Here is a 57671-nt window from a genome sequence, read left to right as displayed (position 1 = left end):
TTAAATATGCAAATGTATCACTGCTCCAAAGTAATAAGAAAACGAAAAACACTTCGTAATGCATCACTTTTTCACCTAAATTATAATCAAAACTAGGTAAAGTTAATGCTAAGACAAATGGTGCGATAACGTATGTTAAACCTAAAGTAGCTTTTCCAAAATCGTTCAATAATTCATTGGTTGATTTGAAAATAATATAAATACTAAAAACAAATAAAACTGGAATGATGAAGTACAAACTTTTTAAATGAAAATAGTAATGATTTGAAGTTTCGAAAGCTTCTAAAAATTCTTTTCCATAATATCCAAAAACAACTAAGGCAGCTAAAAGTGCTCCTAATTGATAAAGTTTATTGGTAAGATTAGTGATTTTAAAAAACTCGTACAAACAAAAAAGTCCAAAAACCATCATCAAAACAATCAAACCTTTTGGATCTATCGTTGTCCCGAAAAATATAATAAGTGCGTAAATAAGTCCAGAGAAAGCTCTAATTGCTAAATTTTTCATAGCTAATCTTCAACCAATAACAAATAAATATTCTTCGCGTTGTCTACGTTGGGAAATTTGTGCATATTTTTTCCTCGAATCGAAGTTATTTTAGATGGAAGGTTATCTTTTTTTAATGTTCGTAATTTCTGTAATGCCACACTCACATTTTCCACTAATTGTGACGGGCGTGCATAGATAATAAAATTTGACGGAAAATCAGCAATATTTCTACCATAAGTTTGATGCGCCGATAACATAATACTTCCATCAAAAGCAATCAGAAATTCGCAACTAAGAAAACTAAGCGTATAACGAGAGTCGCATGGATTTTCGACAAAAGGAATATTGACTGAATTAAGAACCTGTTGTAAATTTGGATCAGGACAAATTAATTCGGTTACATTTTCGTAATTGACAATCTCTTTAAGGTTTTTAGAAGCCTCCTCTATATTATCACAAAATAAAAAATGTCCACCACCTACATTAAAATTTGTAGCAAATACTTCATCTATAGAAATTTTTTGGTCAGCATAATTTGGATGAAATAAATCAATTTGATTATCATCTGAATTCTCTGCTGATTTTTCAGTAGCTTTTTTAAGTAGGTTTTTAATTGCTTTCCACATGAAAACTCATGATTTTATATGAAATTAATCAATTACAGCCTAAAGGTAATAAATTTTAACAATATAATAAGAAGTAAAAAAAAAATCGTCCTATTTGGACGATTTTTTCTATTATTTTGAATGAATTTGATTAAATATCATTTCCAGATTCTGGTTGAACAACTTGTTCTGAATCAGCTTCTATAGCCTCTTCTTGTTTTTCTTCGATTTGATCTAATTCGTTTACAAATTTTCTTGGTCCGAAAATTTCTTCCAAATCTTCTCTAAAGATCACCTCTTTCTCAATTAATTTTTGAGCTAAAACATCTAATTGATCGCGATGTTCACGTAAAATATCTTTTGCTCTATCATATTGAGCTTCGATCATTGTTTTTACCTCTTTATCAATTACCTGAGCAGTTTGTTCTGAATAAGGCTTGCTGAAACCATACTCATTTTGTCCAGATGAATCGTAATAAGAAACATTACCAACTTCTTTGTTCAATCCGTAAATACTAACCATTGCAGAAGCTTGTTTTGTAACTTTTTCCAAATCACTTAATGCACCAGTAGAAATATTATTGAAAACAACTTCCTCAGCAGCACGACCACCCATTGTCATACACATTTCGTCTAACAATTGTTCTGTCGTTGTAATTTGTCTTTCTTCTGGCAAATACCAAGCGGCACCTAACGAACGTCCACGAGGAACTATAGTTACTTTAACCAATGGAGCAGCGTGTTCTGTTAACCAACCAATTGTAGCGTGACCAGCTTCGTGATAAGCGATACGTTTTTTCTCAGAAGGTTTAATCACTTTACTTTTCTTCTCTAATCCACCAATAATACGGTCAACAGCGTCTAAAAAGTCTTGTTTTTCTACGACGTCTTTGTTTTTACGAGCAGCAACTAAAGCTGCTTCGTTACAAACATTGAATATATCTGCACCAGAGAAACCTGGAGTTTGTTTTGCTAAAAATTCGATTTCAACATCTTCACCTAATTTTAATGGACGTAAGTGAACGGCGAAGATTTCTTTACGTTCGTTTAATTCAGGTAAATCAACATGAATAATACGGTCAAAACGACCTGGACGCATCAATGCTTTATCCAATACATCAGCACGGTTCGTTGCAGCAATCACAATTACGTTAGATTCTGTTCCGAAACCATCCATTTCTGTTAATAATTGGTTTAATGTATTTTCGCGTTCATCATTAGAACCTGTAAAGTTTGATTTTCCACGTGCGCGACCAATGGCATCAATCTCATCAATAAAGATAATTGAAGGAGATTTTTCCTTTGCATTTTTGAATAAGTCACGTACACGAGATGCACCAACCCCCACAAACATTTCTACGAAATCTGATCCTGATAACGAGAAGAAAGGAACTTTTGCTTCTCCAGCAACAGCTTTTGCTAATAAGGTTTTACCTGTACCTGGAGGTCCTACTAATAAGGCTCCTTTTGGGATACGTCCACCTAATTTTGTAAATTTTTCTGGATGTTTCAAGAATTCAACGATTTCTTCGATTTCTTCTTTTGCACCTTCTAAACCTGCAACATCTTTGAAAGTTGTTTTGATATGATCATCACCTTCAAATAATTTCGCTTTTGATTTTCCGACAGAGAAAATTCCTCCGCCACCTCCAGCAGATCCGCCTCCGCCCATTCGTCTAAATAGTAAGAAGTAGATTAATCCGAAGAAAATTAATGAAATGAAAAGATTCATAAACAAACTTCCAAAACCATTTGAAATTTGTGTGTTAAGAACGGCAGTTTTATTCGGACTCTTTTCTACGTTAGCATAAAAGTCTTTTTCAAAATTTCCTGCATCAGCAACATTGAAAATAAAGTTTGGAGCGCCTGTAGCAAAAGGATTTAAAGTTTCGTTTGATTTTTTAAACTTTTTAAATTCTTCAGTATTCAGAGCTGCGTCCGTTAAATATACACTTACACGTCCTGATTCTTTTTCTAGATTCGCTTCTTTTACGTAACCTTTTTCTACATAAGAAAGGAAAGTCGTACGGTCTATATTTTTAGTAGTTCCGCCGGCACCTCCAATGTTATCAGAAAATAATAGAAATGCAATCAGTAATAATCCAATAATGGCATATATCCATGTAGGATTAAACCCCGAAGGTTTAAAATTATTTTTTTTCAATTTTTTTTTGGTTTCAGTTATGATTAATATTCCATTTCGATACGCGTCTCTACAGCATCACCCCAAAGACTTTCGATATCGTAATATTCTCTGTATTCTTTTTGGAAAATATGGACAATAACATTTGTGTAGTCCAACAAAACCCATTGATTGTTTTGTGTTCCTTCTACATGAAAAGGTCTTTCTGACATTTCTGTTTTTACAGTTCTTTCAATCGAACCTGCTAAAGCACTAACTTGTGTATTCGAGTTTCCGGTACAAATAACGAAGTATTGACAAAATGCATTTTCAATTTCGCGTAAATCTAGAATTGTAATTTCTTCTCCTTTAACATTTGTAATTCCGTCAACAATGCTATCTAGCAAGTCTTTTGTATATTGAGTATCTATCATCTTTTATTTTGTAATTCGCAAATTTAGTGAATCCTTATTAAAGTTTAAACTTTTTAAAATAACTTTAACCACTCTATAAAAATAGTAAAAAAAATGTATTTAATTAGTTTTGATTCTTTGCCTAATACGAATGAGTTCTTGGTGGATTTGTCCAAAAAAGATGCCAATAGTTGGACTGTCATACATGCTAAAAATCAAACAAAAGGAAAAGGTTACGCAGGAAATGAGTGGAAAGTTGTCGCTGGAGAAAATTTAACCTTTAGTTTTTTGCTGAAAACGGATTATAGTTTTCAAGAATTAATTTATTTTAACGAATGGATTTCGAATGTTATTTGTCTATTTTTAAAACAATTTCATCCAAAATCTAACGTAAAATGGCCAAATGATATCATTTTAAATGATAAAAAGGTTTGTGGAATATTAATCGAAAATCATCGTTCCAATGGAATTATGAATTCTGTAATCGGAATAGGAATTAATGTCAATCAAGCTGATTTTAATCACTTACCAAAAGCAACATCTATTCGAAAAGTAACTGACAAAGAATATGACATCGAGGAAATTTTGGCAGATTTAATACATTATTTCGAAAATGAATATTCAATTTTAGAAGAGAAAAATTTTGAACAAATTCATCAAACTTATTTAGATAATCTGTTTAGAAAAGATGAAATTTCGCATTTTAGATTGGATGGAGTAGAAGTGGACGGAATTATTAGAGATGTAAATGAAGCGGGAAATTTACTGATAGAAATCAATCAAGAATTGAGAGAATTTAAGCACAAAGAAATCGAACTTCTTTTTTAATCCTATAGAAAAGGCTATTTTTGTTTAATGGAAGAATTTGTAGTTTTAGTTGATCAGGACGATCAAAAATTAGGATTGATGGAGAAACAACAGGCTCATGTAGCTGGTTTGTTGCATCGTGCATTTTCTGTTTTTGTATTCAATTCCAAAGGAGAATTAATGATTCAGCAACGAGCTGCGAGCAAATACCATTCGCCAACGTTGTGGACGAATACATGTTGTAGTCATCCGCGCGATAACGAAACTTACGAACAAGCGGCGCACAGACGTTTGGAAGAAGAAATGGGATTTGATTGCGAATTAGAATATAAATTTAATTTCATTTACAAAGCGCATTTAGAAAATGATTTGATCGAGCATGAATTAGACCATGTTTTTATCGGAACATTTGATGATGAACCAAAGCTAAATCCTGATGAAGTGATGGCCTATCGTTGGGTAGAATTGGATGATTTGAAAAAAGATATGGAAAAAAATCCTCAGAATTATACAGCTTGGTTCAAAATAATTTTTGAACATTACGTTTCGTATATCGAAGAATAAAAATTTATACAGATGAAAGTTACTGTCAACAGAAAAGCACATTTTAATGCTGCGCACCGATTGTTTAACAAGAATTGGAGCGACGAACAAAATTTTGAAGTTTTCGGAAAATGTTCTTATCCAAACTATCACGGGCATAATTACGAAATTATTGTGGCGGTGAAAGGCGAAGTTGATCCAGAAACTGGTTTTGTGATGAATTTGGACGAATTACGAAAAATTATTGCGATTGAAGTTGAAGATTATTTGGATCATAAAAATCTGAATGTTGATATTGAAGAATTTAAAACTATCAATCCAACTGCCGAAAATATTGTGATTTTGATTTGGAATAAAATTAGAGCAAAATTAGCGACCGATTTAGAATTGAAAGTAACCTTATACGAAACTCCACGTAATTTTGTAGAATACGCAGGCGAATGAAATTAGGCGATCACATTCCAACCTTTTCGTTGGAGGATAACAAAGGAAATTGGTTTAATTCGGACGAATTTTTATACAAAAAATATTTTGTTTTATTCTTTTATCCGATGGATTTTACGCCAATGTGTACAAAAGAAGTATGTCAATTTCGTGATGTAAATGCAGATTTCAATGCTTTAGACGCTGTGATTGTCGGAATAAATGGACAATCAACTTCTTCTCACGAGAAGTTTTATACAAAACATCAATTAAACTTTCCGTTGCTTTCTGATAAAGGAGCAAAGTTGTCGAAGTTGTTGGGAATCAAAAAGAAATTTGGCTTAATCACACCGCGAGAAACTTTTGTATTCAATAAACAAGGAAAATTAATTAAACACATTGTTTCAAATGTAGCCGAAACGCACATTGAAGAAGCAATGCAAGCAATAAAAAAAGACCAAGGAAATTAGTTTTCTTGGTCTTTTTGTTTGTATAACATTTTTCTTATGACAACTCGATAAATAAAAAAGATAACCGTTCCAATTGCCGAATAAACCAACATTGTTTGCACATCGCTTTTATCGAACAAATATTTTAGTCCAAATAACACGAAAAAGAAAATGATACTATAAATGATATTTTGTTTCATGTGGTAAAAGTAGGAATTAATTTATTTGTTATAAAGATTCTATGAATCATTCTGAATTTGTTTCAGAGTTTCATTTTAAAACTTCACCTCACCAACCTTAATTAATTTCTTAGAAGTTGCCAATTGATTTGGATTTGTTCCTGGTTCGTCTTGCGGAACTTTTTTTCCTTTTTTACGATAGAAATCTATCCAAAAATCATCAATAATTCCAGTTTCTTTGTTTTTGAAATTCATGGGAATCAATTCAAAAATAGTATCATCACGAAAAGCTCTTTCCACAAAATCTGAACAATATAATTCGTCATCATTCAAAATGTATAACCAATTATAAGGTTTTCCGAGCATTGTTTTAGCTTTTTCAATTGCATGAGGAATTGTATATTGATATTCATTTTTGAGACGATAAATGACAATTTTATTATTCTTTTCGGTTTGAGAAATGTAAAAATGATGAATTTCCTCTCGTTGCGATCCGCCCATTGGAGCAGCATGTAGAACAAAAATAGAATCATCAGTTTTTTCGATTAAACCAACATGATCAAAATTGGTTTCGTCATTTATTTTTGTCACTCTATTTATCGCGCCCGAAAGTTCTTCTGTTTGCGCACCAACAAAAATCAAATCTCCATTTTGGATATTTTGTAATGAAATTGAATGTTTTTCTTTTAATATTTTTGCTTTTGTACAACTATTCATTGTCAATGTAAATAGAAGTAAAAAGATAGGAAATAAAACGAATATTTTTTTCATTCGGAATGAATTATTACTTTTAATCTACGAATTAACCAAAAAGATGGATTTTAAAAAAATTTTGACCATATCAATTGTCGTTTTATTGATTTTAGTTGGTGCTGCAATTATTATTGGAAGCAACAAAGATCGACGCGTTTTCTTTATTGAGAGCTTTAATAAACCAATTGAAAATGTTATTAATTCTCGTTTGGATACAGATTATTCGTACGAAATTGTAAAAGTAAAAGGTAAAACAAACGATACCATTTTGATTATTCCTTGCGAAGGTTGTCAACCATTGAAATTATCAGGAAAAATAAACGAAAAGTTTATGAACAAATTTGGTAAAGGAAAATCGGTTATGCGTTTCGAGCCGTATAAAGCGACGGAAGGGAATTTAAAAATTATTCATAAAATTAGATAATCTTCTATTAAAGAAATTTTCCTAACAATTAATTCCTTATTTTTGGGAGAATTATAAACTTATCAAAGCAAACAAACAATGAAAGTAACTGCATTAAACCAAAAGCACAAAGATTTAGGTGCGAAAATGGTTCCTTTTGCTGGATATGAAATGCCAGTGCAATACGCAGGTGTTAACCAAGAACATTTTGCTGTTCGAGAAAAAGTTGGCGTTTTTGATGTTTCTCACATGGGACAATTTTTTGTAAAAGGAGAAAAAGCAACAGACTTATTACAACACTTATTGACGAATGATGTAACGAAAGTTACTATTGGTCAAGCTCAATATAATGCAATGCCAAACGAAAAAGGAGGAATTGTAGATGATTTAATCATTTATAAAATCTCTGATGATGAGTGGATGGCAGTTGTAAATGCATCTAACATCGATAAAGATTGGGAATGGATGAACAAACACAATACGTTTGGTGCAGAATTAACAAACAAATCTGATGAGATGTCTTTGTTAGCAATCCAAGGACCAAAAGCAATTGAAGCGATGCAAGCATTGACAGATGTTAATTTAGCTGAAATTCCGTTCTATCATTTCGCAATTGGTACGTTTGCAGGTATGGAAAATGTGATTATTTCTGCAACTGGTTATACTGGTTCAGGAGGTTTCGAGATTTATTTCGCGAATGAGCAAGCAAACGAAATGTGGGACAAAGTAATGGAAGCTGGAAAATCTTTCGATATTGAGCCTTGCGGTTTAGCTTCTCGTGATACGTTGCGTTTAGAGAAAGGTTACTGTTTATACGGAAATGATATCAACGATGACACAACTCCATTAGAAGCTGGTCTTGCTTGGGTAACGAAATTGGATACAAACTTTATTTCTTCTGATATTTTGAAAGCTCAAAAAGAAGCTGGAGTTGAGAAGAAATTAGTTGGTTTCAAAATGATCGAAAGAGGAATTCCTCGCCACGATTATAAAGTTGTAGATGACAACGAGAATACAATCGGTATTGTGACTTCAGGAACGCAGTCTCCAATGTTGAAACAAGGAATTGGTTTAGCATATGTTCATACAGATTTTGCTAAAGTTGGAACAACAATTAGAATTCAAATTCGTGATAAAAATGTATTAGCAGAAGTTGTAAAAACTCCTTTTGTTTAAAACAATATAAAGTCAAAATACAAAAAAGCTTTCGAGGATTTCGAAAGCTTTTTTTATGAATTCATATTAATTGATACATTTATTGATGTCTTTTTTAGATAAAATTAATAAAATAGATTATTAACTACGAATATTATAAAATTGTTAATATTTCTTAAAAAAAACATAACTTAGATTTGCTTAAATATGATATATGTTATATTTTTGAGATAATAATATTACTGATCAGTAATACAATTAACACTAATTATGATTTTAAGACCTCTATTAGAGGTCTTTTTTATTTTTTAAAACTTTTGAGAATCAGCACTTGGTCCATAACTCGAAGGTAAATCTATTCCAAGTAAGCGATAAAAAACTCCCAATTGAGCGCGGTGATGTGTAATTTGATTTAAAGCATGACGAATTGCTTCATATTTTGTAAAATCTGCAAAAACAGTTTCTCCTTCTGTAACTTGCCATCTTTTTGATAAATGATCTTCGTTCACATTCTCTAACGCCGCTTTTCCTAATTCATAATCATCATCCAATTTTTGTTGTAAATCTTCAATAGAGGTAAATTTTGTCGGTTTGTAATCCCCTGCTGCAAAATCTAATTTATCAGTTGTTAAGATCAAAGCTGGCCAAGCAAATATTTCAACCACATGATTTGTTAAAGTTGTAATATCCATACTTTTTTCATGAGGTTTGTATGTCGTTTTATCCTCAGGAAATCTTGCAATAAATTCTTTGGTAATTTGATACTCGTTTTGCAATTCTTTTGCTAATAATTCTACTATTTTCATGTTGTTTTGATTTGTAGTTAAAAGGTACAAATTTTTGAAATAATTCATAAAAAAACTGCTTTACAATTTAGTAAAACAGTTTATATTTTTAGATATCGTCTGTGTATAAATCAATAATTGGACGAGGCTTTTTTCGCTTGATTTGAGTTAGCCAATAGACAAAAATTCCTATTCCATTTCCAAAAATAATAATCGTAATCCAGACCAAACGATCATCACTTTTTATCAAATTTGGATTCTTTAAAGCATGCACAATAAAGTAAACAAAAGAAATCACACCAGTGAAAAAACTCATCAATACCAAAAAGATAAAAATGATAAGATTTCCTAATAAGGCACTCAATAGTGATTTAGAACTTCCTAAATGTCCTAGCTGCGCATCGAGCGTGCTAAACATCGAATAAAAAATTCCAAAATAACTTAACAAGCCAAGTATAAATAAAGTGATAGGAACAATTGCCAAAGTAGCTTGTAACTTTGGATTGTTCAAAAGAGACGTTAAATCTCTGTCAATTAGTAGATTTTTCATCATTCGAAAAATAATCTTTTATTTTTTTTGCTTTAGATTTTCCTATACAATCGGTTAATTCTAACAAAGATGCATTTTTTATTCGTTCGACCGATTTAAATTTTGTTAATAATTCTTTAATTGTTTGCGGACCGACACCTTCTATTTCTTCCAAAACCGAATTATAAGCGTTTTTACTTCGACGATTTCGGTGACGCGTAATTCCAAATCGATGCGATTCATCTCGCACATGTTGAAGCACTTTTAAGGTTTCAGAATTTTTGTCCAAATATAACGGATAAGGATCGTCTGGATAATAAATTTCTTCCAAACGTTTCGCAATTCCAATCACGGAAACTTTTCCACGTAACCCTAAACGATCAATCGATTTTAGAGCAGAACTTAATTGTCCTTTTCCACCATCAATCAAAATTAATTGAGGCAAAGATTCTCCTTCAGCCAAAACTCTTGAATATCGTCTTTCAATCACTTCTTCCATAGTTGCAAAATCATTTGGCCCTTCTACAGTTTTAACATTGAAAATGCGATAATCTTTCTTACTTGGTTTTCCATTTTTGAACACTACACAAGCCGAAACTGGATTCGTTCCTTGAATGTTAGAGTTATCAAAACCTTCGATATGTCGAGGTTCTACAGGCAAACGCAAATCAACTTTCATCTGATTCATGATACGATTTGTATGACGATCAGGATCGACGATTTTAGTTTGTTTGAGCTGTTCTAAACGATAAATCCGTGTGTTTTTTAACGATAAATCGACAATATGTTTTTTATCGCCAATTTTTGGAACTGTAATTTTTCTGAACGGAATTTCTAAACTCAATTCGAACGGGACATAAATTTCTTTCGAAGTTAAATTAAATCGATCTGAAAAATCAATAATTGCACGTTCCAATAAATCTTCGTCTGTTTCATCCAATTTCTTTTTCCATTCTTCTGTATGCGACTGTATAATTGCACCGTGATAAATTTTCATGAAATTGACATAGGCATATTCTTCGTCCGACGTAATCGAAAAAACATCAACATTGGTAATCGTAGGCGAAACAATTGTAGAACGAGATTGATAATTCTGCAACGCTTCAATTTTTTCTTTAATCATTTGCGCTTTTTCAAACTTCAAATCCGATGCATATTTTGTCATTTGATTGACCAAATATTGTTTTGCTTCATTAAATTCTCCTTTGATAATATTACGAATTGCCGAAATTTGCTCGTTGTATTCTTCTTCGGTTTGATAAGCTTCACAAGGTCCAAGACAATTACCAATATGATATTCCAAACAAACTTTAAATTTGTGATTTTCAATATTTTTCTCGCTCAAATCATACGAACATGTTCTTAGTTGATACAATTCTTTGATCAAACCTAACAAAACTTTCATCGCTTTTCCGTTAGAATATGGTCCAAAATATTCCGAACCATCTTTGATTACATTGCGAGTCGAAAAAATTCGTGGAAATCGTTCATTTTTGATGCAAATCCAAGGATAGGTTTTGTCATCTCTTAACAGGATATTATATCGTGGTTGATGCTCTTTAATCAAATTATTTTCCAACAACAACGCGTCATATTCAGAATTTACGTTGATTGTTTCGATGTTATCAATATTACTCACCAAAACACGCAAACGTTTCGAATCGTGTTGTTTATTGAAATACGAATTCACGCGACGTTTCAAGTTTTTCGCTTTACCAATGTATAACAAATCTCCTCTTTTGTTATAATACTGATAAACACCAGGCGTTTCGGGTAAACTCGCTAATTTTAACTTTACATTTTCATTCATCAAAATACCTCTACAACATTTATTTTTTGCTGCTCATCATCAATATAAATCAAGATTTTGGTTTGAATATTATAACCTAAATTTCTAAAAAAATCGGCATATCTATTCACTTGAAAATGATGATCTAAATCGGGTTGACCAGTTTTATAATCGATAATCGAACAATTATTTTCTGCATCAATTACTACACGATCTGCTCTGAAAATTTGTCCATTTTCATCAATAAAATCGCGTTCATTCAAAACCGTTAAACCTTCAGCAAAATATGGAACTAATTTAGCATCTTGTAATAAATTTTGCAAGGTTATTTGCAGATGTTCTACATTTTCGACTGAAATTGTACCACGCTGTTTTTCACTTTCGATGATTTTTGGTAAATCATTTTGTGTAACAATTTGCGATAAAATGTTATGAACTGTATTTCCAAATTCGGTGAATTTTAACTTTTCTTGCGCTTTTTCTGAATTGGTGTTAATCACTAAACGCGTATTCCAATCCGAAGAATAAATTTTTAACTCAGCTGAAGAGTTTTCTATGATTTTAGGGGTTGAAATTCGTTCTGGAGAACCTTTCAAAATAACTTCATCCTCAGAAAAACCTTTACTGAAAACAAATTCGTGCAAGTAGTTTGCAATATTTTTTGATTTCGAAGATTCTTTTGGTTTTAGCGCAATCATATACAATTGCTCTTTTGCGCGCGTTGTTGCAACATAAAGTGTATTAATTTCATCCAATTGAACCAAATTCTCTTCTTCGTCAATCTTCGATTTTATCGCTTCATTTTTGATTGATTTTAATTCATTATTAATTCCAACATAAAATGTTTCGAACGGATTTTCCTCATCTTTTTGTAATGGAATCCAAATTTTAGAATTCTTACTTTGCCAATCCAAAAATGGCAAAATTACAACTGGAAATTCTAATCCTTTTGACTTGTGGATCGTCATAATCTGAATTGCATCGACACCTTTTGGTGTTTTGATACTCGCTTTATCTTTGATTGTTGACCAAAACTCAAGAAATGAATTAAGATCAGATTCGTTTTTTGATGAATATTCTAAAATAACATCCAAAAAGCTCAAAATATAAGCTGGTGAACGCTCTTGTAAATGTAAAGTTCGAATCGCTTTTTCGGTGAAATCGTATAATGAAAGGTTTTGATCTTGAATAAAATCTAAATCAATTCCAAGTGATTTGGTTAATTTTAAAAACTTTGGCAAATCACCTTTTAAGGCTTTTTCAACTGCGATTGTTAAATCATCTGTTTTGAATAATTCTAATTCATAAGCCACCATCAAAAAACGAATTTTTGATTGTTCGTCTTGTGGATTTGATGTGATTTTGAACAAATATTCAATCAATTGAATTTCGAAAGAATTTTTTAACAATAAAGCTTCATTTGAAATCACAACCAAGTTATTTTCGGTCAAATATTTCGCTAACAAAATCCCTTGCGCATTACTACGAACCAAAATCGCAATATCTTTTAATGAAAAACCATTTGCTCGACAATCTTCAATTGTTTTAAGAACTAATTCTAAATTTTGTTCTTTAAATAAATCTTTCGAACGACCTTCTTGCTCAATGAAATTTATTTTGACAAAACCATCTTTTTGATGATTAGTTAATTGTTTATTTCCAATCTCGTATAAATATTGAAAACTCGGCAAATTGAGTTGTGGCGCGATAAACGAATACAATTCATTGTTAAATTGAATAATATTTTCGTGACTTCGCCAGTTTTTTTCTAACTCTTCAACTTTTATATTTTCTTCCTCTTTTCGATCAATTAAATCAATCATTTGTGCAGGATTTCCACCTCGCCAACGATAAATAGACTGTTTTGCATCGCCAACCAACATAATCGTGTCAGATTGCGCACGCGCATTTTCGACCAACGGATTCAGATTATTCCATTGTAACGTCGATGTATCCTGAAATTCATCAATAAAATAATGATTGTAGCGCGAACCAATTCGTTCGTAAATAAAATTGGCTGGCTGTTGTTGCAGATTTTTACTGATAATGGTATTAAATTCGTTAATCAATAAAACATTTGAATCTTTTTTGATCGAATCCAATGATTTTTCAACTTCATTAATCAACGAAATTGAGGATATATTTTTCTGAATGGAGGTTAACAAAAGTAAGTGATCATTGATGTTCGCAGCTTTTTCGAACAAATCTTTCACTTGAGGAAAAATAGATTCTGCTATTACATCTTTCACTTTCGAAAGATAACCTTCTTCCAAAATATCTTTTGTATTCGCATCGGTTGGTAAAATCAAACCAAAACCATCAAAGTTTTTTAATTTCTGGAAAAAAGCAGCAATTCCTCGACTTTTTCCTGGTAATTCATTTACCGAAATTCCATTGTTTGCAAGCAATTCGAAAAACTCATTTCCGATTGTAATCAAACCATCTTTCAAAGTTTTTATATCATCAAAAATAACTTTTCGGTAACGAATAAATTCGTCTAACGAAATGTTTTTTAATTTTTCTAAATCTTGTAAATGTCGATCATTAGAAATGTCCGAAGTGTCTGAAGAAAGCGTTTTTCGAATATCCCACGATTTATTTGCGTCCATATTATCCAACGCAATTTTGATCATTGTTTGCGTTAGTTTTTCGTCTTCCCCAATTTTTGAATACAACAAATCAACCGATTCATTAATGATTTCATTCGTATTCATTTCGACATCAAAATTCATTGATAAACCCAAATCTTGTGCAAAAGATTTCATCAATCGAAGATTAAATTTATCAATCGTAGAAATCGAAAATTTGGAATAATTATGAAGAATCGCAATCAGAATATTGTATGCTTTTGTCTTAATGATTTCAGGCTTCAAATTCAGTTCTGAAGCTAATTTTAGAATATAGCCATCTTCTTTTGGATTAGGGTTTTTGGCAATTTCTTCTAAAGTTTCGATGATACGTTCCTTCATTTCGCCGGCCGCTTTATTGGTAAATGTAATGGCTAAAATATGCTCGAAATGATAATCGCTTTCATTCGTCAATAACAACGAAAGAAATTCCTTTACCAATGTGTAAGTTTTACCTGCTCCAGCGGAAGCATTGTAAATTTTGAAATCGCCTGCTTGTAACAAATTCTGAATTTTTAGGAAAGTTAAACAATCTTCTCAAAAATAGAAAATCAGAATGCCAAAACATGACGTACTAAAAAAGGAAACCTGAACGAGTTTCCCTTTTTTTTGAATATGTTATAAATACTATGAAATTTTTATTATTTCTTAATTTCTTTTTTTAATTCTTTTTGCCTTTTTTCAATCTCTTTTAGCATTTGTTTAGTATTTTTTTCTTGTAATTCCAGTTCTTTCTTTTTCTCCTCAAGATGTTTACTCATTTCTTTTGGATCTTCAGAATAAAATGTTTTTACAGTAAAAGTACCTAATTTTTGTATTTCGGGATTTTTGGGATCAACTTTAAATTTCGTTACTTCTCTTGCAGAATGCGGTTCTACTTTAATTGCCCACGGATTTTTAGTATCCGTTTTTACAGCTGCAATATCATAACCTCTTGCTTGCGCATTTTTTACTTGTTTTTCTATTTCTGTATTATCTACTACTTTATTTTTTGAAAAACTTAAACTATAACTATTATCAATTCCTTTTGATTTTAATTGATTCTTTAAATAAACTCTATCAATTTCAGAACTAATAATTTTGTGCTCAACAGCATTTTTATCTGTATAAATAGAATAACCATTTTTCAACATAATATTATTTTTTACTGTTGGCATTTTAGCTGTTTTTACTTTTTTATTGATATTCGGAATGTCTTTTTCTGAATTGAAAATTTTGATGATACTTGAATCTTTTTTGATAATTTCTATCAAACCTTCATTACTTCTTACAAAAACCTTGTCTATATCTTTTGGATCAATTTTTTGCAAAATTTTTCCATCCGTTCCATATAAAATCGTTGGAACCAACTCTTTTTTCAAGACAATATCTTTTATTTTGATAGAATCATTCAGAATAATATCTCCAGCATCATTCAAGATAATTTTGTTTTGCGCATTACTTTTCAAAATCGTTTTTAACTCATCTTTGGTAATCACTTTTTCTATTGGAGTTGTTGTTTTAGCTTGATCTGTTTTGAGAAGCGAATCTCTTAAAGTAGTTGCTTGATCAAGTAGAATTTCGGCTTGCGATTGAACAGGTTTTTCCAACGCTTGTTCCACTTTTTGAGCTTTTTTCTCAACTTCTTGCGCGAACGATTTTTGACTAAAAAGTACAAAAGCACTCAATATAAAAGGCAAAGAAGCAAAAGACAGAATTTTTACTTTTCGTTTTGATGTATTTTTTGTCATCATAAGTAGGCGTTTTTTAGTTAGAATAAAATTGAAATTACTTGCCATCATAGATGGATTTTGCGTTGCAATACAATCCAAAATTTGATGTTGATACGTTTTTAAATCTGAGTTTCTTTTCAATACATATTCATCTGCCAAAAACTCGTGATTTAGTTTGATTGATTTTTTATAGAAATAAATAAACGGATTGAACCAAAAAAGAATTTGAAAAATTTCAATTAACAAAATGTCCAAACTATGTTTCTGAATGCAATGCGCTTTTTCGTGATCAATTAAATTTTGATGTAAACTTTTTAGTTGCTTTTTCGGAATAAAAATATATTTCCAAAAACTATACGGTTGATTCGAATCTAAATCAAGAATATATGTAATTTCTTGATCTTTGATTTTTTCTTCAGTCTTAATTTTGAACATCAATTCGTACAAATTGTAGATAAATCTTACAAGAAATATTACGCCAACCAAAATGTAAATAACAGTCAAAATATCACCAAAATTAATTCCTTTTTCTTGTTGCAACAATTCAGGGTTTTGCATTAGAAAAGCCAATAATTCGGGCGAAATATTTGTTTCTGTCGCTGTGATAGGCAAATCAATTTTGTACAAAGGCGCGATTAACGAAAATATCAACGAAAACAACAGATAAAAACGATTGATTTTATACATGCTTTCGCGTTCCAAAAAAAGTTTATAAAACGAATATAAAAATCCGGAACAAAGAATAAATTTTATAAAAAAAGCAACCATAGGTTATTTCTTTTTGCGATCTATTTCGTTGTCAATTATATCACGTAATTTTTCTAATTCTTCGACCGACATATTGTTCGATTTTGCAAAAAATGAAGCAAATTGTGTTGCCGAATTATTAAAGAAGTTCGAAATCATTCCTTTTACTTCTTTCGAAAAATAATCATCTTTTTTCACCAAAGCATAGTATCGTCGCGAGTTTCCCATTTGCTCGTAATCAATATAACCTTTGTCGTGCATCCTTTTTAATAAGGTAGAAATTGTAGTATTCGCAGGTTTTGGATCGTCATAAGAATCGATAATATCTTTCGCAAAAACTTGTTTTCCGCTCCAGATAACTTCCATTACTTCCTCTTCTCTTCTTGATAATTTAACATTCATATCTACAACTGTATTTTTATTACTACAAATATAGAATTTAATTTAACAAGGCAAAATTGTTTTAGAATTGTTTAACGATTAAGCACAAAAAAAGGAGCAAAAAGCTCCTTCTAATTTTTTTAATTAAAGCAATTACATTTCCATTAACTTATATGCTACACCAACACTAAAGTATGTGTTTGTAATTTTGTAATTGTCGTTCATTACTTCTGGGAAATAATTGTTGATGTTTGACAAACCTTTCGTAAAACGAGCATTAATTTCTAGTTCATCACTTACTTTATAAGCAGCACCAAAATTTAATCCGAAATCAAATGTTTTGAAATTATCTACAAATTTTTCTTTTTCATTAATTTTTCCTTCTTCAGTTTTCTTTTTAGCAGAAACTAAGAAACCTAATTGTGGACCAAATTCAACATTTAATCCATCCATAATTTCATAACGTCCCATTAAAGGAATATTAATATTATGTGTAATTAATTTAGCTTTTGAGTTATCATTTGTTTTCAATCCAGCTCCTTGTTTAGAATATAATAACTCTGGTTGAAAACTAATTTGATCCGTTATCTTATAGTTGGCATAACCTCCCACATAAAAATCAGTTCTGAATTTAGTTTGATTTTGATATATTTGTCTTGAATCACCAGATAAAGTCGGGAAGTTAAGACCTCCTTTTACTCCTAAATCAATTTGCGCATTTGCTGCACTTAATCCACCGAAAAGTGCTATTCCTAAAATAAGTTTCTTCATTTTTTTATTACTTAAGTCTGAGTTATAATAATTAATTCAAAAGTAAAGTTTTATTCATACAGAAGATTGATTTACACTTTAAAAAAATCAATAATGCTTTTTTGATTCACAATTTCTGTGCCTTTTTTGTTAAAAATTGATAAAATTTTAAGATTTACAAATATCATCTAAATATTCTAAAATAATTTTAGTTGCATTTGGTGAATTTTGAACAAAATCTCCAGCTTTTTTTCCACTTTCTTTTCGGAAATTTTCATCGTTCATCAAACGATTCATAATTGTATCAAATTCATGTCGATTAGCAATAGAAAATCCTCCGCCAACTTCTATCAAATCCACAGCTTCCTGAAATTTCTTGTATTTAGGACCAAAAACGACAGGATTTCCAAATGTTACAGCTTCTAACGTGTTATGAATTCCTGCACCAAAACCTCCGCCAATATAGGTAATATCTGCATAAGAATAGACTTTTGATAAAATACCAATTGTATTTAGAATAAATATTTTCGAATCGATTAACTCTTGATTGGATGTTTTTTCTAAATCAGAAAATTTAACTGCTTTTTGGTTGATTTTATTCTGAAAAGAATTGATTTCAGCATTATTCAAATTATGTGGTGCAAAAACAATTTTCCAATCATTATTTAATTTTTGGTTGATTAAATTCACAAATAATTCTTCATCTTTTGGCCAAGAACTTCCAACAACAATTAATTTCGAATTTTGTTTAAAATCATTCATAAAATCCAATTCATTATCTTGATGAATGATCTGTTTGACACGATCAAATCGCGTATCGCCTGCAATTGTATTTTGTGTGATATTGATTGAATCCAGTAAATCTTTTGATTTTTGATTTTGAACAAAGAAATGATTTATCAAACTTAATTTTTTCGCAAACCAATTATTTCCGTCTTTTTTGAAAAAATTTTGACTCTCTCTAAAGATTGACGAAACCACTATTGTAGGAATGTTTTGCTGATGTAATTCGATAATCAAATTAAACCAATATTCGTATTTCACCAAAATCAAAATTTCTGGATGAAGCACTTTTATTAACTTTTCTGCATTTGATTTTGTGTCCAAAGGCAAATAAAAAATAACGTCTGCGCCTTGATAATTCTTTCTAATTTCATAACCAGAAGGAGAGAAAAATGAAACAGCAATTTTATGTGTTGGATAGTTTTCTTTCAATGCTTCGATCACTGGTCTACCTTGTTCAAATTCGCCTAAAGATGAACAATGTACCCACAAAACTTTATCGGTTTCTGAAATTTTAGAAGCTATTTTTTCTTCCCAATTTTTTCTTCCATCTACCCAAAGTTTTGCTTTTTCGTTAAAATTCGAAGCCAATTTTAGCGCCATTCCGTACGCCTTAATTGATGTGTTATAAAATCCTTGCACAATGTTGCAAAGTTAAAAATTTAGAATGAGCTTTTTTTGTACATTTGTTGTAATAATAACGACTTTTTAAAGTTGTAGATTTTGAAAGATTCATTAAGTTATGAAAAAAATACAAATGGTTGACTTACAAAGTCAATATCAAAAAATAAAAGGAGACGTTGATGCAGCAATTTTGAATGTTTTGGATTCGGCTGCTTTTATTAATGGACCAGAAGTAAAACAATTCGAAACTGAATTGCAAAATTACTTAAATGTAAAACACGTAATTCCTTGTGGAAACGGAACTGATGCGTTGCAAATTGCTTTGATGGCCTTAGGTTTAGAGCCAGGTGATGAAGTAATTACGGCAGATTTTACATTTGCTGCAACAGTAGAGGTTGTTGATTTATTGAAATTAAATTCGATTTTAGTTGACGTTGATTATGATACTTTTACAATTGATACAGAAAAATTAAAAGCGGCAATCACGCCAAAAACAAAAGCAATTATTCCAGTTCATTTATTTGGTCAATGTGCGAATATGGACGAGATTATGGCAATTGCAAAAGAACATAACTTATATGTTGTAGAAGATACTGCACAAGCTATTGGAGCGGATTACAAAGGTCGAAAAGCTGGAACAATTGGTCACATTGGTTGTACATCTTTCTTTCCTTCAAAAAACTTAGGTTGTTATGGTGATGGTGGAGCAATTTTTACAAATGATGATGATATTGCACATCGTTTACGTGGAATTGTAAATCACGGAATGTACAAACGTTACTACCACGATGAAGTTGGTGTTAACTCTCGTTTGGATTCTGTTCAAGCAGCAGTTTTACGTCGTAAATTACCTTTCTTAAATGATTATAACGCTGCTCGTAACAAAGCTGCGGCTTATTATACAGATGCTTTTAAAGATATTGATGCATTATTAACGCCTGTAAAAGGAGAAGACACAACTCACGTATTCCATCAATATACGTTACGTGTAACAAATGGTAAACGTAATGAATTACAAGCTTTCTTGACTGAAAAAGAAATTCCTGCGATGATTTATTATCCTGTTCCATTACGCAAACAAAAAGCGTATGATAACGGGCATTATAATGATGCAGATTTTCCAAATACAAACAAATTGGTAGAAGAAGTAATGTCTTTACCAATGCACACAGAGTTAGATGAGGAGCAATTGGCTTACATCACTTCTGCTGTTCGCGAATTTTTTGGAAAATAATTTATCCTAAAAATAATACGAAAAAGCTTCTGATTAGTTTCAGAAGCTTTTTTATTTTCCTAAATTTGATTTCACTATAAAAACTAAATATTAAAAATGAGTAAAATATTAGTAACTGGAGGTTTGGGTTATATTGGCTCGCACACAGTTGTAGCTTTACAAAATGCAGGTTATGAAGTTGTGATCATAGACGATTTATCGAACACAGAAATTGGTGTGTTGGATAAAATTACTTCTATTACTGGAACAAAACCAACTTATTTCGAGATTGATTTAAAAGATCAAGAAAAAGTAAACGAATTTTTCAAAACAAATAAAATAGATGGAATTATCAACTTCGCAGCGCATAAAGCAGTTGGAGAATCTGTTGAAAAACCGTTGATGTATTACCGTAATAATATTTTAGGTTTGATTAATCTTTTGGATGCGATGAAAGATTTTGATACAGATAATATTATTTTTAGTTCGTCTTGTACAGTTTACGGACAAGCGGATAAAATGCCTATTGACGAGCAAACTCCACTGAAAAAACCTGAATCTCCTTATGGAAAAACGAAACAAATGGGAGAGGAAATTTTAGAAGATTTCTCAGCAGCATTTGATAAAAATGTGATTTGTTTACGTTATTTCAATCCAGTAGGTGCGCATCCAACTGCTAAAATTGGAGAATTACCAAAAGGAATTCCAAATAATCTAATTCCTTATGTTACACAAACTGCAGCTGGAATCAGAGAAGCATTATCGGTTTGGGGAGATGATTATCCAACGCGTGATGGAACGGCAATTCGTGATTATATCGATGTAAATGATTTGGCTGATGCACACGTAAAAGCCGTAACTCGTTTGATCGAAAATAAAAATAAAGCAAAGCTAGAATTCTTTAATCTTGGAACTGGAACAGGATCTACGGTTTTAGAAGTTGTTCACGCATTTGAGGATGCCAATGATTTGAAATTGAAATACGAAATCAAAGAGCGTCGCGCAGGAGATATTATCGAAGCTTATGCAAATAACTCTTTAGCAGAAAAAGAATTGGGTTGGAAACCTGAAACAAAATTATCAGAAAGTATGCGTACTGCCTGGGAATGGCAAAAAAGTTTAGAAAAATAAAAGATGATTCAATTACCAACAGCGGGTTTATTAGTTATTAAAAATAATAAACTGCTTTTGACATTTAGCAAAAATAAAAAAGCGTGGTATTTACCAGGTGGAAAAATTGATAAAGGTGAAAATTCTGAAACAGCTTTGGTAAGAGAAATAAAAGAAGAATTGAGTTTGGATTTGGTAAGAGAAGAGCTCAATTTTTATTGTCATATTACAGCTGAAGCATATGGAGAACAGGATCTTTTGATGGAACAAGATTGTTTTTTGTACGATTTGAACGAAGAAATAAAACCAACAAATGAAATTGAAGCTTACAACTATTTTACTTTTGAAGAATATTTACAAGAAGAAATTCAAGTAATTGGTGTAATTAAAGTTTTTGAAAAATTAACAAAAGATCATTTATTGAACTAAAATAATTTCAAAAATAGAAGGCAATCCGTAATCGAGATTGCCTTTTATTTTTTATTATTTAGTCTTTTTCAAGATGTATTTATCTTTCAAATTTCCTGTAATTTCTTTTCCTTGTTGATCCAAAACTTTCAATCTATTTTCTTCAACTTTCAACACTAATGGACTTACATTAGAATTTAAATGTAAAACATTTCCAGAAGCATCCCATTTATAAAATCCTTCGTCTTGATAAACTGTTTCTTTTCCTAAATATTCTTGCTCAATAAAAAAGTTACCATCTTTTTTCAATTCAACAATATATTTTATTCCTTCGCAATCGGCACAAGGTAAAATTCCTTCATATTTTCCTACCCAATTCAAAGAGTTTTTAGAATTATGTTCTGCCATAGCTACAATAGCAGGAATAGCATTATCAATACTATTGTTTTTTTGTTCTTGTTGAACACCTTTTGATTGGCAAGAGAATATAATGAAGGATGCGAAAATACTCGCGAATATAGATTTTTTCATAAATTAATTTTATGATATTTTTAACAACAAATTTGATACCAAATTACGACTATATTTTTCTAACTTTCAACTAAAATTTTATAAAATGTTTCACTCAAAAAAAATACAAACACCTCTTGGAGAAATGCTTGCAATAAAGTCGGAAAAAGGAATTTGTATGTTAGAGTTTTTTGATGGAAAATCGACCGAAAAACAACTCAAAGAAATAGAAAACTTGGGTGAAATTTTTGAAAAGGATGATGATATTTTGAATCGTTTAGAAAATGAATTGAACGATTATTTTAAAGGAAATTTAAAAGAATTTACCATTCCACTTGATTTGATTGGAACAGATTTCCAGAAAAAAGTTTGGAACGAATTAATCAAAATTCCATTTGGAGAAACAAGATCATACAAAGAACAATCGATAGCTGTTGGAGATTTATTAGCGATACGAGCAGTTGCAAATGCGAACGCAAAAAACAAAATTGCAATCGTAGTGCCTTGTCATCGCGTAATTGGTTCAGATGGTACGTTAACTGGATATGCTGGCGGAAAGAAACGCAAAAAATTTTTGTTAGAATTAGAATCGCAACAATTAAACTTATTTTAATATGAAAGACAGCTTAATTACTGTCTTTCATATTGATTTAATAATCTTACTTTTTTAATAAAATGTATTTATCTGCTAATGGACCTTTGATATCTTCACCTTCTTGAGATAGGATAATTAGTTTATTTTCACCTACTCTATAAAAATGTCGATTTTTATCTTTTGTATCTAAATACAAAGCATTATTATCAGCAGTCCATTGGAAATGACCTTCATCTATTAATTTTTGGTTCCCTTTCATATATTCAGAAACTACTTTTATAGTTTCATCTTTATTTAAAGTTACAGTTGTTTTAATTCCAGCACAATCAGCACATGGTAAAATTCCATCATAAGTTCCTACCCAATCAATAGAAGTTTTCGCATTATGCGTATCAATAATATGTGTATCTGATGAGTTTATTGGTTCTTTTTGAATAGTTGAATCTTTATGATCAGTTGTTGCTTCTTCAGTTTTTATAAGTTCTTTATCTGTCTTTGTTTCGCAACTATAAATTACTGAGCTAAAAATAAGTGTAAGGATAATTGATTTTTTCATTTGTTATTGATTTTAACTGATTAAAATCCAAATAATATTCCAAAAAATGTTAAAAACTATATTTTTATTACATTTATTTAGGATGTAATAGCTTTCGAAAAAACTTTGTAAATTAGCCAATCAGAAAAGTAATGTATGAGTGTTGAGCTATTACCAGATGGAAGAGTAAAAAAACCTGAATGGTTGCGTGTAAAATTGCCTACGGGAAAAAAACATCGCGAATTAAGAGGTTTAGTTGATAAATATAAATTGAACACCATTTGCCAAAGTGGAAGTTGTCCTAATATGGGCGAATGTTGGGGTGAAGGAACTGCGACATTTATGATTTTGGGAAATGTGTGTACGCGTTCATGCGGTTTTTGTGGTGTAAAAACTGGTCGTCCAGAGCAAGTTGATTGGGCAGAACCAGAAAAAGTAGCGCGTTCTATCAAATTAATGCAAATAAAACATGCGGTTTTAACTTCTGTTGACCGTGATGATTTAAAAGATATGGGTTCTATTATTTGGGCAGAAACAATACACGCTGTTCGTAGAATTAGCCCAGGAACAACGATGGAAACTTTGATTCCAGATTTTCAAGGAATCGAAAAACACATCGATCGTATTGTAGAAGCTGCTCCAGAAGTACTTTCTCATAATATGGAAACGGTTCGTCGTTTAACGCGCGAAGTTCGTATTCAGGCGAAATATGATCGTTCGTTAGAAGTTTTACGTTATGCAAAAGAAGCAGGTCAACATCGTACAAAGACTGGAATTATGCTTGGTTTAGGTGAGTTTGAAGACGAAGTTTTTGAAACAATTCAGGAAGTTGCTGATGCAAATGTAGATGTCATTACAATTGGTCAATATTTACAACCAACGAAAAAACATTTGCCTTTGAAAGAATTTATCACGCCAGAACAATTCAAAAAATACGAAGATTTCGCTCGTGGATTAGGATTCCGTCATGTAGAATCTGGACCATTGGTTCGTTCTTCTTACCACGCTGAGAAACATATTTTATAAAAATAATTTAAATTTAATATTTAGAAGAGTTGCAATGATTTGTAACTTTTTTTTTTATTTTTAAAATATAAATTACAATTATGAAAAACTTCTTAACACTAATTATCATTTTTTCAAGTTTTGCGCAAGCGCAAGTTTATGAAGTGAAAGTAAGATTTAAACATCATACAAAGTATACTTCAGAATATATTGAAAAAGTTTTTTCAGATATTAAAAATGAAGAACAAAGAAAATGGAATATTGAACAGAATGAAAATCCAAAACCAATAGATTTTTTAATTTATTCTTCTAAAAATGAGCAAAATTCTGTTGAACAAGAAAAAATTAATAACGATCAAAATTATCAGGGAGAAATTAAAAAATCAGTTGTAGGACTGCCTTTAGGAGTGACATATTCAGATTTTAGATTGAATGAAAATTATAAAGAAGAAGATGTTTACGGTAAAAAATATATTGTCAAAAATCCAATAGAAGAGTTAGTTTGGGAATATTCAAACGAAACAAAAGAAATATTGGGTTATAAAGTTTATAAAGCAACTTCTGATTTTAAAAAATATAAAGTAGAAGCATGGTATACCAAAGAAATTGATTTTGATTTTATGCCGATAAATGTAAAACCAATTGAAGGATTTGTTTTAGAGATGAATTTATTTGTTGAAAGTGAAAAAGTTGGACGAATGGATAATATTATTCGTGTAGAAGCTATTCAACCAAATGTAAAAAAATATAAATTCAAAAATCCTCTTAAAGCTGATAAAGCTTCAAAATTACCTATTGTATCTCAACAAGAAATAGCAAAAATTTATGACGAAGCCAACAAGAAACGTAACGAAATGTATAATAACACTCAAGGAATTGATAAAAAATAAATATGAGAAAGCTATTAACACTAATTATCATCATTTCTAGTTTTGCGCAAGCTCAGTTTTATGAAGTAGAATATGAGACTCAGATTAAAGTAAAATACAATGAAAAAGGTTTAGATTTTTATAAAGAGATTTCTGATCCTGAAGTAAGAAAACAAAATATCTATCAGAATGAAAATCCTCCTGCTTTAGATTTTAAATTTATTTTGAATAAAGATGAAGCAAACGTAATTGAATTACCAAAAGTTCAGAATGGGCAAGGACAGATTGTTTTTATCAAGAAAAGTGCACCATATATGTATTTTGGAACAACTTATTTCAATCATGCAAAACAAGAAACGTTGATGCAACAAGATGTTTATGGAAAAAAATATATTGTTTACGATAATATAAATAATCTTGATTGGAAATTATCAAATGAAACAAAAAATATTCTCGGATATAAAGTACAAAAAGCAACAGCAAATTTTAATGACAGAATATTTGTAGCTTGGTTTGTTCCAGAAATTAAAACAGATTTGATGCTTATTAATTTCAAAAGTCCAGGCGGTTTAGTCCTTGATCTTGAAATTTCTTATGAAGATGGAATGGGGAAATATTTTGGAGTTTATAAAGCAAATTACATCAAAGAAAAACCTAAATTCAAATTTATTGTTCCGACAAAAGGAAATAGAGTTTCGAGCGATGAATTAGAGAGAATTTGGGATGACCTTGATAAAAAAAGAAATGACGCTAACAATCAAGGAATAGAAAAAAAGGACTAAAATGAAAAAAATAATCGCACTAATTATTCTGATTTCTAGTATCGCAAATGCTCAATTTTATGAAATTGAATACGAAGTTCAACCTCAAATTCATTTTACGGATAAAGCTTTAGAAAATTTGAAACAATATTATCCAGATCAAAAACAAAGAGACGAAGTTTTAGAAATGTCTAAAAATATTCCTTCGATTAATTATCAATTTTCCTATAATAAAACTCAAAGTCAATCAGTGAATATTCAAAAAATAGATAATTCTCAGCAAGCACAAGGAGGTTCAATGGGAATTAGTCCAGATATAGGAGAAAAACCAATTTTTGATTACAAAGAGAAAGTTTTTTACAATGAAACAGATTTGTTTGTAAAGAAAATGATCATTTATGATTCGCTTAATTATGTAAATTTTACTGATACTGGAAAAAGTAAAACTATTCTTGGAATCGAAACCAAAGAAGCAATCGGGAAATACAAAGATGTTGATGTTATTGCTTGGTATGCGCCTTCAATTCCTTATTCGTATTCGCCAGATAAATATTATGGTACAAAAGGTTTGATTTTAGAATTGAATTATAAATACACGAAAGATGATGTAGAAGTGATGATTTCGTGGAATGCGACAAAGAAAAAAGAATTAAAAAAAGCACCAATTTTTACAATAAATAATAAGTTACAAAAGGTATCCTATTCAGAATTTATGAGAATGATTGAAGAGGATAATCAAAAACAGCGCGAATTACATAATCAAGGTGTAGATAGAAAATAAAATCATATAAATAATGAAATCAAACTTGCTTAACTTTAAGCAAGTTTTTTTATGTATGAAAATTAAAGCGACATTACTCACAATTGGTGACGAGATATTAATTGGTCAAATTGTAGATACTAATTCTGCATTTATCGCCAAACAATTGAATACGATTGGGATTGAAGTGGAAGAAATTATTTCTGTAAAAGATGAATTGCAACATATAATTGAAGGATTTCAACGTAGCATATCAAAATCAGATATTGTAATTGTAACAGGAGGTTTAGGACCGACAAAAGATGATAAAACCAAAGCAGCTTTGTGTCAATTTTTAAATTGTGAATTGGTTCAAGAACCTAAAATTTTAGAAAGTATTGTTCAATTATTTGTTGCCAGAGGTTACTCAAAAGAGTTAAATAGTTTGAATCAAGATCAAGCGTTAATTCCAGAAAAGTCTATATTTATTCAGAACAAATATGGAACAGCACCATGTCTTTGGACTACAATTAATGATAAAATTATCATCAATTTACCAGGCGTTCCTTTTGAAATGAAAGGTTTGATGCGTGACGAAATTATTCCAAAATTACAAGACCAATTTCAATCAGAAATTATTGTTCATCGTGATATTTTGGTGAGTGGAATTCCTGAAAGTGATTTAGCAATTTTGTTAGAAGATTGGGAAAATAATTTGCCCGAATTTATTCATTTGGCGTATTTACCGAATCGAACTTCTATTGATTTACGATTTTCAGCGTTTGGAACAGATAAAGAATTTTTACAAAATGAAATTCAACATCAGATTAATCAATTCAAATTAATTGCAGGAGAATTTCTAGTTTCTGAAAATTCAGGAAATGCGCAACAAGTTTTGGGTGATGTTTTAAAAGAAAAAGGATTGACAATTTCGACTGCCGAAAGTTGTACTGGAGGAAATATAGCAAGTTTGATCACATCTGTTTCGGGAAGTTCTGCTTATTATTTCGGAACTATTGTTTCATACGACACTTCGGTAAAAGTAAATTTGCTCAATGTAAATCAATCTGATATTGATGAATTTACAGTTGTTTCGGAAAAAGTTGCTGAACAAATGGCTAAAGGTGTTCGAAATCAATTAAAAACGGATATTAGTATTTCTACAACTGGTGTCGCTGGTCCAAACAAAGGCGAAGATGGAAAAGAAGTTGGAACGGTTTGGATTTCTGTTACAAATGGTCATTCAACATTGAATAAAAAATATTTTTATCCCTATTTAGATCGAGAAGAATTCATTAAAATTGTTTCCAATAATGCGCTGAATTTAGCAATTCAGTTTGTGAGAGAGGAGTGTTAAAATAATGACTCTTGGGCAAACCAGAGTGATATGAAAAGATTATAAATAGAAATCAGAGTGATAGTGTATTTTTTAATGTCATATAATTTAGTGAAAAAATTTAAATATTTCCAAAAATATATTTAGTCTATTAAATTAATAGAGTTTATATTTGTCGCAAATTTTGTGTCAAATGTTAAAAAAGATTGCGAGCAATACATTATTTCGATTGCTTTTGGGTGTGATTGCCGGTTTGGTTTTAGGAAATTATCTGAACGAAAATACAATTCAAGTTGTTTTATCCTTAAAATATTTTACAGGGCAATTAATTTTCTTTTTGGTTCCGTTAATTGTGATTGGTTTTATCGTTTCTTCAATTACGAAATTAAGCGAAGGCTCTGCTAAAATAGTAGGTTTTTCATTATTAATTGCATATTTATCTTCAATAGGAGCGGGGTTATTTTCGATGATTGCAGGTTATCAAATCATTCCAAATTTATCTATTCCAACTTCAGTGGATTCGTTGCGAGAAGTTCCAAAAATTTTATTTCAATTAGATATTCCGCCAATTTTTTCGGTGATGACAGCGTTGGTTATTTCGTTGATGCTAGGAATGGGAATTTTGATTACAAAAGCGAAGGAATTAGAAAAGATTTTTGATCAATTCAAAGATATTGTAATTCTTTTGGTAAATAAAGTTTTGATTCCGATTTTACCTTTTTTCATTGCTGCAAATTTTGCAATTTTGAGTTATGAAGGTTCTATTGAAAAACAATTACCAGTTTTCTTGAAAGTAATTTTAATCGTTATTATTGGTCATTTTATTTGGATGACATTAATGTATACAATCGCAGGATTTTATCATAAAACAAATCCATTCAAACTACTAAAACATTATCCTCCTGTCTATTTAACGGCTGTTGGAACAATGTCATCTGCTGCATCTTTGGGTATTGCTGTGAAAGCAGTTGACGATAGTAAAGTAATTAAACCAACGATTGCTAATTTTACGATTCCATTTTTCTCGAATACACATTTATGTGGTTCGGTTTTGACAGAAGTTTTCTTTGTGATGACGGTTTCGCAAGTATTGTATGGTCATATTCCTGATTTAGGAACAATGGTAACTTTTGTTTTGCTTTTAGGCGTTTTTGCAGTTGGTGCACCAGGAGTTCCAGGTGGAACAGTTGTCGCTTCGTTAGGATTAATTTCAAATGTTTTAGGATTTGATGAAGCTGGAGTAGCTCTAATCTTGACTATTTTCGCATTGCAGGATAGTTTTGGAACGGCGTGTAATATTACAACTGATGGCGCATTGAGCATGATTGTAGATAAATATGCTGATGAGAAATAATTTTAACTCAACTATGAAAAATATAAAAAAAATCACTTCATTTCGAAGTGATTTTTTTTTGCTTTATTTTCTTCTTCCTCGATGAGGATTCTTTGGTTTCGTATCTTTTTTGGGTTTAAAACCTGTATTATTTTTCTTGAAATTATTATTGTTACTATTTGCGTCAGGTAATTTATAAAACTCTTTTGGTGTTTTAATCACCGTCACATAATTACCAATCAATTTCTCAATATTTGCCAAATCACCTCTTTCGTCAGCAGCACATAAAGAAATTGCTTTTCCTTCGCGTCCCGCACGACCAGTACGTCCGATTCGGTGTACATATGTTTCAGGAACATTCGGTAATTCGTAATTGATCACATAAGGTAATTGATCAATATCGATTCCACGAGCAGCAATATCAGTGGCAATTAATACTTTTAATTTTTCTTCTTTGAAATCATTTAAAGCACGTTGTCTTGCATTTTGAGATTTATCACCATGAATTGCCGCAGCAGGGATTCCTGCTTTTTCCAAGTGTCTTACCAAACGATTTGCGCCGTGTTTTGTACGTGTAAAAATCAAGGTACGATCTTCTGGATGCTCGTTTAAAATGCTAACCAAAAGTTTTACTTTCATGTCTTTGTCTACATGATAAACAAATTGCTCAACTGTTTCGGCAGTCGAAGAAACAGGTGCCACGCTGACTTCTTTTGGACGACGAAGAACTGAATGAGAAAATTTTCGAATGTTTTTTGGCATCGTTGCCGAGAAGAAAAGTGATTGTCTTTCTTTTGGAATGATTTCTAAAATCTTTTTGATTTCATGAACAAATCCCATATCCAACATACGATCGGCTTCATCTAAAACAAAAATCTCTATTTGATTAATTTTTAAATGTCCTTGTCCAATCAAATCCAACAAACGACCAGGCGTTGCAATTAAAATATCAACACCATTTTTGATGGCTCCAATTTGTGGATTTTGATTAACACCTCCAAAAATCGCTAAATGTTTTAATGGTAAATTTTTACCATATAATTTAAAACTTTCGTTGATTTGAATGGCTAATTCACGTGTTGGCGTTAAAATTAATGTTCTAATTTTTCTTCCTTTACTCGGAGAATTTGTTAAGTTTTGTAGAATAGGAATTGCGAAAGATGCTGTTTTTCCTGTTCCTGTTTGTGCACAACCAATAATATCATTTCCTTCTAAAACTAAAGGAATAGATTGCTCTTGAATTTCGGTTGGTTCTGTATATCCAGCCTCATCAATTGCTTTTAAAATTGGTTCAATTATATTTAATTCTGAAAAATTCATTGATTAAAATCGTGTAAGTTTTTATATAGAAATAGATAAGCACTTCCGTAGAAGTGCTTTATAATTAAAAATAAATCTATTCCATTTCTTTTGCGTTGCGATCAATTTTTTCCTCAGGTTCTGTTGCATGAACAGAGTTTGCCGAATAATTTCTCCAACGTTCTAAAATATCTATCATATCAGCAGGCATCGGGGATTCGAAATACATACGTTCTCCTGTTGTAGGATGATCAAATCCTAATGTGCGTGCGTGTAAAGCTTGGCGAGGACAAGCAGCGAAACAATTGTCAACAAACTGTTTGTATTTGTTGAATGTTGTTCCTTTCAAAATGCGATCTCCACCATAACGAGCATCATTGAATAATGGATGACCCAAATGTTTGAAATGCGCACGAATTTGATGTGTACGACCAGTTTCTAATTTACATTCGACCAATGTAACATAAGAAAAATTCTCCATTACTTTATAATGTGTCACAGCATGTTTACCTTGATCTCCATCAGGAAAAACTGCCATTTGCATACGATCTTTTAAGTGTCGACCAATATGTCCTGTAATTGTTCCTTCTTGTTCTGCCAAAACTCCCCAAACCAAAGCATTGTATAAACGGTCTGTTGTGTGAGCTGCAAATTGTTCTGCTAAACTTGTCATCGCAACTTCTGTCTTCGCAATAACCAAAAGTCCGCTTGTGTCTTTATCGATACGGTGTACCAAACCAGGACGTTCCATCTGATCTGACATTGATGGTAAATTATCAAAATGAAACTTTAAGGCATTTACCAAAGTTCCTGTATAATTTCCATGTCCAGGGTGTACAACCATTCCAGGTTCTTTATCAATTACGACAACTTGATCATCTTCGTAAATAATTTTGATTGGAATATCTTCTGCTATAACTTCATTCTCGCGTGGAGGAGTTTCTAACATAATCTGAATAAAATCTCCAGGCTTTACTTTGTAATTCGATTTTACAGATTCATTGTTCACTAAAATGTTTCCGTTATCGGCTGCTTGTTGAATTTTATTTCTTGTTGCGTTCTCAATTCTAATCATTAAGAACTTATCTATACGCAATAACGATTGACCTTTGTCAACCGTTATTGAAAAATGCTCGTATAATTTATTGTCGTTTTCCTCTTGTAAGAAATCTTCTAAATCTTCTGTCATTTATTCTCTTTCTATTCTATAATAATCTCTTCTGGAGCTTTAGGCGCTTCTGTAGGCTTTTGTTGCTCTGTAGGCTGATTATTTTGTTGTTGCTGTTGTTGCATATCTTTGATCTGCTGTTCAGCTTTTTGTGTTATAATATCTCTATATTGAGAACCGCTAATTGTATCTTCGCCAAAGTTTTTGTACTGAACATCCAATTCTTTTAACTGCGTTCTAATTTTATCGCGAGGTTCTGTTGATAACCAAATATCAATTGGTTGACCTTGATCGTAAGTATCCGTAGCAAATGGGAATTGATAAACAACTCTTGCGTTGATTGTATCATGAGAAGCTCCAATAAATTTGATTTGACCAATCTCGAAGAAATTATCTTTGATTGATTTTTTAGCTTCTGTCAATGTTAAATTAACCAAATTAGGCATTCTAACACCAGATAACATTCCGCGTCCTAATACCAAATCAACTGTCGCAAAACGAGGTAATTGTTCTCCTGCTTTTACAATTTTTCCGTTGTATAATATTTTAAGAACTGCATCTTTTGCTAAATCTGGTTCGTAAATTATTTTTCCAATTTTAAGACCAGAAATTTCTAATTGTGTAAAGGCTAAACGTTTTGATTTTCCAACTAAATCTGGTAATTCAACTGGACGATATGTTTTCGGATTTGACTTAATAAAGATACGACGACCTTCTTTTACACGCGATTCTGCTGCAGGATAAAAATCCATAATAGCAAAAGGTTTCGTATTTGGATCAAAACGAGAACTATCTACTTCGTATGTCAAACCAAGTTCTTCTAACTTAGCTGTAGCATCAGTAATATTCATTTTAGATAAATCCGGAACTTCAACAAATTCATTGTGATTTGTATACGAATCTAACCAAATGTTAAAAATAAAATGGTAAAGCCCAAATGATAGCGCTATTACAATAGCTACATTCAGCAAAACTTGAATGATTGATTTTACTCCTTTCATTGAAATGATAAATTGTCGCACAAATATAGTTTAAAAATAATATTTATGATTGATGTCAAAGTTCTATATTTGAATAAATTTTAAATTAAACATGTTAAGAGTAGCAGTTGTAGCAGGTGGATATACGGATGAAAGCGTGATTTCGTTGAAAAGTTGCGAGTTAATTTACTCAAGTCTAAATCCAGAAAAGTACGACAGAACAAGGGTTCGAATCTTAAAAGAAGGTTGGTTTGCCGAAATTGAAGGCGAAAAATATCCAATCAATAAAGGTGATTTTTCATTTGAAAAAAATGGAGAAAAAATTACGTTTGATGTCGTTTTTAATACAATTCATGGTACGCCAGGCGAAGATGGTTATTTGCAAGCGTATTTTGAAATGATTGGTTTACCATACAATGGATGCCCTTTTTATCAATCTGCCTTAACATTTAATAAAAAAGATTGTATCGCAGTATTGAGTAAATATGGAATTCCACACGCGAAATCAATTTATCTTAATCAAGGAGATCAATATTCTGCAAAAGAAATTATCGATCAAGTTGGTTTACCTTGTTTCGTGAAACCAAATCGTTCAGGATCTAGTTTAGGAATTTCGAAAGTTCATAAAGAAGATGAATTTGAAGCTGCAATGCAAAAAGCTTTTCTTGAAGATAAAGAAGTTTTGATCGAATCTTTCTTAGATGGAACTGAGATATCGGTCGGAGTTTTAAATTACAAAGGAGAAACAATGGTGTTGGGAATTACAGAAATTGTTTCGCACACAGAATTTTTTGATTATGATGCAAAATATAATGGTTTGTCTGACGAAATTACACCAGCTCGTTTAACACCAGAAGTTGAAGCAAGAGTAAGAGAAATTGCGGCTAAAGCATATAAATGTATTAATATGTCTGGTTTTTCGCGTTCAGAATATATTATTGTAAACGGAGAGCCGCATTTTATTGAAATGAATACGTTGCCAGGTTTTTCTCCTGCAAGTATTTTTCCTCAGCAAGCTGCTCATGCAGGAATTGCTTTGGAAGATTTGATGGATAGTGAAATAGAATTTGCTTTAAATAGACCTTCAGCATGGATAGAATAGCCGTTTTTCCTGGATCTTTTGATCCAATTACTTTAGGGCATTTAGATATTATAGAGCGTGCAGTTCCTTTATTTGACAAGATTATTGTTGCTATCGGTACAAATTCATCAAAGAATTATATGTTCTCTTTGGAGCAAAGAATTAAGTTTATTGAAGATTCGGTTGCGAAATTCGAAAATGTAGAAGTAATGGCTTACAAAGGTCTGACTGTCGATTTTTGTGATGAAGTAAATGCACAATTTATTTTACGAGGACTTCGTAATCCAGCCGATTTCGAATTTGAGAAAGCGATTGCGCACACAAACCGAGCAATTACCAATCATAATATCGAAACAATCTTTTTATTAACATCTTCTGGTAAAGCTTACATCAGTTCAAGTATTGTTCGCGATGTTATGCGAAACGGAGGGAAGTATGAGATATTAGTTCCAGATGTTGTGAGGATTTAGAATAACGTTATATAATATTATATATAAAACGAGAGCATTATATAATGCTCTCATTTTTATTTTCTATAAATCTAAGCTTAATTGATCTGGTAATAATTTAAATGTCATTCTATGATAAGGAGTAGCTCCATATTCTTTTATTGCTAAGCGATGAGCTTTTGTTGGATAACCTTTATTTTTTTTCCAATCGTACATTGGAAATTCTTCGTGGATTTTTTCCATATATTCATCACGATACGTTTTTGCTAAAATAGATGCTGCCGCAATATTCATATATTTTGAATCACCTTTTATAATACACTCGTGTGAGACATCATGATATTTATTAAAACGATTTCCATCAACAACAATCAAATCTTTCGGACAATCTAATTGATCTATTGCTCGATGCATAGCCAAAAAACTAGCGTTTAAGATATTTATTTCGTCAATTTCATTTGGCCAAACAATTCCAATTGCCCAATATTTAGCATTTTCTTCTATAAATGTTCTCAACGAATTTCTTTTCTTTTCAGATAATTGTTTTGAATCATTAATAATTTCATTTTCAAAATCATTTCCCAAAATAACGGCTGCTGCTACAACCGGACCACTTAAACATCCTCTTCCTGCTTCATCGCAACCTATTTCATATTCGTGATTTGATAAAACTTTGTACAATTTTTTATATTTTTAACAAAGTTATCAAAATTTAGCATAAAAAAGTTTTGTAAATGTTATAGAAATCTTAAGTTTATGAAAGTTTTAAAAATGTTTTAACAGATGAGGAGAAATTTAAAAAACTTGTTTGTATTAGGAGGTATTCTTTTAGGAACTTCATTATATGCGCAAGAAAAGACTGTTACAGGAACTGTAACAGACTCTGATGGACTTCCAGTAGCTGATGCTGTTGTAAAAACAACATCAGGAAAAGAAGCTTACACTGACGAAAATGGGGTGTTTAGTATTGAAGCTAAACAAGGAGATTTAGTAACAGTAGAAGCAATGGGATTACCAACTCAAACTTTTTCAGTTGGTGCTGGTTCAGAATATAAAGTAACTCTTAAAGCTTCTGATACAGTAGAGTTAGAAGGGGCTGTAGTAACCGCATTAGGTATTACACGTGAAAAAAAATCATTAGGATATGCTTCGCAAGAAGTTAAAGGAGATGTGATTTCTGCTGCAAGAGGGAGCAACCCTTTAAATTCCTTATCAGGAAATGTTGCAGGTTTGTCAATCTCTAACAACTCTGGTAACTTAGGAGGGTCTACTCGTATTGTTCTTAGAGGGTTACGTTCTATTACTGGAGAAAATAGACCATTGATAGTTATCGATGGTATACCAATGAGTAACAACAACGTTAATGGTTCTGGTGCTTCAAGTGGTAGTGGAGGTCGCGATTATGGAGATGGGGCTTTTGATATGAACCCTGATGATGTTGAATCAATCAACGTATTGAAAGGTGGTCCAGCATCTGCTTTATATGGGTCTCGTGGTGCTAATGGTGTAATTATGATTACGACTAAAAAAGGTAAAAAAGGTCGTGATGAAATAACTATTAACACGGGGGTTTCATTTGATCAAGTAGCAATTAGTCCTAAGCTTCAAAAATCTTATGGAGGTGGATCTAAGGATACGTTTAGTAAAATTACAGTAGATGGAAAACAATATAATATTGTAGAGTATCAAATGGATGAATCTTGGGGGCCAAAATATAATGGTCAAATGGTTCTTCATTGGAATGCATTTAATCCTGAAGATCCAACAAACTATATGGTTGCAAGGGAATGGAAAGCTCCAGCTCATGACGTAGATTCATTCTATAATACAGGTATTACTTATACTAATTCTGCTAGTTTTTCAAAATCTTATGAAAATACGAATGCAAAATTAGCAATATCTAACATTAATCAATCAGGTATTATTCCTAATTCATCATTAAAAAGAACAACTCTTAATTTAGGGATTGATAACAAATTTGGAGATAAATTTCAGGTTTCTGGAGATATGAATTATGTGAGAACAGATGGATTTAATCGTCCTGAGTTTGGATATGGAGATAATTCAGTTATTCAGAAGTTCTATCAATGGGGACAACGTTCGTTAGATTTTGCTGCTTTAAAAAATTATAAAAACAGTAAAGGAGAACAATTATCTTGGAACAGAACTGCTTGGAATAATGCCACACCATTATATTCTGATAACCCATATTGGATTATTAATGAGAATACTTCTGACGATAGACGTGATCGTTTTTATGGAAACGTAAAATTAAGATATGACATCTTACCAGGGTTGTATGCAACTGGAGCTGTTTATGGAGATCATTATAACTTACAAATTCAAGAAAGAGTTGCAGTAGGATCTCAAGCGACATCAGGATATAGTTTATATACTCGTCAATTTACAGAGATGAACTACGAAGGGCGTTTAAACTATGAAAAGAAATGGACTGATTTTAGTGTGAATGCTTTCGCAGGGGTTAATAGACGTCATGAGACAAGATCTAATGTAAATGCAGCTACTTCAGGAGGATTAGTTGTTCCAAATTTATATTCGTTGTCTAACTCAATGGCATCACCAACTGTATCTAATTATAGATCTAAGAAAAGAGTAAATTCTGTATTTGCAGGTGCTTCTTTTGGATTCTATGATGTATTCTATTTAGATGTAACAGCTCGTAATGACTGGTCATCTACTTTACCAGAAGCAAATAACTCGTATTTTTATCCTTCAGTATCTGGAGCGTTTGTTTTCTCAAACTTGATTAAACAAGATTGGTTAACATTTGGTAAAATTCGTGGAGGTTGGTCTCGTGTAGCAAATGATACAGATCCTTTCAATTTAATTGATACATATGCTAATTCTACGTTTACAGGAACTACAAATTTAGGAGATCCTTATTATTTATTACCATTAGCTAAAGCAAATAAAAATTTGAAACCTGAGATGGTAGATTCTTGGGAGGTTGGTTTAGAAATGCAATTCTTTAAAAATCGTTTCGGATTTGATGTTACTTATTATCAACAAAAAACAAACGACTTAATTGTACAAAATACAACTCCTGCTGAAACTGGGTTTACTGCTAAATGGTATAATGCTGGGGTAATGGAAAATAAAGGTATTGAAGCAATGGTGAAGATTACACCAATCCAAACTGAAGAATTTTCTTGGGATTTTGCATGGAACTTTGCAAAAAATGATAACAAAATTGTAGAATTATACGGAGACTTACAATCTATTACATTAGCTCAAGCACCATTTAAAGCTGGGGTTTATGCAATGTTAGGTTCTAAATATGGTCAAATCCGTGGAACTGACTTTATTTATGATGATCAAGGTAATAAAGTAGTTGGGGCTAACGGATTGTATTTATCTTCTGGCGTTAAGAATTTAGGTTCTGTTTTACCTGACTATAACATGGGATTCCGTAACACATTTACTTACAAAGGTGTTTCTTTATCTGCGTTAGTAGATGTGCAAAAAGGAGGTAAATACTTTGCTTTAACAAATATGTGGGGTATGTACTCAGGTATGTTAGAAGAAACAGCAGCAAATGGAGTGCGTGAAAACGGTGTAATTTCTCAGGGTGTTACTGGTTCAGTAAAATCAAATGGAGATGGAACTTATACAGTAACAAATACAGCAGAAAATACAAAAGTTGTTGATGCATCTTCATATTTTGGAAATTATTATTCAGGACCAACATCTCAAAACGTATTTGATTCTGATTACATCAAATTAAGAGAGGTTACTTTATCATATACTTTCCCTAAAAAATGGGCTGGACCATTTTCTAATGTAGTTGTATCTGCATTTGGAAGAAATCTAGCTACATGGGGGTTAGATAATAAGAATTTTGATCCAGAAGTTGCTACAGGAGGTTCAGGAAATGTACAAGGATTAGAAGGAGGGTCTTTACCTTCAACAAGATCTTTTGGTATGAATCTTAAATTACAATTTTAATTTAGAAAAAGAGTTATGAAAAAGAATATCGGAAAATATTTATTAATGGCTACTTTATTAGGTTCTACTGCAATGTTCACTTCTTGTGATAATGGATTAGCAGAGCTTAATGAAAATCCGAATAGCCCTGAAATTGTACCTACATATACTATTTTTAATGGAGCTACAAGATATTTAATGTCAACAGCAAGAGATGGTTGGTGGTCTGCACGTATGTCAATGCCTTGGATGCAGTATACAGCACAAATTAACTATACTGAAGAAGATAAGTATCAATATCGTGATACTCAAACTTCAGGAGGTTGGAATGCTTTATATAGATCAGCATCTAACTTTAAAGATATTATTGATAAATGTACAAATCCAGAGACTGCAGCTCAAATGGGACAGTATGGTGATTTAGATAATCAAATTGCTATCTCAAGAATAATGTTAGCATATACATTTGATCAATTAGTGTCAAGTTTTGGTGATGTACCATATTGGTCTCACGGGAATAAAAATGCAGATTTCCAAGCTTTACAAATTGATGATTACGCTGCACCTAAATATGTTTCTCAACAAGTTATTTATGAAGATTTGTTAAAAGAATTAAAAGAGGCATCAGAGCAATTGGATGTGAATGCGTCTGGTTTTTCTAGTGGGGATAATATCTATGGAGGAGATGTTGCTAAATGGAAAAAATTTGCAAACTCTTTGCGTTTAAGAATTGCTAACCGTGTAAAAGCTAAATTGCCTTCAGCAAACGCTCATATCACAGATGCAATTGCAAAAGGAGTATTTACATCGAATGATGATAATGCAGCTCAAAACTTTGGTAGTTCTGCTGCAGAAGGATCTCCATTTTGGGCAACTTTCTTTACAGGAAGTATGCGTACAGATTTTGCGACGAATAAACAGTTTATTAACTTGTTAAAAGGTCAATCAACAAAAAACTTTGGAGTGGATCCTCGTTTACAAGTTTATGCAGCACCTATTGGTCTTAAAAAGTCTCAAGTATATCCAGCATCATATTCTGATACTGATGATCTAACAAAATATCAAGGTATGCCTTATGGTCTTCCAGATACAATGTTATCACTAAATAATGAAACAGCTAAACTTTCATTTACTTCTAAGTATGTAATGACGCCTACTTTTGCTGAAGTATTAATGGAATATGCTGAAGTAGAGTTTATCTTATCAGAAATTAATGGATGGGATGCAACTCATTATAAAGCAGGTGTACAAGCCTCTATGGATAAATGGGGTGTTGATGCAACTAAAGCTACAGCTTATGTAAATGCATTACCAGCTGCAAATCAAGAAAACGTTATTACGCAGAAATATATTGCATTATACATGCAAGGAGCTGAAGCTTGGAATGAATACCGTAGAACAGGTTATCCAAATGGAGGAATTTTATTATTACCAGGTCAAACAGCAAAAGATAATAATGGAGCTACTTATACATTTACTCCATTAATGTCAGGTAATGTTGTTGCTAAAGACTTGCCAGCACGTGTACGTTATCCAATTACACAACCATCGTTAAATGGAGCGAATTATAAAGATGCTTCATCTAAATTAAGCAATGGTGATGAAATTGATTCTAAATTATTTTTTGCTAAATAATAGTATCACATTTTTCTTAATACTTTACAGCTACTTCTACTGAAGTAGCTGTTTTTTTATGAAAAAAAAATCGTAATTTCACTAGAAGATAATGTTTATGAAAGGTATAAGGTTTGTTTTTTTTATAAGTTGTTTTAATATACTATGTACTGTTTTAGGTCAATCGACTATAAGAAAGGTAGAAATTAATAAATGTTTAGGTTATAATTTTAATAATGATTTAATCATAGAAACACCTACAGATCTAGATGAAATTCAAGCGGAATTTTATAGACAAAACCCAACTTTAGATCCTATAAAATATACACACAACGGGCGTGTTTATAAAAATTCTAATTTTACAATAGAATATCCTAGAGTGAAAAGGATTTTTACAATAGATGATGGAGATAAAGAAAGGAAGATATTTTATTTTAAATTTATAGAGAATACGTTACATAATCCGATAGAAACTTTTCCAGTTCAAGTCATTTACAATAGGAATAGAACCCCACCTGGATTAAACGGCGAATCTATTTTTGGTTGTATAGAAGCAAATTATGAAAAGTATGATTTAACCAAAATTTCTTTAATTGAAGCATTTATAAATGTACCTACAGATGAACGAATTTTAGTATTTAGTCTTTATAAAACTCAACTGGATATGACTTTGGATAAGAATCTAATCCAAGAATCTGATTGGAGAAATTATCTGATTCATCCAACAGAGGAGCATAAAGTTTATTTGAAAATATCGTTTAAAGATTTTTCAAAGCAATGTGTATCGTATTCTGTAATAGAGCTAAAATTAAAAGATTATTCCACTCAAATGGATAAAACTGAATTTGAGTTTTGTGGAACTCCTTTTGTGGTTAATGGTCCAGATAATCAATCTAATTACGAATGGTATTTTAATGGAGATTTAAAATCAACTAAAAAAGAAGTGAAAGTTGATGCCTTGGGAGAGTGGATTGTCTATTTTGATAATGATTTGGGTTGTAAATCAAGTCTCAAAATTAATGTGATTCCGGAGAAAGAAAGATCGCGTATAGAAAAAGTAACTGCAACTTCTAATAGTATTACGATAATTCCTTTTCCAAATGCTAATATTGATAGTTATTCTTTAGATGGCATTACTTTTCAGAATAGTGGTACATTTTTCAATCAAACAGCAGATTTAATTAGTATTTGGTATAAAACTAAATTAGGTTGTGTTTTTGGACCTATACCTTTTGATATTGCAAACGGCTTCAATTTTTTATCACCAAATGGTGATGGAATTAATGACACTTGGAGTTTGAGAAATAAAGATTTTTATAAAAATGCTAAAATTCAGATTTTTGATAGATATGGTAAAATAGTTGCGAATGGAATCGTAAATGATATTTTGCCTTGGAACGGTAAACATAATAATTTTGTATTGCCAACAGGGACTTATTGGTTTATAATAAAAGATGATAAAGAGACACTTAAAACAGGATATATCGTTTTAAAAACAAAATAGCAAGCCAATTAGCTTGCTATTTTGTTTAATATATTGATAATTCTTAATTCGAATAATTAGGAGCTTCTTTTGTAATCACAACATCATGCGGATGAGATTCATTTAAACCTGCACCTGTGATACGAACAAATTTTCCGTTTTCAATTAAATCTTGAATAGTTGGAGTTCCACAGTATCCCATTCCAGCTCGCAAACCACCACATAGTTGGTAAACAACTTCTGCAATAGAACCTTTGTGAGGAACACGACCTTCAATACCTTCTGGAACTAATTTCTTCGCATCGGCTTGGAAATAACGATCTTTAGAACCACGTTTCATTGCAGCTAAAGAACCCATTCCTTGGTAGGCTTTGAATTTACGTCCTTGGAAAATAATTTCTTCTCCTGGTGCTTCATCCGTTCCTGCGAATAGACTTCCTAACATCACCACGTTTGCACCAGCAGCAACTGCTTTTACAATATCACCTGATAATTTGATTCCACCATCTCCAATAATTGATACATTTCTTGTTTTTGCATAAGAATGTACATCATGAATAGCAGAAAGTTGAGGTACTCCAACACCAGCTACAACACGAGTTGTACAAATAGAACCAGGTCCAACACCAACTTTTAAAGCATTTGCACCAGCATCTATTAATGCTTTTGCAGCTTCGGCAGTTACAATGTTTCCACCTACGATATCTAATCCAGGAAAAGCATTTCTTACTTCAGCGACTTTACTAATTACACCTGCAGAATGTCCATGTGCAGAATCTAAAGCAACGATATCAACACCTTTATTAACCAAGGCTTGAACACGCTCTAACGTATCATTTCCAACACCAACTCCAGCTCCAACACGTAAACGACCTTTAGAGTCTTTACATGCATTTGGAAATTCTGTTAAATTGTCAATGTCTTTAATCGTAATTAACCCGATTAATTTATTGTTTTCGTCAACGATTGGTAATTTTTCGATGCGGTAACGAGAAAGAATTTCTTTCGCTTTTTTAAGATCAGTATCAATATCAGATGTAACGATATTTTCTTTTGTCATGACATCTTCGACCAATTGATCAAAGTTTTCTTGGTAACGAATATCACGGTTTGTTATAATACCAACCAATGTTCTATCATCTTCCACAACTGGTAATCCAGAGATTTTATATTTCTCCATTAAATGAACAGCATCTTGTAATGTGTGGTGACGCGATAATGTGATTGGGTCAGAAATCATACCGTTTTCTGAACGTTTTACCATATCAATTTCGTTCGATTGTTCTTCGATAGACATATTTTTATGCACGAAAGATAAACCTCCTTCACGCGCTAATGCAATTGCTAATCTTGCTTCGGATACAGTATCCATCGCAGCAGAAACTATCGGAATGTTAAGTGTGATATTGTCTGTGAATCTTGTTTGTAGAGATACTTGGTTCGGTAATATCTCTGAGTAGGCTGGCACTAATAACACATCGTCAAAAGTGAAGCCCGTTTGTAGAATTTTGTCTGTTAAAGGCATTGCTTTTTGCATTGCAAATTTAGATGAAAAAAGTTTAGAATCAAAACTATTTGATAAAATGTATCTTTATTTTGTAGGATTTGATGTTTTGTTAATATGTAAATGAATCGATTAGAAACTTTAAAATTAATTTTAAAATATTCGATAAATCTATATTGTTTAGATGAGATTCTAATCAGAATTTAATCATTTCAATCCTAAGCTATATCAATTTTTTATCTTATTTTCGCAAGATAGTTTATTAAAACAAAATGGATATAAATTTCAAAAAGTGGAACAACATCTTGGGTGTTGCGATGTTCTTGATAGCGACAATATTGTATTTGGCGTCGATGGAGCGTTACCTGAGTTTGTGGGATTGTGGTGAGTACATTGTATCATCAGCAAAATTGGGAATTACGCATGCACCAGGGGCAGCTTTGTTCCAAATAATGGGAGCAGTTTGGTCTGGTTTAGCTTTTGGTGACGGAAGCAAATACGCCATATTAATCAACAGTACATCTGCCTTGTATAGTGCAGGAACAATTATGTTTTTGTTTTGGACAATTACATATTTTGCTCGAAAAATGTTTGCAAAAACGCAAGAACCAATGAATGTTGATGCGATTGAACTAAATGCTTCTCAAAAAATTATAACATTAGGAAGTGGATTAGTTGGAGCTGCAATTTTTATGTTTAGCGACACATTCTGGTTTTCTGCGGTAGAAGGAGAAGTTTATGCAATGGCATCTTTCTTTACTGCGCTATTATTTTGGCTGATTACAAGATGGGATCAAGTAGCAGATACACCTAGAGGAAACAAATGGTTAGTAATTATTTCGTTGGTAATTGGTTTATCGATTGGTGTTCACTTAATGGCAATGCTAGCAATTCCAGCAGTTTGTTTTGTATATTATGCTCGAAAATATAGATTTACAATCAAAAGTTTCTTAATCACAAATGTAATTACGTTGATTATCTTAGCTTTTGTATTCAAAATAATTTTCCCAGTTGTGATGACATTCTTTGGAAGAACAGAGATTTATGTAGTAAATAATTTGGGAATGCCTTTTAATTCAGGAACAATTATCGCCACTATTATTTTAATTGCAGTTTTCTATTTTGCGATTAAATTAACTCAGAAATATGGTTCAGCATTATTGAATACAATTTCGTGGTGTGTGATTTTTATGTTGATTGGTTTCTCATGTTGGTTAGTTATTCCGATTCGTGCAAACGCAAATCCTCACATGAATTTGAATGATCCTGATACAGCTTTGGGTGTTTTAGATTATTTTAATCGTGAACAATATGGTTCTTGGCCTGTGATGTACGGACCAGTTTTTACGGCTCATATTGCAAGTGACGGAATCAAGCGTGATACTAACGGAGCACCAGAAAGTACAGTTCGTAGTTCTGAATATATTAAGGATAAACGTACAGGAAAATATTTGAAAGTTTCGGATCGTTTAGATTATACATATGAAGATAAATATGTGAAGTTTTTCCCTAAAATGTTCAGTCCAGACCCAGGTGTGATGGAGAATTATGCAGCAGTTTATGCTTTTCCAAAATTCTCTTTGAATGCACAATATGCAGGGGATAAAGAAGCGCAACAAATGTACGCGCAATTAGTAGAGAAACGTCAAAACAGACAATTAAAAGTTGCAGAACTTAAGAAATATGGTGAGATTTTAGATATCGAACCACCTACATTTGGTGAACAATTTAATTACTTTATTGATTACCAAATCAACTATATGTTTATCCGTTACTTTATGTGGAATTTCTCTGGTCGTCAAAATGATTTAGAAGGTAATTTCGAGATTACAAAAGGTAACTGGATTTCAGGAATTCCATTTATTGATAATCCACGTTTAGGTGATCAATCAAAATTACCAGATGAATATAGAAATGATGGAACGAATGTGTATTTCATGTTACCATTATTCTTAGGTTTAATCGGATTATTTACACAATTAAACAGAAACTTTGTCAACTGGTGGTCATTGTTGTCATTGTTTATTTTAACAAGTGTCGGAATCATCTTTTATACATCTGTAAAACCTTTCGAGCCTCGTGAACGTGATTATGCATTAGTAAGCTGTTTCTATGCATTTGCGATTTGGGCAGGATTGGGTGTGCAAGGAGTTTATTTATTACTTCAAAAATTGATGAAGAAAGAATTGAAACCGTCTTTAGCAATTGGAACGATTGTAATTTTAGCTGGTATTCCAATTTTAATGGGTGCTCAAAACTGGGACGATCACGATCGTTCAGAGCGTTCTGTAGCTTATTCTTTGGCGTACAATTATCTGAATCCGCTCGATAAAAACGCCATTCTTTTTGTCTATGGTGACAATGATACTTATCCGCTTTGGGGATTACAAGAAACCGAAAATTTCCGTGATGATGTAAAAATTGCGAATTTAACATTGGCAGCTTCTCCATGGAATTTAGAGCAATTATTACGCAGAACGTACAATGCAGCACCACTTCCAAGTGATTTGAAACCGAAAGATTATCAATCTGGAACTAACGATCAAATTATTGTTGTTGGAGGTTCAATTAAAAATATTTTTGATCAAATAAATGGTTTCATTAAACCAGGGTCTAATCAAACATTAGAAACGTTAAGTCAAATGCCAATCGAGCAAGTTGGTCAATATTTATCTGATCCTGAAATTGATCCAAACCAAGTGATGTCAGTTTATAAAAGTTTAAAACCATTGCAAAAATATATCACAACAGATAGTATGACTGCTAAAGAAGCAATGGATTTTATTTTAGATAATAAATCACCAGAGAAACAAGCTTTAGCAGATTATTTTGGTTATCCAATTGGTGGAGCAAATTATTTACCTGTTTCTAAAATTGTTGTTCCTGTAAATAAAGCAAACGCGCTAAAATATGGAATTGTAAGTGCAAAAGATGCCGATAAAATGGTTGATTCAATCACAATTAATATCAAAGCGTCAAGTTTGTTCAAAAACAATTTATTGTTGTTGTCAATGATGGCGAAATACAATTGGGATCGTCCTATTTACTTTAGTGGTGGAGGAATTTCTGATCCAGAAAATACATTCTACATGAATGATTATTTATTGAATGCAGGGATGAGTTATAAATTAGTTCCAATTTATACCCCTTTTGGTAAAGGAGGAATTATTGGAGCTTCTGATAATGATATGTTGTTAAGAACATTCAATTCTTACAAATGGTCTGGATACAATAATCCTGATGCGTCATTTAGTTTGACAGAGCGTAACTATACATCTTCTTATAGAAATACTGCAGTTCGTTTGGCGGATGATTTATTGAATGCTGGACGCAAAAAAGAAGCGATTGCAGTTTTAGACAAAGTGATGTTAGAAATTCCTGCTTTAGCGAAATACGACATTGGTTATGGAGTAAGTAGAATTGCCGGAATTTATTTGAAAGCTGGAGAGGATAAAAAAGCGCAAGAATTGTTTGCACATGTTCGTAAAGAAGCAAATGCGAAAATAGCTTTCTTTGAGTCGTTGCCTTCAGGGAAAGGATATTCAATTGGTTCAGATTTAGCCGCGGCTAAAAATGATTTGATGATGTCAATCTACAACGAAGCTTCCGCTTTAGGTGAAAGAGGTGATAAAGAAAAAGCATTGAAAGTTTTTGAATCTGCTTATAATCCTGTATTGAAGAAATTCGAAACCTTATATAAAGAAGTTGTGGCAGATGGAAAAGTTGACGCAGCTGATCAAGCAAAAATCATGAATCAGTTTAATTATTTAGACGAAATGATTGGTGTAGCTGCAGAAATTGATACCAATTATGCGAAACAACAACAGAATATTTTATACAAAATGGTCGGACAATAAGTCAAATCAATAAACACAGAAAAGCTCCAAAAATTATTTTGGAGCTTTTTTTGTGAAATAAAGTTCTGAATATTAGGTTATTGTTAATTTTAGTATTTTTTATCATTATCTAGTTTTTAACTTTGGCACATAAATTGAAATTATGCAAATAAGTTTAACAAAATTGTAAATATTTTAAAACATTATAAAAATGAAAAAAGTATTATTAACAGCTGCTTTCGCAGTAGCAGGTATGGTAGGAGTTTCAGCGCAAACAACAGGTATAGAAGGAGGTGTTCATATTGGTATTCCAGTAGGTGATGCGGCAGATTATTCTTCTTTCAATCTTGGTGTTGATTTAGCTTACTTACATCCAGTAGCTTCTAATGTAAGATTAGGGGTTGCAACAGGATATGATCACTTTATTGCAGATAGTGATTATAAAGATTTATTAGGAGGAGAGGATTATGGATTTATTCCATTAGCGGCTTCTGCTAAATTTGATGTTGCTCAAAACTTTTTCTTAGGAGCAGATTTAGGTTATGCTTTTGCAACTGGTGACGACTGGAAAGGAGGATTATATTACCAACCAAAAGTAGGTTATTCAGGTGCTAATTTTGATGTCTATGCTGCTTACAAAGGTTTAGAATCTAAAAGAGAAACATATTTAGGTAATGTTGATGCTGCTTCAAGTGCAGTAGCAGTTGGTTTCGCTTATAAATTCTAAATAGAAAATAACGTATAATTTATAAAAGCTATATCGAAAGATGTAGCTTTTTTTTATTAATATGCTTTTAAGAATGTTAAAATTAAATGATTAATATATTTAAAATGAGTTAATTAATATTTGTAGTACTACTTTTTAACATTATTTGGCACAAGACTTGAAATTATGCATACATCATAATTAGAACTATAAAATTTAAAAGATGAAAAAAATATTTTTTATTGCTGCTGCAATGTTAGGAGTTGTAAGTTTGAGCGCACAAGAAAAAACAACATCGTCACAATTTGGTATTAAATCAAGTGTAAATATGTCTTCTTTTAACGGAAAAGATGTAAATGATAATGATTATAAAGTAGGTTTTAGCGCAGGTCTTTATGGACATTTTCCACTTACAGAACAGTTTGCAGTTCAACCAGAGGTAAATTTTACAAGAATGGGAGGGAAGTACAAAGACGAAGTAATGGAAGTAGGAAATACAACTGTAAAAAGTAAAAACAAAACGACTTTAGATTATATTCAAGTTCCAATCATGTTCAAATACTATCCTGCTGCATCTCGTTTTAATATAGAGGCTGGACCTCAATTTGGATTTAATCTGTATGCGAGCAACAAACAATCTACAAGTACATATGCGAATAATACCGTTTACACAACAGAACAAAAGTTTGATGTAAAAGATGATGTAAAAAACTTTGACTTTGGTGTTAACTTCGGTTTGGGATATAATGTAACAGACAATATCAATGTTGGAGCGAGATATTATATGGGATTAACTAAAATAGGAGATAATAAAAACAATAACAATGTAGAAGTTGGAGATGTAAAAAATCATTCGTTTTCTGTAGGAGTTGGATATTCGTTCTAATCGAGAATATTAAGCATAAACAAAAGGATTCTGAAAATTTTCAGAATCCTTTTTTGTGTTTTTATAAAATTTAGTATTAATCTTTCAAAGCAATTTTTTTGATGGATTGTGTCAAAATTATTTTATTAATGATGAATAAAATGATCACGACGATTAATCCAAAACTGAACACTTCCCAAATGTGAGAAGTTTCTGTTGCCATAAATTTTCCGACTTTTTCTTTGATGATATTCAAGACGCAATAAACCAATGGAATCGAAATAATATAACTGATTAACATAAAAATCATCGAAAATTTAAGATACGGACGAGCCAATTGATTGATGTTGTAACCTATCAAAAATAAATCTTTCGTTTTTTGTTTATTCTTTTCAATCATCAATTGAAAATTGATAATCATCAACCAAATAGCTGCAAAAACAATGATTAAACCAATAAATAAAACCAACGAAAAAGCTAATTTTAGATAATATGTCAATTCATTATTTTTCAATTCATCTTTGTTGATATCATAATTTTGTTGCTCAAAATAAGTCGAAGCATTTTCATCTCCTCGAGATTTTGTTTCAACAACAATTCGTGAAGGTTCTGTATTTTTTTGAGGCGCATACGTTTGATTTGCCCACTCCAAAAAGTTTTCGGGAACTAAAATGGTATTAATTTTAGTCGTAAAATCGACAATTCTTGCTTGATATACTTTCTGATTTTCTCCTTTTCCTAAAATCAATTGAAAAGGAATTTTAGTAAATAATCCTTCCGAAACTTGTGGTAAACCTTGACTTGTTGCAAAACCAAAATTGTATAAATTCAAATAACTTTTCGGAATAATAATCGGAATAAAATCTTGTCCTTCTTTCCATTTCCAATCAGATTCTTTTACATCAATAAAGTCTTCTGGAACAGATTCAAAAAATAAATCAGTCGAAAAACCACGAATTCCAGCAACTCCACCAACTTGTAATTTCACAGGAAATTGACTGCTTTTGAATGTTCCGACTTTTGCTACAAAATTTTGCGATTTCAAATCGTTAATTTCATTTTCACTAAAACTTGGTTTTTCTCCAGTCAACGTTTGTAAAGACGATATTTTTTTGTTTAAGACCACATAATTTGCTTTCCAAACTGAACTATCTTCTCCAAAATTTTTGGCATAATCCAAATAAATTGTTCCAGCCAAAATCAAGATGAAAAATCCGATAATAGAGAAAAAACAAAAGGTTGTAATTCGCAAGAAACTTAGGTTTTTACGAACCAATTTTTCAATTAAATTTTTAGAGTTGAATGACATTTGAAAGGCGTTTATCGTGAATTTCGTGTAAGCTTGTAAAGATGATTCCAGCGTTATTTTTTGCAGCTTCTTTGGTAACTAAATCAGTCAAAAGTTGTTGATTCACTTCATCTAAATGACTAAAAGGTTCGTCCAAAAGTAGAAAATCAAATGGTTGACAAAGTGCGCGAATCACAGCAATTCGTTGACGTTGACCATAAGAAAGATGAATCGCTTTTTGATGTAAATGACTTTTTAAACCAACTTTTTCAATCCATTCAATAATTTGATTTTCGGATTGATGATGTGTTAATACATTTTTTAATTGGATATTTTCCATCAAAGTTAATTCTTCAAACAAATGCAAACCTTGAAAAACATACGCAATTTTTTCGCGTCTAATTTTTGTCCAATCATTCAAAGAATAATTCTTAATATTTTGTCCATCAAACAAAACTTCTCCGTCATAATCTTTTCTATCACCGTACAAAATATTAATCAACGTCGATTTTCCAACACCAGAATGTGCAACGATTTGATAAATATTTCCGCTTGAAAAAGTGTATGTATTTTTCCAAATTTCAGATTGTTCGAACCCAAATTCTTTCAAAGGATGCGGAACAAGTTGACTGATTTTAATTTCCATTTTGTTGTGCAGCTTGATTGAAAAATAGTGAATAAGCTTGGTCCAAAAGTAAGAAAATCACTTCCAAACTATTTTTATCCGTCTTTTTCATATGTATTTTTCCTGTTTTTGTGTATTCATTCGAAACGCGGTAATCGATGTGATCAAAATAAGATAAAACCGTTTGCATTTCTTTCGTGTTTCCGAACGGAATTTGTTGATAAATATATTTTTGAACTTCTTTTGGATATTGATCAAAATTTAGATTCACGTAACCAAACATTGGATTTGAAGCGTTTGTAGCGTATCCTGTTGTGACAAAATTTGAAGAACTTACCATTTTGTTCAAATATTGATTCATAATCGATTGATTATTTGTGATGTACATCAAATTGTTTTTGTATGTCATATAAATCTTCATATTTGTCGAAATTGGTAACATGTAATAAGGTCCAATTTTCTGAATATTTTCTTGATGAGATTTAATAAATTCGTTGAAGAAAAGATCGTTTTTCATTTTTCCTCCCAAAACAAATTGAGGATAAACAACTTGCTTGATAAAAGCTTCTTTCTTCCCAAAAAAGTCATTTGGATTAAATGCTTTTCCGATCTCAAAATCATATACACTAAACAAAGCTTCGCCTTCAAAACTTTGTTCTAATTTGTTCAAATCAATTTCATATTGTTCTAAAAAAGTAGTCAAGAAATTCTGATTTTCGAACACATAACGCGTGTTGGCAGGATAAATTCCAAGTCCAATGTTCATGTAACTTTGCGCAGGAAAATACTTGAAAAAATCAGTATTGATTTTTGATTTCCACATCGGATGTTTTTGTAATTTAACTTTTGTAATCGCATCTGGATGAAATTTCTGTGTAAAACTAATTCCGTCCGAAGTAAATGAAATAAAATTGACCCAAGAACTTTTTGTGAAATCAAGGTTTTTCTTTTCAGAACTTTCATGTTTCGAGAAGTTTTTCAAGAAATTTCCAGTGTACCAAATGTTGATATCCTGCGAGTTTTTAACAAAATCTCCAAAGCTGTTATTTTCTTTCGCAAGTGAATGTTTGTCGTTGATAATTTTCGCGAAATAATCTTGAATCGCTTTTTCTCCAACACCAAATTCAGAAACAATCAATAAAAATTGAGATTTGTTCCAAGCCATAAACGGTTTATTGAATCCAGAAATTGTTGTAAAACCATCTTTCTTTTCAAACGAAATATCTTTTTTGTATAAACCTTTGTAAATGGTTGATAAATGTTTTTCAAATTGATCTTTGTCACGCATATTTGTAATCAACGCAACCATATTTTTTTCATTAATTTTTTGTCCAAAAATGTAAATAGGGCTGATAATATCTATGCCTGCTGAAGTCGGATTGTTTTTGATATCATTTAATAATTGATCAAAAGTTGGATCTTGATTTTTAAGTTCGCCTTCGGCTAATTGATAAATTTTATATTGTTCTAATTTCTGAAAATTACCTTTTTCTGCAATTGATTTTGGATTTATCAACGCAACAAAATCTACATCTGTAGGAATCAAAACCGTATAATCTTCGTTTTTGGAACAACTTGCAAAAAGCAAAATTAGAAATAGAATTGAGTAATATTTGAAGCCTTTTTTCATCGAAAAAATATCTTTAAAAATTGTTGTTAATTATTTGTTTAATCCTGAATTAAATCTGAAATCATCTGATTTTTATTCAAGAATTGTTAAATCTATAATATTGGTATAAATTTAAGCAATTATTAATATGATTTTCGTTTCTATAACAATAAAAATATGTAAAAATTTCTTATATTCGCACTCCTTGATTTAGAAGAAATAAGAAAGAATTCGATGGCAAAAAAGTTTAGAGAATATAAGCACTTAGACTTGGTACAAGTCTCAAAAGAAACGTTAGAAGAATGGAAACAAAATAATGTTTTCGAAAAAAGTATTTCTACGCGTGATGGAAATCCATCTTTTGTGTTCTATGAAGGTCCTCCTTCTGCAAACGGAAAGCCAGGGATTCACCACGTTTTAGCACGTTCTATCAAAGATATATTTTGTCGTTACCAAACCTTGAAAGGAAAACAAGTTTTTCGTAAAGCGGGTTGGGATACGCATGGTTTACCAGTAGAATTGGGAACTGAGAAAGAATTAGGAATTACCAAAGAAGATATTGGAACTAAAATTTCAATTGAAGAATATAACGAAGCGTGTAAACGTACAGTAATGCGTTACACAGATTTGTGGAATGATTTGACTGAAAAAATGGGTTATTGGGTGGATATGGAAGATCCATATATCACGTATAAACCAAAATATATGGAGTCTGTTTGGTGGTTGTTGAAGCAAATTTATAACAAAGATTTGTTGTACAAAGGTTATACAATTCAACCATATTCTCCTAAAGCTGGTACAGGTTTATCTTCACACGAGTTAAATCAACCAGGAACTTATCAAGATGTTACAGATACAACGATTGTTGCTCAATTTAAAGTAAACAAAGATTCTACAGATTTATTCAATGATTTTGATGGAGATGTGTATTTCTTAGCTTGGACAACAACACCTTGGACGTTGCCATCAAATACAGCGTTAACAGTTGGTCCAGATATCGATTATGTTGTAGTTGAAACATTCAATCAATATACATTCGAGCCAATTCGCGTAATTTTAGGAAAACCATTGGTTGCTAAACAATTCGGTAAACCATATTTCTTAGCAGAAACAGAAGAAGATTTTAAAGTTTATGCGGCAGGAAATAAGACAATTCCTTATAGAATTGTAGGAGAATACAAAGGTGCTGATTTTGTTGGAACTCGTTATGAGCAACTATTACCTTGGGCGTTGCCTTACGAAAATGCAGAGAATGCTTTCCAAGTAATTCCTGGAGATTTCGTAACAACAGAAGATGGTACAGGTATCGTACATACTGCGCCTACTTTTGGTGCGGATGATGCGCGTGTTGCAAAAGAAGCTGGTGTTCCACCAATGTTGGTATTAGATACGCATGGAAATGCTGTTCCTTTAGTAGATTTACAAGGTCGTTTTGTGGCTGATTTACCAGAAGGTTATGGAGGTAAATATGTAAAAAATGAATATTACGATGATGGAACTGCTCCTGAAAAATCGGTTGATGTAGAAATCGCGATTTTATTAAAAGAGCAAAACAAGGCCTTCAAAGTAGAGAAATATAAACACAGTTACCCACATTGTTGGAGAACAGACAAACCTATTTTATATTATCCATTAGATTCTTGGTTCATCAAAGTGACGGATGTAAAAGATCGTATGGTTGAATTGAACAAAGAAATCAATTGGAAACCTAAAGCGACTGGAGAAGGACGTTTCGGAAACTGGTTAGAAAATGCGAATGATTGGAACTTATCTCGTTCTCGTTATTGGGGAATTCCATTGCCAATATGGAGAACTGAAGAAGGGGATGAAGTTACAGTAATTGGTTCCGTAGAAGAATTAGTTGCTGAAATTGAAAAATCAATTGCGGCAGGCGTAATGACTTCTAATCCTTTCCAAAATTTCGAAGTTGGAAATATGACAGAAGAAAACTATGATTTAATCGACTTACACAAAAATGTAGTAGATGAAATTACATTAGTTTCTGAATCAGGAAAACCAATGAAACGCGAAGCGGATTTGATTGACGTTTGGTTTGATTCTGGAGCAATGCCTTATGCGCAAGTTCACTATCCATTCGAAAATAAAGAATTGATTGATAATGGAACAATGTATCCAGCTGATTTTATTGCAGAAGGAGTCGATCAAACACGTGGTTGGTTCTATACATTGCATGCAATCGGAACATTAGTTTTTGATTCGAAAGCATATAAAAATGTAATGTCAAACGGATTGGTATTAGACAAAAATGGTCAAAAAATGTCAAAACGTTTGGGGAATGCTGTCGATCCATTCGATACATTGGCAACTTATGGTCCTGATGCAACACGTTGGTACATGATTGCAAATGCGCAACCTTGGGAAAACTTAAAATTTGATATTGCTGGAGTTGACGAAGTTCGTCGTAAATTCTTCGGAACATTATATAATACCTATTCATTCTTCGCATTATACGCGAATGTGGACGGATTTACATTTGAAGAAGAAGAAATTCCTGTAAATGAAAGAGCTGAATTAGATCAATGGATTATTTCTGAATTGAATACATTAACGAAAAAAGTTGATGCCTTTTTAACAGATTATGAACCAACAAAAGCGGCTCGTGCTATTCAAGAATTTGTGATAGATAATTTATCAAACTGGCACGTACGTTTATCAAGAAGACGTTTCTGGAGAGGTGATTATTCGAAAGATAAAATTGCAGCTTACCAAACATTGTACAAAGTTTTAGAAACGGTTTCAATTTTAGGTTCTCCAATTGCACCATTCTTCATGGATCGTTTGTACAAAGATTTGAATGCAGCTACAGGTAAAAATCCTGCAGAATCTGTGCATTTAGCAGATTTTCCACTTGTAGAGGAATCTTTAATTAAAGCAGAATTAGAAGAACAAACACATTTAGCACAAACGGCTACAAGTATGATTTTATCACTTCGTAAATTGAGTGATAACAAAGTACGTCAGCCATTACAAAAAGTAATGATTCCTGTATTGAATGATACGATGAAAGCTAATTTGGAAGCTGTATCAGAATTATTGAAACAAGAAGTTAACGTTAAAGAAATTCAACTTTTAACAAACGAAGAAGCATCAAATCTTTTAGTAAAATCTATTAAACCTAATTTCAAGACTTTAGGTCCAAAATATGGTAAAGAAATGAAAGCTATTTCGGCTGCTACAGCAGAATTGACGAATGAAGAAATTGTTAAATTAGAGCAATCAGGTAAAATAGATTTGTTAATTGACAACAAAACATTAACTTTAGATTTAGAAGATTTTGAAATCGCTACAAAAGACATCCCAGGATGGACTGTAGCTTCTAATTCTACATTGACAGTAGCACTTGATTTACAATTGACAGAAGAGTTAATTAATGAAGGTGTTGCACGTGAATTGGTAAATAGAATTCAGAATCTACGTAAAGAAACCGGACTAGAAGTAACCGACAAAATTATACTTAACTTAAAAAATGATGAATCAATCGTAAATGCAGTCGAGCAAAACAAAGATTACATTTGTTCTGAGACATTAGCCGAAGATCTTGTTTTACAAGACCTAGTTGCAAATGGGGCAGAGGTTGAAATTAATGGATTGATGACGCAAATTGCGATTACAAAACTGTAAGCGTATGGCAACAACAGATGAAAAAGTAAGGTACTCTGATGCAGAGTTGGAAGAATTTAGAGCAATAATTCAAGACAAATTAGATCAAGCGATAAAAGATTACGAATTATTGAAAGAAGCTTACACGAACGATAGTAACAATGGTACTGACGATACGTCTCCAACGTTCAAGGCGTTTGAAGAAGGTTCTGAAACCATGTCGAAAGAACAAAATGCACAATTAGCAGCACGACAAGATAAATTTATCCGTGATTTGAAAAATGCATTGTTACGTATTTCGAACAAAACATACGGTATTTGCCGTGTAACAGGAAAATTAATTAATAAAGATCGTTTGAAATTAGTTCCGCATGCAACATTAAGCATCGAAGCTAAAAATATGCAACGTTAATCAAGTATTTTGAAAAAAGTAGTACTCATTACCATTTTGGTTTTAATCATTGACCAAATTTCAAAATTTTACGTAAAAACACACTTTTTTTTAGGTGAAGACGTAGATGTTTTGGGTTGGTTTAAAATAGCATTTGTAGAAAATCCTGGAATGGCATATGGAATGCATTTCGGAGGAGAAACAGGAAAAATAGTTTTATCACTTTTACGAATAGCTTTAATCGGAATGATTATCTACTATATTAATGCATGGTCGAAAAAACTAAATAATAACTTCTTTATCATTCCGATTGCGCTTGTTTTGGCAGGTGCAATAGGGAATGTACTTGATGGAATTTTTTATGGAGTTATTTTCGATAAAGGAACTACTTACAATGAAGTGTTTCAGGATTGGGTAGGATATCAAGGTGTTGCACAAGCAAACTTTGCTGGTTATTCTGGTTGGTTTACAGGCTGTGTCGTAGATATGCTTTATTTCCCAATTGTGGAGTTCGATTGGCCTTCTTGGATTCCAATTATAGGCGGACAACATTATAAGTTCTTTCAGCCTGTATTTAATATCGCAGATTCGGCTATTTTTATTGGAGGACTTACTTTGTTCCTTTTCCGTAAAAAAGCCTTTACAACCGAAAATGGTGTAAGATTAAGATTTTAAAAAGATAATCCCTCAGTTCAAGCGCTGAGGGATTTTTTATTATATTTATTTGTACAAGAATTGATTTTGATGAATAGTTGGTTTAATCTTTTGACTGAAAGTTGTGACATGAATGATTTATCTAAATATGTTGCAATCTATCATGTCAAAAGCTGTTCTTATGACGAGAGTTTTATAAATAAAAGTATTTCTTTAGACGATATAATTTCAATCGTTAATAAAGGTTCTATTGATATTCAAAATGATATTTTAGAAATATTCGTAGCAATAAAGCAAAATAATACGAATGATTTAATCGTAATATAATCCTTTTGGTCTACAAAACAATCTTTAATATTAATGAAGAAATGAAAAATCAACTATTAATCAATTCAGAACAAGTTAAATGAAGGAAGTTTGTTATCGGAGTTTTTTATAGTTACAAAGAAGGCGGAGCGTAATATTCGTATTTATCATCTTTTGTAAAGATTAATTTAGAGTTAAGATCTTGTAACTGTATAATTTTTCCACTCTTTTTTATAATTTTAAACTTTACAACTTCATTCGTTTTCCGATTTTTCAGTTCTAGAATATTATTTTTTATTTCAACGTCATAATTATTAGCCTGCATTAATATTGTTCTAGAGATAATATCACCATTTTTAATGGATACTACTTTTGATTTATATTCAGTTTCTTCTGGGTAACTATTTATTCTCATAAAAGCTGAGTAATCATTGACTTGTAAAACTATTTCATAAGGGGATTCAGCAGGTAATAACGTGTCTTTTTCTAGTTTCCAAATAAAGTATTCGTTGTCAAAAGTTGGCTCGTATAATTTAGCTTTTGGAGGAGCTGGTAAAGGTGGAACTTTCTTTATTTTAGGTGGAGGTAAAGTTGTTTTCTTTTTTGTTGGGAGAAAGTGAAACATGAAAGTAAAAGAAATAATGGTAATACTAGTTTTGTAATTTTCATAAGAATTGATTTATATAAAATTACAAAAAATAATAAATAAAAAACTCCTTTCAATTTCTTGAAAGAAGTTCTGTTGTGGTCCCTACTGGATTCGA

The 57671-nt window shown here is 31.6% G+C and carries 53 protein-coding genes (1 of these 53 cut by a window edge); 28 read left to right on the top strand and 25 right to left on the bottom strand.

The window, feature by feature from the left end; translation table 11 throughout:
- The 4 genes from B3578_RS04335 to rsfS form a co-directional block, all read right to left on the bottom strand.
- Window positions 1–508: the 5' portion of a phosphatidate cytidylyltransferase gene (locus tag B3578_RS04335; RefSeq protein ID WP_291047112.1), read on the bottom strand. 341 nt of this gene lie to the left of the window's left edge; only the first 508 of its 849 coding nucleotides appear in the window; the start codon lies at window positions 506–508; the stop codon falls past the left edge of the window.
- 2 nt (window positions 509–510) lie between these two features.
- Window positions 511–1116 (bottom strand): hypothetical protein, encoded by a 606-nt coding sequence (locus B3578_RS04330; protein ID WP_219033684.1) that lies wholly within the window; start codon window positions 1114–1116, stop codon window positions 511–513.
- A 130-nt stretch (window positions 1117–1246) separates the two neighbouring features.
- Window positions 1247–3259, bottom strand: coding sequence for an ATP-dependent zinc metalloprotease FtsH (gene ftsH, locus B3578_RS04325; protein ID WP_221854183.1), 2013 nt, complete (start codon window positions 3257–3259; stop codon window positions 1247–1249).
- A gap of 23 nt (window positions 3260–3282) precedes the next feature.
- Window positions 3283–3651, bottom strand: coding sequence for a ribosome silencing factor (rsfS, locus tag B3578_RS04320; RefSeq protein WP_038331822.1), 369 nt, complete (start codon window positions 3649–3651; stop codon window positions 3283–3285).
- Between the two features lie 93 nt (window positions 3652–3744).
- On the opposite strand from rsfS, the gene B3578_RS04315 reads away from it, so the two are divergent.
- From B3578_RS04315 to B3578_RS04300, 4 genes are read left to right on the top strand one after another with little or no spacing between them, the layout of a single operon-like run.
- Window positions 3745–4458, top strand: coding sequence for a biotin--[acetyl-CoA-carboxylase] ligase (locus tag B3578_RS04315; RefSeq protein ID WP_219033682.1), 714 nt, complete (start codon window positions 3745–3747; stop codon window positions 4456–4458).
- A 27-nt stretch (window positions 4459–4485) separates the two neighbouring features.
- A complete protein-coding gene (gene idi / locus B3578_RS04310) occupies window positions 4486–5001 on the top strand; it encodes an isopentenyl-diphosphate Delta-isomerase (RefSeq protein WP_115001587.1) in 516 nt (171 codons plus the stop codon).
- Between the two features lie 12 nt (window positions 5002–5013).
- Window positions 5014–5424 (top strand): 6-pyruvoyl trahydropterin synthase family protein, encoded by a 411-nt coding sequence (locus tag B3578_RS04305; RefSeq protein ID WP_125350508.1) that lies wholly within the window; start codon window positions 5014–5016, stop codon window positions 5422–5424.
- On the top strand, window positions 5421–5873 hold the full coding sequence (locus tag B3578_RS04300; protein ID WP_219033681.1) for a peroxiredoxin: 453 nt from the start codon (window positions 5421–5423) through the stop codon (window positions 5871–5873). The genes B3578_RS04305 and B3578_RS04300 overlap by 4 nt, the downstream gene beginning before the upstream one ends.
- Here the strand turns inward: B3578_RS04300 and B3578_RS04295 are convergent.
- Both B3578_RS04295 and B3578_RS04290 read right to left on the bottom strand, forming a co-directional pair.
- The gene (locus tag B3578_RS04295; RefSeq protein WP_219033680.1) at window positions 5870–6052 is read right to left on the bottom strand and encodes a hypothetical protein; all 183 of its coding nucleotides are present in this window, start codon (window positions 6050–6052) and stop codon (window positions 5870–5872) included. The genes B3578_RS04300 and B3578_RS04295 overlap by 4 nt on opposite strands.
- A 75-nt stretch (window positions 6053–6127) precedes the next feature.
- The gene (locus B3578_RS04290) at window positions 6128–6802 is read right to left on the bottom strand and encodes a YiiX/YebB-like N1pC/P60 family cysteine hydrolase (RefSeq protein ID WP_257467987.1); all 675 of its coding nucleotides are present in this window, start codon (window positions 6800–6802) and stop codon (window positions 6128–6130) included.
- A 43-nt stretch (window positions 6803–6845) separates the two neighbouring features.
- Between B3578_RS04290 and B3578_RS04285 the strand changes: the two genes are divergently transcribed.
- Complete coding sequence (locus tag B3578_RS04285) at window positions 6846–7208, top strand: hypothetical protein (protein ID WP_219033679.1); 363 nt, start codon at window positions 6846–6848, stop codon at window positions 7206–7208.
- Between the two features lie 78 nt (window positions 7209–7286).
- Window positions 7287–8363 carry a glycine cleavage system aminomethyltransferase GcvT gene (gcvT, locus tag B3578_RS04280; protein ID WP_291047111.1) on the top strand — a complete coding sequence of 359 codons (1077 nt, stop codon included), beginning with the start codon at window positions 7287–7289 and terminating at the stop codon, window positions 8361–8363.
- Between the two features lie 287 nt (window positions 8364–8650).
- Here gcvT and B3578_RS04275 read toward each other — a convergent pair whose 3' ends face one another.
- From B3578_RS04275 to B3578_RS04240, 8 genes are all read right to left on the bottom strand, one after another.
- Window positions 8651–9148 carry a DinB family protein gene (locus B3578_RS04275; RefSeq protein WP_125348619.1) on the bottom strand — a complete coding sequence of 166 codons (498 nt, stop codon included), beginning with the start codon at window positions 9146–9148 and terminating at the stop codon, window positions 8651–8653.
- Between the two features lie 88 nt (window positions 9149–9236).
- Window positions 9237–9677 (bottom strand): hypothetical protein, encoded by a 441-nt coding sequence (locus B3578_RS04270; RefSeq protein WP_257467985.1) that lies wholly within the window; start codon window positions 9675–9677, stop codon window positions 9237–9239.
- On the bottom strand, window positions 9658–11466 hold the full coding sequence (gene uvrC / locus B3578_RS04265; RefSeq protein WP_291047110.1) for an excinuclease ABC subunit UvrC: 1809 nt from the start codon (window positions 11464–11466) through the stop codon (window positions 9658–9660). The genes B3578_RS04270 and uvrC overlap by 20 nt, the downstream gene beginning before the upstream one ends.
- Window positions 11466–14576 (bottom strand): UvrD-helicase domain-containing protein, encoded by a 3111-nt coding sequence (locus B3578_RS04260; protein WP_291047109.1) that lies wholly within the window; start codon window positions 14574–14576, stop codon window positions 11466–11468. The genes uvrC and B3578_RS04260 overlap by 1 nt, the downstream gene beginning before the upstream one ends.
- Window positions 14577–14713: 137 nt before the next feature.
- Entirely contained in the window at window positions 14714–16471 is a 1758-nt protein-coding gene (locus B3578_RS04255; protein ID WP_291047108.1) for a M56 family metallopeptidase, read from the bottom strand.
- Between the two features lie 84 nt (window positions 16472–16555).
- On the bottom strand, window positions 16556–16933 hold the full coding sequence (locus B3578_RS04250) for a BlaI/MecI/CopY family transcriptional regulator (protein WP_171622883.1): 378 nt from the start codon (window positions 16931–16933) through the stop codon (window positions 16556–16558).
- 132 nt (window positions 16934–17065) lie between these two features.
- On the bottom strand, window positions 17066–17683 hold the full coding sequence (locus B3578_RS04245) for a porin family protein (protein WP_171622884.1): 618 nt from the start codon (window positions 17681–17683) through the stop codon (window positions 17066–17068).
- Between the two features lie 147 nt (window positions 17684–17830).
- A complete protein-coding gene (locus tag B3578_RS04240) occupies window positions 17831–19087 on the bottom strand; it encodes a 3-deoxy-D-manno-octulosonic acid transferase (protein ID WP_291047107.1) in 1257 nt (418 codons plus the stop codon).
- Between the two features lie 100 nt (window positions 19088–19187).
- Between B3578_RS04240 and B3578_RS04235 the strand changes: the two genes are divergently transcribed.
- From B3578_RS04235 to B3578_RS04225, 3 genes are all read left to right on the top strand, one after another.
- A complete protein-coding gene (locus B3578_RS04235) occupies window positions 19188–20303 on the top strand; it encodes a DegT/DnrJ/EryC1/StrS family aminotransferase (protein WP_286494721.1) in 1116 nt (371 codons plus the stop codon).
- Between the two features lie 96 nt (window positions 20304–20399).
- Complete coding sequence (gene galE / locus B3578_RS04230) at window positions 20400–21413, top strand: UDP-glucose 4-epimerase GalE (protein WP_286494720.1); 1014 nt, start codon at window positions 20400–20402, stop codon at window positions 21411–21413.
- A gap of 3 nt (window positions 21414–21416) precedes the next feature.
- Window positions 21417–21821: an NUDIX hydrolase gene (locus tag B3578_RS04225; RefSeq protein WP_221854189.1), complete on the top strand. Its 405-nt coding sequence runs from the start codon at window positions 21417–21419 to the stop codon at window positions 21819–21821.
- A gap of 54 nt (window positions 21822–21875) precedes the next feature.
- On the opposite strand, the gene B3578_RS04220 is transcribed toward B3578_RS04225, so the two are convergent.
- A complete protein-coding gene (locus B3578_RS04220) occupies window positions 21876–22331 on the bottom strand; it encodes a copper resistance protein NlpE (RefSeq protein WP_219033668.1) in 456 nt (151 codons plus the stop codon).
- An 85-nt stretch (window positions 22332–22416) separates the two neighbouring features.
- On the opposite strand from B3578_RS04220, the gene B3578_RS04215 reads away from it, so the two are divergent.
- Entirely contained in the window at window positions 22417–22923 is a 507-nt protein-coding gene (locus B3578_RS04215) for a methylated-DNA--[protein]-cysteine S-methyltransferase (protein WP_286494719.1), read from the top strand.
- A 46-nt stretch (window positions 22924–22969) separates the two neighbouring features.
- Here the strand turns inward: B3578_RS04215 and B3578_RS04210 are convergent, their stop codons facing one another.
- A complete protein-coding gene (locus B3578_RS04210; RefSeq protein WP_286494718.1) occupies window positions 22970–23461 on the bottom strand; it encodes a copper resistance protein NlpE in 492 nt (163 codons plus the stop codon).
- A 135-nt stretch (window positions 23462–23596) separates the two neighbouring features.
- On the opposite strand from B3578_RS04210, the gene lipA reads away from it, so the two are divergent.
- The 6 genes from lipA (at window position 23597) to B3578_RS04180 (ending at window position 29504) form a co-directional block, all read left to right on the top strand.
- Window positions 23597–24466, top strand: a complete 870-nt coding sequence (gene lipA / locus B3578_RS04205; protein ID WP_280036882.1) for a lipoyl synthase — start codon at window positions 23597–23599, stop codon at window positions 24464–24466.
- A gap of 80 nt (window positions 24467–24546) precedes the next feature.
- Window positions 24547–25335, top strand: a complete 789-nt coding sequence (locus B3578_RS04200; RefSeq protein WP_125348637.1) for a GLPGLI family protein — start codon at window positions 24547–24549, stop codon at window positions 25333–25335.
- A 2-nt stretch (window positions 25336–25337) separates the two neighbouring features.
- Window positions 25338–26096 carry a GLPGLI family protein gene (locus B3578_RS04195; protein WP_286494717.1) on the top strand — a complete coding sequence of 253 codons (759 nt, stop codon included), beginning with the start codon at window positions 25338–25340 and terminating at the stop codon, window positions 26094–26096.
- 1 nt (window position 26097) lies between these two features.
- Entirely contained in the window at window positions 26098–26856 is a 759-nt protein-coding gene (locus B3578_RS04190; RefSeq protein WP_038331875.1) for a GLPGLI family protein, read from the top strand.
- Window positions 26857–26911: 55 nt separating this feature from the next.
- Window positions 26912–28171 carry a CinA family nicotinamide mononucleotide deamidase-related protein gene (locus tag B3578_RS04185; RefSeq protein WP_286494716.1) on the top strand — a complete coding sequence of 420 codons (1260 nt, stop codon included), beginning with the start codon at window positions 26912–26914 and terminating at the stop codon, window positions 28169–28171.
- 172 nt (window positions 28172–28343) lie between these two features.
- Window positions 28344–29504 carry a dicarboxylate/amino acid:cation symporter gene (locus B3578_RS04180; protein ID WP_286494715.1) on the top strand — a complete coding sequence of 387 codons (1161 nt, stop codon included), beginning with the start codon at window positions 28344–28346 and terminating at the stop codon, window positions 29502–29504.
- A gap of 63 nt (window positions 29505–29567) precedes the next feature.
- Here B3578_RS04180 and B3578_RS04175 read toward each other — a convergent pair whose 3' ends face one another.
- The 3 genes from B3578_RS04175 to B3578_RS04165 all read right to left on the bottom strand — a co-directional run bounded on the left by B3578_RS04175 (window position 29568) and on the right by B3578_RS04165 (window position 32951).
- Complete coding sequence (locus B3578_RS04175) at window positions 29568–30803, bottom strand: DEAD/DEAH box helicase (RefSeq protein WP_286494714.1); 1236 nt, start codon at window positions 30801–30803, stop codon at window positions 29568–29570.
- Between the two features lie 76 nt (window positions 30804–30879).
- Entirely contained in the window at window positions 30880–31971 is a 1092-nt protein-coding gene (locus B3578_RS04170; RefSeq protein WP_115001543.1) for an RluA family pseudouridine synthase, read from the bottom strand.
- A gap of 11 nt (window positions 31972–31982) precedes the next feature.
- Window positions 31983–32951 carry a PASTA domain-containing protein gene (locus tag B3578_RS04165; RefSeq protein ID WP_286494713.1) on the bottom strand — a complete coding sequence of 323 codons (969 nt, stop codon included), beginning with the start codon at window positions 32949–32951 and terminating at the stop codon, window positions 31983–31985.
- Window positions 32952–33042: 91 nt separating this feature from the next.
- Here B3578_RS04165 and B3578_RS04160 point away from each other — a divergent pair, with 91 nt between their 5' ends.
- Together B3578_RS04160 and coaD are read left to right on the top strand one after the other, a co-directional pair.
- Complete coding sequence (locus B3578_RS04160) at window positions 33043–34032, top strand: D-alanine--D-alanine ligase (RefSeq protein WP_115001541.1); 990 nt, start codon at window positions 33043–33045, stop codon at window positions 34030–34032.
- Window positions 34020–34481 (top strand): pantetheine-phosphate adenylyltransferase, encoded by a 462-nt coding sequence (coaD, locus tag B3578_RS04155; protein ID WP_115001540.1) that lies wholly within the window; start codon window positions 34020–34022, stop codon window positions 34479–34481. Before B3578_RS04160 ends, coaD begins: the two co-directional genes overlap by 13 nt.
- Before the next feature lie 63 nt (window positions 34482–34544).
- Here the strand turns inward: coaD and B3578_RS04150 are convergent, their stop codons facing one another.
- The gene (locus B3578_RS04150; RefSeq protein ID WP_286494711.1) at window positions 34545–35141 is read right to left on the bottom strand and encodes a ribonuclease HII; all 597 of its coding nucleotides are present in this window, start codon (window positions 35139–35141) and stop codon (window positions 34545–34547) included.
- A gap of 102 nt (window positions 35142–35243) precedes the next feature.
- Here B3578_RS04150 and B3578_RS04145 point away from each other — a divergent pair, with 102 nt between their 5' ends.
- The 3 genes from B3578_RS04145 to B3578_RS04135 all read left to right on the top strand — a co-directional run bounded on the left by B3578_RS04145 (window position 35244) and on the right by B3578_RS04135 (window position 41523).
- Window positions 35244–38426, top strand: coding sequence for a SusC/RagA family TonB-linked outer membrane protein (locus B3578_RS04145; protein WP_286494710.1), 3183 nt, complete (start codon window positions 35244–35246; stop codon window positions 38424–38426).
- 15 nt (window positions 38427–38441) lie between these two features.
- Complete coding sequence (locus tag B3578_RS04140; protein ID WP_286494709.1) at window positions 38442–40040, top strand: SusD/RagB family nutrient-binding outer membrane lipoprotein; 1599 nt, start codon at window positions 38442–38444, stop codon at window positions 40038–40040.
- A gap of 97 nt (window positions 40041–40137) precedes the next feature.
- Entirely contained in the window at window positions 40138–41523 is a 1386-nt protein-coding gene (locus tag B3578_RS04135) for a T9SS type B sorting domain-containing protein (RefSeq protein WP_291047106.1), read from the top strand.
- A 43-nt stretch (window positions 41524–41566) separates the two neighbouring features.
- Here the strand turns inward: B3578_RS04135 and guaB are convergent, their stop codons facing one another.
- Window positions 41567–43027 (bottom strand): IMP dehydrogenase, encoded by a 1461-nt coding sequence (gene guaB, locus B3578_RS04130; RefSeq protein WP_291047161.1) that lies wholly within the window; start codon window positions 43025–43027, stop codon window positions 41567–41569.
- Window positions 43028–43278: 251 nt separating this feature from the next.
- Here guaB and B3578_RS04125 point away from each other — a divergent pair, with 251 nt between their 5' ends.
- From B3578_RS04125 to B3578_RS04115, 3 genes are all read left to right on the top strand, one after another.
- Entirely contained in the window at window positions 43279–46863 is a 3585-nt protein-coding gene (locus B3578_RS04125) for a DUF2723 domain-containing protein (RefSeq protein WP_291047105.1), read from the top strand.
- 190 nt (window positions 46864–47053) lie between these two features.
- Complete coding sequence (locus tag B3578_RS04120) at window positions 47054–47569, top strand: hypothetical protein (RefSeq protein WP_291047104.1); 516 nt, start codon at window positions 47054–47056, stop codon at window positions 47567–47569.
- Between the two features lie 202 nt (window positions 47570–47771).
- Window positions 47772–48434: a porin family protein gene (locus B3578_RS04115; RefSeq protein ID WP_291047103.1), complete on the top strand. Its 663-nt coding sequence runs from the start codon at window positions 47772–47774 to the stop codon at window positions 48432–48434.
- A gap of 76 nt (window positions 48435–48510) precedes the next feature.
- Here B3578_RS04115 and B3578_RS04110 read toward each other — a convergent pair whose 3' ends face one another.
- The 3 genes from B3578_RS04110 to B3578_RS04100 are packed head-to-tail and all read right to left on the bottom strand — an operon-like array spanning window position 48511 to window position 51956.
- Window positions 48511–49722 (bottom strand): FtsX-like permease family protein, encoded by a 1212-nt coding sequence (locus B3578_RS04110; protein WP_291047102.1) that lies wholly within the window; start codon window positions 49720–49722, stop codon window positions 48511–48513.
- On the bottom strand, window positions 49706–50347 hold the full coding sequence (locus B3578_RS04105; RefSeq protein WP_291047101.1) for an ATP-binding cassette domain-containing protein: 642 nt from the start codon (window positions 50345–50347) through the stop codon (window positions 49706–49708). The genes B3578_RS04110 and B3578_RS04105 overlap by 17 nt, the downstream gene beginning before the upstream one ends.
- Complete coding sequence (locus B3578_RS04100) at window positions 50337–51956, bottom strand: DUF4836 family protein (RefSeq protein ID WP_291047100.1); 1620 nt, start codon at window positions 51954–51956, stop codon at window positions 50337–50339. Before B3578_RS04100 ends, B3578_RS04105 begins: the two co-directional genes overlap by 11 nt.
- Window positions 51957–52169: 213 nt before the next feature.
- On the opposite strand from B3578_RS04100, the gene ileS reads away from it, so the two are divergent.
- From ileS to B3578_RS04080, 4 genes are all read left to right on the top strand, one after another.
- Complete coding sequence (gene ileS, locus B3578_RS04095; protein ID WP_291047099.1) at window positions 52170–55577, top strand: isoleucine--tRNA ligase; 3408 nt, start codon at window positions 52170–52172, stop codon at window positions 55575–55577.
- Between the two features lie 4 nt (window positions 55578–55581).
- Window positions 55582–55968: a TraR/DksA family transcriptional regulator gene (locus B3578_RS04090; protein WP_038331914.1), complete on the top strand. Its 387-nt coding sequence runs from the start codon at window positions 55582–55584 to the stop codon at window positions 55966–55968.
- Between the two features lie 9 nt (window positions 55969–55977).
- The gene (locus B3578_RS04085) at window positions 55978–56622 is read left to right on the top strand and encodes a lipoprotein signal peptidase (RefSeq protein ID WP_125348672.1); all 645 of its coding nucleotides are present in this window, start codon (window positions 55978–55980) and stop codon (window positions 56620–56622) included.
- 69 nt (window positions 56623–56691) lie between these two features.
- Complete coding sequence (locus B3578_RS04080; RefSeq protein WP_219033648.1) at window positions 56692–56928, top strand: hypothetical protein; 237 nt, start codon at window positions 56692–56694, stop codon at window positions 56926–56928.
- Between the two features lie 112 nt (window positions 56929–57040).
- On the opposite strand, the gene B3578_RS04075 is transcribed toward B3578_RS04080, so the two are convergent.
- Window positions 57041–57532, bottom strand: a complete 492-nt coding sequence (locus B3578_RS04075) for a hypothetical protein (protein WP_286494701.1) — start codon at window positions 57530–57532, stop codon at window positions 57041–57043.
- Window positions 57533–57671 lie beyond the last annotated feature (139 nt).

Origin of the sequence: Empedobacter sp. UBA1574, from assembly GCF_002322895.1 — a bacterium.
GTDB classification, from domain to species: domain Bacteria; phylum Bacteroidota; class Bacteroidia; order Flavobacteriales; family Weeksellaceae; genus Empedobacter; species Empedobacter falsenii_B.
Note: the sequence above shows the minus strand (reverse complement) of the source record. Positions and strands in the feature narration are given on the sequence as shown.

Bases quoted from the DNA above. Each gene is read 5' to 3' on its own strand.
- B3578_RS04330 (WP_219033684.1), bottom strand. From the start codon at position 1,116: ATGTGGAAAGCAATTAAAAACCTACTTAAAAAAGCTACTGAAAAATCA.
- rsfS (WP_038331822.1), bottom strand. From the start codon at position 3,651: ATGATAGATACTCAATATACAAAAGACTTGCTAGATAGCATTGTTGAC.
- B3578_RS04315 (WP_219033682.1), top strand. From the start codon at position 3,745: ATGTATTTAATTAGTTTTGATTCTTTGCCTAATACGAATGAGTTCTTG.
- idi (WP_115001587.1), top strand. From the start codon at position 4,486: ATGGAAGAATTTGTAGTTTTAGTTGATCAGGACGATCAAAAATTAGGA.
- B3578_RS04305 (WP_125350508.1), top strand. From the start codon at position 5,014: ATGAAAGTTACTGTCAACAGAAAAGCACATTTTAATGCTGCGCACCGA.
- B3578_RS04300 (WP_219033681.1), top strand. From the start codon at position 5,421: ATGAAATTAGGCGATCACATTCCAACCTTTTCGTTGGAGGATAACAAA.
- B3578_RS04295 (WP_219033680.1), bottom strand. From the start codon at position 6,052: ATGAAACAAAATATCATTTATAGTATCATTTTCTTTTTCGTGTTATTT.
- B3578_RS04290 (WP_257467987.1), bottom strand. From the start codon at position 6,802: ATGAAAAAAATATTCGTTTTATTTCCTATCTTTTTACTTCTATTTACA.
- B3578_RS04285 (WP_219033679.1), top strand. From the start codon at position 6,846: ATGGATTTTAAAAAAATTTTGACCATATCAATTGTCGTTTTATTGATT.
- gcvT (WP_291047111.1), top strand. From the start codon at position 7,287: ATGAAAGTAACTGCATTAAACCAAAAGCACAAAGATTTAGGTGCGAAA.
- B3578_RS04275 (WP_125348619.1), bottom strand. From the start codon at position 9,148: ATGAAAATAGTAGAATTATTAGCAAAAGAATTGCAAAACGAGTATCAA.
- B3578_RS04270 (WP_257467985.1), bottom strand. From the start codon at position 9,677: ATGAAAAATCTACTAATTGACAGAGATTTAACGTCTCTTTTGAACAAT.
- uvrC (WP_291047110.1), bottom strand. From the start codon at position 11,466: ATGAATGAAAATGTAAAGTTAAAATTAGCGAGTTTACCCGAAACGCCT.
- B3578_RS04255 (WP_291047108.1), bottom strand. From the start codon at position 16,471: ATGTATAAAATCAATCGTTTTTATCTGTTGTTTTCGTTGATATTTTCG.
- B3578_RS04250 (WP_171622883.1), bottom strand. From the start codon at position 16,933: ATGAATGTTAAATTATCAAGAAGAGAAGAGGAAGTAATGGAAGTTATC.
- B3578_RS04245 (WP_171622884.1), bottom strand. From the start codon at position 17,683: ATGAAGAAACTTATTTTAGGAATAGCACTTTTCGGTGGATTAAGTGCA.
- B3578_RS04235 (WP_286494721.1), top strand. From the start codon at position 19,188: ATGAAAAAAATACAAATGGTTGACTTACAAAGTCAATATCAAAAAATA.
- galE (WP_286494720.1), top strand. From the start codon at position 20,400: ATGAGTAAAATATTAGTAACTGGAGGTTTGGGTTATATTGGCTCGCAC.
- B3578_RS04225 (WP_221854189.1), top strand. From the start codon at position 21,417: ATGATTCAATTACCAACAGCGGGTTTATTAGTTATTAAAAATAATAAA.
- B3578_RS04220 (WP_219033668.1), bottom strand. From the start codon at position 22,331: ATGAAAAAATCTATATTCGCGAGTATTTTCGCATCCTTCATTATATTC.
- B3578_RS04215 (WP_286494719.1), top strand. From the start codon at position 22,417: ATGTTTCACTCAAAAAAAATACAAACACCTCTTGGAGAAATGCTTGCA.
- B3578_RS04210 (WP_286494718.1), bottom strand. From the start codon at position 23,461: ATGAAAAAATCAATTATCCTTACACTTATTTTTAGCTCAGTAATTTAT.
- lipA (WP_280036882.1), top strand. From the start codon at position 23,597: ATGAGTGTTGAGCTATTACCAGATGGAAGAGTAAAAAAACCTGAATGG.
- B3578_RS04200 (WP_125348637.1), top strand. From the start codon at position 24,547: ATGAAAAACTTCTTAACACTAATTATCATTTTTTCAAGTTTTGCGCAA.
- B3578_RS04195 (WP_286494717.1), top strand. From the start codon at position 25,338: ATGAGAAAGCTATTAACACTAATTATCATCATTTCTAGTTTTGCGCAA.
- B3578_RS04190 (WP_038331875.1), top strand. From the start codon at position 26,098: ATGAAAAAAATAATCGCACTAATTATTCTGATTTCTAGTATCGCAAAT.
- B3578_RS04185 (WP_286494716.1), top strand. From the start codon at position 26,912: ATGAAAATTAAAGCGACATTACTCACAATTGGTGACGAGATATTAATT.
- B3578_RS04180 (WP_286494715.1), top strand. From the start codon at position 28,344: ATGTTAAAAAAGATTGCGAGCAATACATTATTTCGATTGCTTTTGGGT.
- B3578_RS04175 (WP_286494714.1), bottom strand. From the start codon at position 30,803: ATGAATTTTTCAGAATTAAATATAATTGAACCAATTTTAAAAGCAATT.
- B3578_RS04170 (WP_115001543.1), bottom strand. From the start codon at position 31,971: ATGACAGAAGATTTAGAAGATTTCTTACAAGAGGAAAACGACAATAAA.
- B3578_RS04165 (WP_286494713.1), bottom strand. From the start codon at position 32,951: ATGAAAGGAGTAAAATCAATCATTCAAGTTTTGCTGAATGTAGCTATT.
- B3578_RS04160 (WP_115001541.1), top strand. From the start codon at position 33,043: ATGTTAAGAGTAGCAGTTGTAGCAGGTGGATATACGGATGAAAGCGTG.
- coaD (WP_115001540.1), top strand. From the start codon at position 34,020: ATGGATAGAATAGCCGTTTTTCCTGGATCTTTTGATCCAATTACTTTA.
- B3578_RS04145 (WP_286494710.1), top strand. From the start codon at position 35,244: ATGAGGAGAAATTTAAAAAACTTGTTTGTATTAGGAGGTATTCTTTTA.
- B3578_RS04140 (WP_286494709.1), top strand. From the start codon at position 38,442: ATGAAAAAGAATATCGGAAAATATTTATTAATGGCTACTTTATTAGGT.
- B3578_RS04135 (WP_291047106.1), top strand. From the start codon at position 40,138: ATGAAAGGTATAAGGTTTGTTTTTTTTATAAGTTGTTTTAATATACTA.
- guaB (WP_291047161.1), bottom strand. From the start codon at position 43,027: ATGCCTTTAACAGACAAAATTCTACAAACGGGCTTCACTTTTGACGAT.
- B3578_RS04125 (WP_291047105.1), top strand. From the start codon at position 43,279: ATGGATATAAATTTCAAAAAGTGGAACAACATCTTGGGTGTTGCGATG.
- B3578_RS04120 (WP_291047104.1), top strand. From the start codon at position 47,054: ATGAAAAAAGTATTATTAACAGCTGCTTTCGCAGTAGCAGGTATGGTA.
- B3578_RS04115 (WP_291047103.1), top strand. From the start codon at position 47,772: ATGAAAAAAATATTTTTTATTGCTGCTGCAATGTTAGGAGTTGTAAGT.
- B3578_RS04110 (WP_291047102.1), bottom strand. From the start codon at position 49,722: ATGTCATTCAACTCTAAAAATTTAATTGAAAAATTGGTTCGTAAAAAC.
- B3578_RS04105 (WP_291047101.1), bottom strand. From the start codon at position 50,347: ATGGAAATTAAAATCAGTCAACTTGTTCCGCATCCTTTGAAAGAATTT.
- B3578_RS04100 (WP_291047100.1), bottom strand. From the start codon at position 51,956: ATGAAAAAAGGCTTCAAATATTACTCAATTCTATTTCTAATTTTGCTT.
- ileS (WP_291047099.1), top strand. From the start codon at position 52,170: ATGGCAAAAAAGTTTAGAGAATATAAGCACTTAGACTTGGTACAAGTC.
- B3578_RS04090 (WP_038331914.1), top strand. From the start codon at position 55,582: ATGGCAACAACAGATGAAAAAGTAAGGTACTCTGATGCAGAGTTGGAA.
- B3578_RS04080 (WP_219033648.1), top strand. From the start codon at position 56,692: ATGAATAGTTGGTTTAATCTTTTGACTGAAAGTTGTGACATGAATGAT.
- B3578_RS04075 (WP_286494701.1), bottom strand. From the start codon at position 57,532: ATGTTTCACTTTCTCCCAACAAAAAAGAAAACAACTTTACCTCCACCT.